This window comes from Alphaproteobacteria bacterium (assembly GCA_024244705.1).
Lineage (GTDB): Bacteria > Pseudomonadota > Alphaproteobacteria > JAAEOK01 > JAAEOK01 > JAAEOK01.
This window is the reverse complement of record JAAEOK010000032.1, coordinates 56,062-113,732: the sequence shown is the minus strand read 5'-3', so window position 1 is coordinate 113,732 and position 57,671 is coordinate 56,062. Positions and strand designations below refer to the sequence as shown.

Sequence of the window (57,671 nt, the reverse complement as noted above, 5' to 3'; positions counted from 1 at the left end):
AATGACTGTTACATCGGACCTCGACCTCATCTTCGTTTACGACGTGGGGAGCGAGGCGGAATCGATCGGTGGACCGAAGCCGCTCGCGCCAAGCCACTATTACGCGCGCTTGAGTCAAAGATTTCTCAGTTGCCTAACCGCGCCGACAGCGGAAGGAACGCTTTACGAAGTCGATATGCGGTTGCGGCCATCAGGCAACCAGGGGCCGATCGCATCCAGCCTCGACGCCTTTCGAACCTATCAGAGTGACACGGCTTGGACTTGGGAGCATATGGCATTGACGCGCGCGCGGGTGGTATCGGGGCCGCCAGCGCTTCGCGCCGCGATAGAGAAAATAATTGGAGCCACGCTGACGCGACCGCGACCGCCCGATGCGTTGCTCCATGACGTAGCCGAGATGCGGGTACGGATCGAAGGGGAACATCCGGCAGATTCGGTCTGGGATAGCAAGCATGTTCGCGGTGGTCTCGTCGATATCGAGTTCGTTGCTCAATATATGCAATTGCGCCACGCCGCCAACCAACCAGAGATATTGGCTACGAACACGATCGCAGCCTTGCAAAAAATAGGTGACGCCGGGCTAATCGACGCCGGCGACGCCGATACGCTCCGCGAAGCGTCCCATCTGTGGCACCAGATGCAGGGGTTGTTGCGGCTGACCCTTGATCTCGGTTTTGATCCGGAGGTGGCACCCCAGGGTCTCAAGGATACCCTGGCCAAGGCGGCGAACGCCGTTGACTTCGCGGACCTGGAGGTCAAATTGCAGAACACGGCGACACGCGTTCGGGCTATTTTTGACGATATTATTCAACGCCCGGCGGCCATGCTCGAAACCAAACCCACGGAGGAAGAACACCAATGACCGCCAAAGTCGGCAACCGTGCTCCCGATTTCACCCTCCCCGCGGACGGAAACGGTAAGATTAGTCTTTCGAAGCTCAGGGGACGAAATATCATTCTCTATTTCTACCCCAAGGACGATACTTCGGGATGTACCAAGGAGGCCTGTGCCTTTGCCGAGGCACTGCCCGACTTCTCCAAGATCAACGCAGAAATAGTCGGCGTCTCGAAAGACAGCGTCGCACGCCACGACAAGTTCAAGCAAAAGTACGATTTGCCCTTCACACTGGCCTCCGATGAAAGCGGGGCCGTATGTGAAGCATTTGGTGTCTGGGTCGAAAAGAGCATGTACGGACGGAAATACATGGGAATCGAACGCTCCACGTTTCTCATCGACGGCAAAGGCGTCATTCAGCGGGAATGGCGCAAAGTCAAGGTAACCGGCCATGTGGAGGAGGTACTGAAGGCGGCCCAGACGCTTTGAGCGAACCCCTATCCAAAGCCGCCCTTCGCATTCTTGAAACCGCTATAGCTTCACAAAAGGCGTGGTTGAGCCGCCGCACCGCCAAAGTTTGGCGGGCCGGAGGCCTCGATATGACCGGCGCCGCTTCTCCGAGTGAGCGACCCGCCCGTCCGGGACGGCCCGAACTACGCGCCCCCAGGGATATGCCGAGGCGACGAACCGGAAGCACCGTCGAGGGTCGAACGGCCCTGCTTCATGCGCTGGCCCATATCGAACTCAACGCTATCGATCTGGCCTGGGATCTGATCGCCCGGTTTGGTGACGAGGGCTTGCCGCGAGAATTCTTTGACGATTGGGTCGCCGTGGCCGACGACGAGGCCCGTCATTTTCAGCTTTTATGCCAACGTTTGGCCGATTTCGGCTGTGACTACGGCGACCTTCCCGCGCACGATGGTCTATGGCAGGCGGCCCAAGATACCGCCCATGACCTTCTGGCCCGCCTTTCTGTGGTGCCGATGGTGCTCGAGGCACGCGGGCTGGATGTCACACCGGCAATGATTTCGCGCATGAAAAAGTTCGGCGATGACAAGACGGCAGCGATACTCGAAACCATCTACGGCGACGAAATCCGTCATGTCGCCGTTGGCCGGAAATGGTTTGTCCGTCTCTGCGAAAAACGCATGCTGGATCCAATTCCGACCTGGCAAAGATTGGTTCGCAGTCACTTTCAGGGACAGATAAAGCCACCGTTCAATCGCGAGGCGCGGGACCTCGCAGGGTTGCCACCTACGTTCTACGAGCCGGTTGCCGCGGCGCCCGACTGAGCGCCTGCACCGACCCGCTGCGCCAAAGCCGCCTCGAGAAAAGCATCGAGTTCCCCGTTTAGCACCGCCTGGGTGTTGCCCGTTTCCACGTCTGTCCGCAAATCCTTAACCATTTGATAGGGGTGCAGGACATAGGAGCGTATCTGGTGGCCCCAGCCGATATCAGTTTTGGCTGAATGCTCCGCTTGGGCTGCTTCCTCTCGCTGTTTCAGTTCCATCTCGTAAAGCCGCGCCCTAAGCATCTTCATTGCTTCGGCGCGGTTGCGATGCTGTGATCGATCGTTTTGACACTGGACGACGATCCCGGTCGGCAGATGCGTAATTCGTACCGCACTGTCGGTCCGATTCACGTGCTGGCCACCGGCGCCGGAAGCTCGGTAGGTGTCGATGCGCAAATCCTTGTCTTGAACCTCGACTTCAATGTCGTCATCGATCGCCGGATAGACCCCAACCGATGCAAAACTCGTATGCCGACGCGACTGCGAGTCGAACGGTGAAATCCGGACCAGACGATGGACGCCGGTCTCCGTTTTCAGCCAACCATACGCATTGTGGCCGCCAATTTGCAGAGTTGCCGACTTGATCCCCGCCTCCTCGCCTGGGCTTTCGTCAACAGCCTCGACTTTGAAACCCCGCGTCTCGGCCCATCGCAGATACATGCGAAGCAACATTTCTGCCCAATCCTGAGATTCTGTGCCGCCGGCACCGGCATGAACCTCGAGATAGCAATCATTGGCATCCGCCTCGCCTGACAGAAGGCTTTCGAGCTCGTGCTTTGAGGCCCTTTGATGGAGCTTGCGCAGGGCAGTTTCGGCCTCGGCGATGATAGAGTCGTCCTCCTCAGCCTCGGCCAGCTCGATGAGCTCGCAATTGTCCGTGAACTCCCGTTCAAGATCAGAGAAAACACCCAGATCTTTCTCCACGCGAGTCCGCTCGCGCATGACGCGCTGCGCGGCTTCCGTATCGTTCCACAGGTCGGGATCTTCGGCGAGGCGGTTCAGTTCTTCGAGGCGCGTTTTCGACCCCTCGGGGTCAAAGATGCCTCCTTAGCAGTTCCAACGACTGCTTGATCTCATCGATAAGGCTCTGGAGTTCCGCGCGCATGGCGATCGCGGCATAACCCATGCCGGGGAATTAGTAAAGACCGCCTGTACCGGCTTGCCCCGAGGGCGCGGCGAGTGGGACCGGTCGGGCGGAGGATACGCCGGTCGCTGGATCGGAGGTTTGCAGGATGGCGGCCGGGGATCCGGGAACCGGTTCCGTACCCGGCTTGAAAGCCTCAAGAATCGAATCCGACGAGCCCGCGCGCACTACCTCACCGGTTGAGCGGCTGACATTCACGAGTCGAATACCGGGAGGAATGCGGAACGGGATTCCTGGCTGGTCGGCCAGTGCCGCCTTCATGAATTCTGTAAAGATCGGCGCCGAGACGCTCGAGCCGGTTTCCTTCGCGCCGAGGGATTTTGGTTCATCGAATCCGACGAAAACGCCGGCAACAAGGTCTGGCGAAAAACCGATAAACCAGGTGTCGAGACTGTCGTTCGTCGTCCCCGTTTTTCCGCCAATCGGTTTTCCTACCGCCCTTGCGCGGACGCCGGTGCCACGCTGGACGACCCCTTCCAGCATCGACACGACCTGATACGCGGTGGCAGGATCGGCGACCTGCTCGCGATCATCCATGATCGCCGGCACCGGCTGGTCGCTCCAGACCACATCACGGCACCCTTCGCAGGGCCTTTGATCGTACTTGTGTATGGTGGCGCCGCTGTTGTCCTGGATACGGTCGATAAGCGTCGGTTGAATGCGTTTGCCGCCGTTGACCAGCATCGCATAGGCGGTCGTCAGTTTCATCAATGTGGTCTCGCCGGACCCGAGCGCCATGGCGAGCACCGGCTCCATGTCGTTCTTGATGCCAAAAGTCGACGCGGTCTGGCTAATCTTGTCCATACCCACATACTGAGCGAGCCGCACGGTCATTAAATTCCGAGACTTTTCGATGCCAAGACGCAGCGGGCTGGGACCGTAGAAGCGATCGGTGTAGTTGGCCGGCTTCCATTTTCCCAATTCTTCGCCCTGGTCGATAACGATCGGCGCGTCGAGGATAATGTGCGCCGGCGTGAACCCGTTATCGAGGGCGGTAAAGTAGACAAACGGCTTGAACGCGGAACCGGGTTGGCGTTGCGCCTGGGTCGCTCTATTGAATTCGCTTTCCTCGAAGCTGACGCCGCCAGACATCGCGAGCACGCGCCCCGTATGCGGATCAATGGCGACAATTGCCCCATTGACATTGGGCACCTGCCTGAGCGCAAAAGTACCTTCCGGGTAGGCGTTCCCGTCAGAGTCTTCGGCCACGGGCTCGACCGCTACCACGTCACCTGGGTTCAACACGTCGCTGACGCGTTTTACCGCGGCGCCGACTTTCTGGTCGTCCAAGGCCGCTCTCGCCCATTTGACCTCGGCCAAAGGGATACCCGACTCGCTGCCATCGGCAAAGCCGATACGAGCTGATTCGGCGCTCGCTTCCAGTACGACCGCAAGCTGCCAAGGGTCGACCCCCGGCGCGACCTCGATCGCCGCGAGGGTTTCCGACCAGTGTTCGTCGATCTCGATCTGCGTCTCCGGCCCGCGCCACCCGTGTCGTCGATCATAGGTGACCAATCCGTTTCGTAGTGCGGATTCGGCTATTTTCTGTAGGCGTGGGCTAAGAGTGGTGTGCACGGAAAGACCCCCTCCATAGAGAACGTCTTCACCATAGCGGTCGTATAAATCCCGCCTTACTTCCTCGGCAAAATAGTTTGCTTTGACGAAAACCGAATCCTCACGCGAGGTGACTTCGAGCGAGTCCTGGGCCGCCGCCGACGCCTCTTCCTCGGTAACGAAGCCTTCGTCGAGCATGCGATCTATGACCCAGTTGCGGCGTTCGATCGCCTGTTCGAGTTTTCGTATCGGATGATAATTGCTCGGCGCCTTGGGCAAGGCCGCGAGATAGGCGGCCTCGGCGATAGTCAGCTCGTCGAGCGATTTGTTAAAGTAATTGAGCGCCGCGGCCGCCACACCATATGAGCCGGAGCCAAGATAGATAGCGTTGAGGTAAAGCTCCAGAATTCGATCCTTGGCATAGGTCTGCTCAATACGAAAGGCGAGGATCGCCTCCCGAATCTTGCGATCGATCGAGACCTCATTGGATAACAGGAAGTTCTTGGCGACCTGCTGGGTGATCGTCGACGCCCCGACCAAACGCCGTCCTTTCATGTAATTTTGTACATTTTGGAAAACCGCACGAACGATGCCGAGCGCGTCGATGCCCGAGTGCTGGTAGAAATTTTTGTCCTCGGCCGCGAGGAATGCATTGATGACCCTTTGCGGAATGGCATTAATCGGAACGTAGACTCGCTTTTCCGTGGCAAATTCCGCAAGGATTTGGCCATTGCCGGCGTGCACCCGCGTCATCGTCGGGGGGTCATAGCTCGCCAATTGATTATGTTCAGGGAGGCCGTCGCCGAAATAGGAATACGCGATGACAAGTCCGATAGCGGCGACCGCCACGGCGAAGAAACAAAAACTCATGAACCAGATTAAAAATCGCATGGCCGCTTATCTGCGCTCCCGGTCAGACCAAACCTGTCGGCTAATCTAGCGGAATTTTTGCGGAACAAATATGGCGTAGTTATGAACGCGCGAGGCGGAGTTTCTCGGCAAAATAACCCTCTACCGCGGCAACTATGGCCTCGGCGATTTTGTCGCGATGGGATTCGGTCCGCAGCAATTTCTCGTCGCCTCGATTTGACAGGTAGCCCAATTCGACCAATACCGACGGTATATCGGGAGCCTTGAGCACGGCAAATCCCGCGAATCGGTGGGTTCGTCGCAAAAGGGCAACCCTGCGGCCGAGCTCGCCGATCAGCAAGTTGGCAAATACCGCCGATCGATTCATGGTCTCCCGTTGAGCCAGTTCGATCAGGATATTGGTCACCTCGTGGTTCTCGGAGCTCAAATCGAACCCGGCAATTATGTCGGATTTATTTTCCTTCTCGGCCAAGGCCGCCGCCTCGGCGTCGGAGGCCGTTTCCGACAACGTATAAACCGAAACACCCCGGGTATTTCGCCGTGGGTGCGAATCGGCGTGGACCGAAATAAAAAGGTCAGCGCCCGATTTCCGCGCCACGGCAACTCTATCGCGTAGCTTAAGATAGATATCGCTGTTCCGAGTCATCACGACTCGATATCGCCCCGTCGCCTTCAATCGCTTGCCGATCTGACGCGCGGTGGCGAGTACGATTTCCTTTTCGCGGGCTCCGGACTTGCCGATCGTGCCAGGATCCGCGCCGCCATGGCCAGCATCGATCACGATTACCTTGGGTACGAAACGCCGCGGCTTGATCTTCGGTACCGGTATCGATGTCGCCGAGGCCCGCTGCTGTGGATTCGGTTTCGTGGCCGCTGGATTGGCGAGGTTAGGTTCGGCAAATTTCGTCGCGTCCAAAGGCGCCAGATCGACGACCAGTCGATGCGGAAATCCGCTAAGCGGCGGCAGCAGAAACGAATCCTTTATGCGGTATGGCCCATTCAAATCCAAAATGATACGCGACGTACCGCGTCTTAATTGGCCGAATTTCACCCCCGCGATGAGGCTTCTAGCAGGCGCTGGTTGCGCGGCGAGGTGCCAGTCCACCTCGGTCAGGTCGATAACGACCCGGTAGGGACTGGACAGGCGAAAAATATCAAATTCAACGGAGGTGGAAATATCAAGGACGAAACGGGTCTCCAAACCGTGCTGCCCGATTCGAAGGGCCATCGCGGATGGCGGTTCCGCTGCCGCGGCGGGTCGTAACATTGTCATCACGACCACTGCAATTAGAGCCAGCGCAAAAGCTTTCATGTCGCCCCAAGTCGTGCTCGTCGCGCATTCCAAGCTTGTCTTATATGCTGTTTTAGCCAAGAATATCAATACGTAATATCGAAAACTTAATGAACCGCTTCATAAATTTGCCCGTTTGCGGTTTACAAATCAACGATGGGTCTTGTATATCGACTGGAGTATTGTACATACATGAGAGTCACAGTCGGCCGATCCAGTGGGCATTGGGGAGGCGGCGCCGCGGCAGACGGACAATTACCACCAGCCCATGAGGTTGGTTAGATCCTGTCGCTGATGGCGCTAGGGACAGCGTGACAATGAGATTGAATCACGAAGCGGGCTGGCTGGTACGGCCTCGTTGACAACTGGTCTTCGCCCCCATTGAACCGTCGTTACATGCTTGAAGGCGGTGGAGGCATCTTCCATTCCGCTTCGTCCAAGATTAAGGCGAAAGGCTGTCGTTCGCCCAAACGACACCGAGCGCCGCGAGGACAACTTTATGGCGAAGAGAATGTTGGTTGACGCCTCGCACCCGGAGGAGACCCGGGTCGCGATCGTTAGCGGAAATCGACTTGAAGAACTCGACTTTGAAACCACCAACAAAGCACAGCTAAAAGGCAATATCTATCTCGCCAAGGTCACCCGTGTAGAACCGTCATTGCAAGCTGCTTTCGTAGATTACGGCGGCAATCGACACGGCTTTCTGGCCTTCAGCGAAATCCATCCTGACTATTACAAACTGCCGATTGCGGACCGCGAACGATTGTTGGCCGAGGAAGCCGCCATCGATCACAGTGACCATGCGGAGGACGACTCTGTCGCGCGGCCCGAGCAGGATTCCGAAGGCAGCGATGACCCGGGTAGCGGCGTTTCGGTCGAGCTCGTCGGTGGCGATGAAATCGACGACATGGGCGGACGCCGACGACGTCGCATCGACCGCTACAAGATCCAAGAGGTCATCAAACGAAGGCAAATTCTCCTGGTTCAAGTGGTCAAGGAGGAGCGCGGCAACAAAGGGGCCGCACTCACCACCTACATCTCCCTGGCCGGACGGTATTGTGTTTTGATGCCCAACACCGCGCGTGGCGGCGGTGTGTCGCGGAAGATCACGAGCCCTTCCGACCGCCGGCAGCTAAAGGGGTTCGTCGAGGATCTGGAAATACCCGAAGGGATGGCCGTGATCGTTCGCACCGCGGGTGCTGAACGCAGCAAGGCCGAAATCCGGCGCGACTATGAATATTTGGCTCGCACCTGGGAGGAAATCCGTAGCACGACCTTACAGTCGACGGCACCCGCGATGATCCATGAGGAGGCAAACCTCATCAAGCGATCGATCCGCGATCTTTACAGCCGAGATATCGATGAAATTTTGGTCGAAGGTACGGAAGGGTACCGTGTGGCCAAGGATTTCATGCGGAAATTGACTCCGAGCCACGCCAAACGCGTTCAGCCTTACCGCGACGAAACCATTCCATTGTTCCACCGCTACCAGGTCGAAAGCCAAATCGACAGCATTCACAGCCCGGTTATTCAGCTCAAGTCGGGTGGTTACATTGTCATGAATCCGACAGAGGCTTTGGTTTCGATCGATGTCAATTCGGGCAAGGCAACAAAGGAACGGCATATCGAGGAGACCGCCTACAAGACCAACTTGGAGGCGGCCGAGGAAATTGCTCGGCAACTTCGGCTGCGTGATCTCGCCGGTTTGATCGTTATCGATTTTATCGACATGGAAGACTCGCGCAATCAGACCGGCGTTGAACGCCGCCTAAAGGATGCACTAAGGGTGGATCGCGCGCGGATCCAGGTTGGCCGGATCAGCCCGTTCGGGCTGCTCGAAATGTCCCGCCAGCGACTCCGTCCCAGCCTTATCGAGACCAGCACTCGGCCATGTGCGCATTGCAATGGCCTCGGCTTCGTCCGTTCGACCGAATCGATGGCTCTTCACGCCCTGCGGGCGATCGAAGAGGAAGGGATTCGGCAACGGTGCAAAGAAATTTCGATTTACGTCCCGACCAATGTCACGCTCTATATTCTCAATCAAAAACGGCAGATATTGGCCGACATCGAGCAGCGATACGGCTTTCGCGTTTTTGTTTCGGCCGATGACAGCCTCATCCCGCCGGAATTGCGGATTGAGCGTTCGCAATTGATGGGCGACGACGGTCAATCGACTGACGAGCCGGCCCCAGCGCCGGCAACCGCCGAACCCGAGCGCGACAGTGATGGCAAAGAGCGGCGGCGGCGGCGGCCTCGACGCCGTAAACGGGACGGTGCCGACGAGCAGACAGAATCCCAGGCTGACACCGAAGACGCGCCAGGGGATGTCGAGGCGTCCTCGGAAGAGGATCGCACGAGTGACGAGTCCGAGGAATCGCTGCGCCGCAAACGACGGCGGGGCCGCCGAGGCGGACGCCGTCGCGGCCGGCAAAAGGCCGATGATGCGGCCCCCTCGGAAAGCTCCGAATCGGACAAGGCCGCTGCGCCGGCGAGTGAATCGACTCCGACATCCGGATCGGATGAAGCCCCGGTCGACGCCGTAGAATCGACGACTTCCGACAATGGCAAGCCGAAGGAGAGGCGCCGACGCCGGCGCGCCGCCAAGCCAGCGACAAAACGCGTCGATAATACCGATGCTGGCTCCGATGACAAAGATCCGGCAGCGAAGCCACCGGCTGTTCCGACAAAATCCAATGACGGCGAATCGGATTCACCGACAACCGCGGGGCGCGGGAGCTTCGAACAACCATCGGGACCGTCCTGGGATATTTCAGCGCCGGCGGCTCAGCCGATTCAAGACGTGAGCGAGGAGCCCATGACGGCTGCGCCCAAACGGGGTTGGTGGCGCCGCCTCACCGATGACTAACATTCGGTCGCGCTGATCGCATTTGGTTCCGGTCCGCGTCAGGCCATCCAGTCCTGGAGGCGGCGAGCAGCTTCGGCCATATCGGCGGTCGAACGTGCAAAGGAGAACCGCACGTAGGCATGGCCACGATGGGGATCAAAATCGGTTCCGGGCGTTGCCGCTATTCCGGTTTGAGCTAGCATTTGGCGGCAAAAGGCTTCGCTATCATTGGTCAGCCGCGACACATTCGCATAGATGTAAAAAGCGCCATCCGCCGAGGCCAAGTCGTCGAATCCCGCCTTTGGCAGTTCCTCAAGCAACAAAGCCCGGTTGGCCGCATACTTTTCGACGTTGTGGCCAAGTTCCGAATGGCAATCGAATGCCGCCACTGCCGCGATTTGCGATAGCGTCGGCGGCGAAATGAACAGGTTTTGCGCCAGACATTCAACGGCACGTTGGAGGTCGGAAGGCACAACCATCCAACCAAGGCGCCATCCGGTCATCGAGAAATACTTGGAAAAACTATTTACGATGATGGCGTTGTCGCTGTATGTCCGGGCGGTCGCCTGATCGACGACACCGAACGTGATGCCGTGATAGATTTCGTCCGAGACCAGCCGAATACCCTGGTCGTCGCAATAACGGCTGATGTCACGAAGCTCCTCCGGCCGCAACATTGTCCCGGTGGGATTGGATGGGCTGGCGATAATGAGCCCGTCGAGGCCGCCTTCGATCCGACGCAGATGTTCGACATGCGGTTGGAACCGGCTATCCGGGCCGGTCGGGATATTGACAACTTCCATACCGAGCGCGTTGAGAATATTGCGATATGCGGGATACCCCGGATCCGCGAGCGCCACCCTATCACCGCGGTCGAACGCGGCGAGGAACGACAGGACGAAGCCACCAGAGGACCCGGTTGTGACAAAGACTTGCTCCTGGGGCACGTCGATACCGTAGAAATCGCGGTAGTACTGGACAATGGCCGCGCGAAGCGAAGGCACGCCGCAGGCATCGGTATAGCCGAGGCGGTCCCCGCTCAACGCCGCTTGGGCGGCGGCGATCACACCAGCCGGCGCCCCCGTGGAAGGTTGGCCGACCTCGAGGTGAATAACGTCGCCGCCGGCGGCCTCGCGCTCATTGGCCGCACGCATCACGTCCATCACGATAAAGGGCGGGATCAGCCCCCGCGCGGCGACCTTGAGTGCCATTGAATTGCCATGAACTGCGGTGAATATCCGACCGCCGGTTTACACAATGTGTTGACCGCTGTCGACAATGCGTTGACGCCCATAATCGCGATGCCTAGTGTCACGCCGTGATAAAGCGCTTTGCCATCTATCTTTCCTGCGCAGCCCTCACCCTGAACCTGGTGTGGGTACCATTGGCGCGTGCGCAGGGCCTATCGCTGATCCGTGACGCCGAGATCGAGAATATCCTGTGGGCCTACACGGCACCGATCTTGCGCGTAGCGGGGATCGATCCAAATGCTGCAACGATCAACATCGTAGCCGACGATTCGCTCAATGCATTCGTCGCCGGCGGGCCGAATATATATCTGTTCACCGGTCTTTTACGGCGCTCCGACAGTCCGGAACAAACGATGGGTGTGATCGCGCACGAGGTAGGGCATATCGCGGGATCTCACGGAACCCGTACCCGCGACCTGATGAGTGATTTGCAAATTCAAGGCTTTATCACGATGATCCTCGGATTCGCGTTGGCGGCCGCATCGGGGCAAAGTGGCGCGGCCGGAGCCGCCACGCTCGGTGGCGCCGGATTGTCGACCAACGCGCTTCTCGCCCATTCGCGCGCGCAGGAATCGGCAGCCGATTCGGCCGGGCTCACTTATATGGACGATATCGGCGTGTCGGCGACCGGACTCTACGATTTCTTGAAGGTGCTCGAGAACGAGGAATATCTCGCCGTCGGCCGTCAATCGCCGTATTACCGGACCCATCCCGTCACACGCGAACGAATCAATTTCGTCGGCGAGCACGTGAGAAACTCGCCGACTTCCAATGCGCGTCTGCCGCAAAAATTCTACCTTTGGCACGAAATCATGCGGGCCAAACTAACGGCGTTTCTCGAGTCGCCGGGACGGGTCCTTCAAGTCTATCCGGAAACCGATAATTCCCTGCCGGCCCGATATGCCCGTGCGATCGCCTATTACAGGGTGCCCAACCTCAAGGAAGCCTTGCCGCGCATAGACGAACTCATCGCCGAGCATCCGAACAATCCCTATTTTCATGAGTTGAAGGGTCAGATGCTGTTCGAAAACGGTCGCGGTGGCGAGGCCGTTGGACCTTACAAGGAAGCGGTTGCGCTGCTGCCGCATTCGCCGCTACTGCGAACGCAATTGGCCCAAGTCTTGCTCGAATCCGGCGATCCGAAGCAAAATCTGGAGGCACTTTCCAACCTCAAGGAAGCGGCACGATACGACCACAGCAATGGCCTCACCTACCATCTGCTGTCGATTGCCTACGGCCGCGAAGGGAACATCGGCATGGCCGCCTTATCCATTGCCGAGAAGGCGCTGTTGGAAGGCGACAGGGACACGGCTATCAGCCAGGCCCAACGCGCGATGCACCTGCTTGACAATGGCTCGCTGAATTGGCTGCGAGCGGAACGGGTGATGAATGATGCCGAAGACCTGGACCGGACATGACGATCATGGAGAATCGTTCGATGAGAATGCTTAGGATAATTGCGGCCACGGCCTTGTTGGGCATTTCGGCGACGCCTGCCGCTCTTGCCCAGGAGGCGCAGTCGAAGGAATCAATCGAACAGATTGTTCGCGACTATCTGTTGACCAATCCGGAAATCATCGTCGAAGCGATGGAAGTGCTTCGCGCCCGCGAAAGCCAAGCCGAGGCCGTACAAAAGCGTGCGGCGATCGAAGACAACTACGATGCGATCGCCTACTCCGACGGCGATCCGATCGCCGGCAACCCGGACGGTGACGTCGTAATTGTCGAGTTTTTCGACTATCGTTGTCCGTATTGCAAACGTGTCGTTGATTCGCTGATCGAAGCCGTCGAGGATGATGGCAACGTTCGCTTGGTGTTCAAAGAATTTCCCATTCTTGGTCCGGAGTCGGCGCTGGCGGCACGCGCCGCATTGGCCGCTCGCATGCAGGACAAATATTTCGATTTCCATGTCGCCCTGATGAAATCGGAAACCCGCCTCAGCGAGGACAACGTGTTTGAGATCGCCGAATCGGTCGGGCTCGATACGGATCAACTCAAGGAAGACATGAAGTCGAGCGATGTGGAAGCCACGATCAATTCGACCTATGGCTTGGCCAACTCACTCGGAATTGGCGGAACGCCGGCATTCGTAGTCGGCCGTGAGATTGTCCCCGGCGCAATCGGCGTCGACGACATGAAACGGTATATCGCCGCGGCGCGCAGCAAAAGTTAACGGTCCTTTGGGGCGTCGGACTGCTTCAACGGTTGCGCGGCATCAAACGCTTCGAGCGCCATGCAAGCATCGAATATTGACATGACCGTGGGATAGTCCTGCAACGGACAATCGTAGCGCTTGGCGTTGAATATCTGAGGCACGAGACAGACATCGGCCATTGTCGGGCTATCGCCATGGCAGAATCGGCCGGTCCCCGCGGTCAACGTCAAGATTCGCTCAACACCCGAAAGTCCCAGTGCAATCCAGTGATGGTACCATTGGTCCCGTTCGGTCTCATCATGACCCATTTCGCCGGTCAGGTATTTGAGCACTCGTAGATTGTTGAGCGGATGAATGTCGCAGGCTATCGCCAACGCCAGTGACCTTACCCGAGCGCGCTCATCGGGCGTAGCAGGCAAGAGCGCCGGTTCTGGATAGGCCTCCTCGAGATATTCGAGAATTGCCAGCGATTGCGTGATCACGACACCGCCATCATCGAGCGTCGGCACTTGTTGCTGTGGATTGAGGGGAAGGTATCCGGGCTCGAACTGGTCGCCGTCGCGAAGATTGACAAAGATTGGGTCGTCTTCAAGCCCTTTGAGTCGGAGGGCGATTCGAACGCGAAACGACGCCGAGGAAAAATAAAACGTGTAGAGCTTCATAAATTGGACTCCGGTCGTGCTCGCCAAATGACTGGGAAGTGCGCGCAATCCATGGCATCGCCGGGCTTCAATCCATGGCCTTCGATCTGCGGCGAAACCAATCCCGGCCGTTCGGCAAATCGGGCGTCATCGCCCATCCATCGTGTTGCGTAGGCGCGCCGGCGGCGATGCGTGGCGGCGTTGCCCGGTGCGCCATGGATGGTCAAGGCATGAAAGACGATGCAGTCGCCAGGTTCCAAATCCCAAAACAGAAAATCGTGCGTATCGCGCGCGGAATCGAAATCCGGCATCGATTCGATCCCCTCCTCCTCGTCAGCGTAGTAATCTTCGCCGTCGACAAAGTAGCGTGGCGCGAACCATCGGCCCCAATTGTGGGACCCTGAAACGAAACGCACACAGGTGTCGCGGTCCACGGGATCAAGCGGCATCCAAATGCTGCACACCTGGCGGCCGTTGACAAAGTAATAGGGCTGGTCGTGATGCCACGGCGTCTTCTCACGCGTGCCGGGCTCCTTGATCAATAGGTGATCGTGATAGAAATTGACTTTCGCCGATCGCATCACCCGGCCGGCGATTTCGGCAGCGGGAGAATCGAAGGCGAAAGCACGAAATTGGGGAACCCGCTGCCACATGACGAGATCGCCGAAGAACCTGCCCGGCGCATCATCGGCGGAGTAGTCTTTCGCCAATGGGCCAGGATTGGCGAGTTCGCATTCGACACCTTGCGCAACCAAATCGACCCACTTGGAATCAAAGACGCCGCGCAGGCAAACCGCGCCTCGCGTTTCAAATTCCGAGATCAATTCTTCACTGACGACCGATGAAATCGATACCGACATCGCTGGCTCCCAACGCCAAGGCAGCCCGCGCAATTTACGCCGCAGGGTTCAGCTTTGCCACCCGTTGATCGATTGCACCAAATATCGATTGACCCGACTGATCGAACATTTCGATTCGCACAGTATCGCCAAACGACATGAACGGTGTCTTGGGTGCCCCACTTTCGATTTGCTCCTGCATGCGGCGCTCGGCGAGGCATGACGAACCGGCGCTGCGGTCGACGTTCGAAACGGTCCCGGAACCGACAATCGTACCCGCCGAAAGTCGGCGAGTCGCCGCGGCGTGCGCCACCAAGGTCGGGAAGTCAAAGGTCATATCGAGGCCGGCATTCGGCTGCCCAAAGAGTCGGCCGTTGAAGTGGGTAACCAGCGGCAGGTTGACCTTGCGTCCATCCCAAGCGGACCCCAATTCGTTCGGTGTCACCGCCACCGGTGAAAACGCGCTTGCCGGCTTGCCTTGAAAGAAGCCGAAACCCTTGGCCAATTCGCCGGGGATCAAATTTCTAAGGCTGACATCGTTGGCTAACATGATCAGCTTGATATGATCTGCTGCTGCATCGGCATCGACCGCCATCGGCACATCGTCGGTAACCACCGCGACTTCGGATTCGAAATCGATGCCGTGTTCCTCGCTGCCCGCAACGATATCATCGGTCGGCCCGAGAAACCCGTCCGAGCCGCCCTGGTACATGAGTGGGTTGATCCAAAAATCGGCCGGCATTTCGGCGCCTCGAGCCTTTCGCACCAATTCGACATGGTTCACATAGGCGCTGCCGTCGGCCCATTGATAGGCGCGTGGCAACGGCGAGGCCATTGCGGATCGATCGAAAATCTCGGCATTCGATACTTTGCCGTCATTAAGTGATCGATAGAGCGCCGCGAGCTCGGGCGCGGCCTCTTTCCAATCCTCGATCGCGGACTGCAAGGTCGGGGCGACTTGAGGAACGGGGACGCACCGCGAAAGATCACCGGCGACCACGACAAGTTCGCCGTCGCGGCTATCGGTTTTGCGCGAACCAAGTTTCATCCCTCGTTCCCCGTCTTCCACGAATCGACATAGCCGCTCCATTCGACGGTCGTTGCGGCCGGATCGATAACCACCTCGTCGCGGGTATCGATCATGACTGCCACCTCGTCGGTTTCTTTCCTGGCGTGCTTGGCGCCGGCCTGGAACGCCTTTGGATGCGGCCCGTGCGCGAATCCGCAGGGATGCACCGTCATCATCCCGGGATGAATGTTGTCGCGACTGAAGAACTCGCCACGGTGGTAGAAAATGATCTCGTCGTAGTCGTCATTGTTATGGAAGAAGGGAACCTTCAGCGCACCCGGATCGCTTTCAATCGGGCGCGGGCAAAACGTACAAACGACGAAACGTCCGGCAAGGAACGTCGTATGTGCGGATGGCGGCACATGATAGCGATGGCTCATCAGCGGGCGAATATGACGCCAATTGATTCGTACCGGCACCAAATCGCCATGCCAACCGACGGCGTCCAGAGGATTGAAGGGAAAGGTGACGGTACTCAGCGCGTTGCGCCGTTTGATCACGACCTTCCATTCCTGCTCACCTTGCTGAGCGCGAAATGGGTCGTCGATTGCGGGCAGATCGAGGATCGCGGGGTCGAAAATCGCATGGCGCCCGACCATGCCCTTGTCCGGCAGCCGGTAACTGTCATTGGTCGCTTCGATCAACAGCGCCACCATCGGCTCGCGGGCATCGACTCGCCACATCGTGCCACGCGGCAGCATGACATAATCGCCCTCGCCGATTTCGAGATGTCCATAGTCGCAAAACAGATCCCCCGCGCCCTCATGTACGAATATCAAATCGTCACCATCCGCGTTTCGAACCAAATGATTCATCGCGCCGGCGATCCGCCACAGGCGCATTCGGACGTGGGCGTTGTGCAGGATTTCGCAGGCGTCCCAGGGTGAATTCGACACCGCGCTAAGCTTCGAAAGGTCGAAGGCGCGGGGCCGAAGCGGACCTTCCCAGTCCACCCAGGCGGTCGGCGGATGGGTGTGGTGCATGTGCGTGGCGGGTCCGAAAAAGCCTTCCTTGCCGAGTTCCCTTTCGTAGGTTCCCTCGGGCAGGTCCGCATGAGCCTGGCGCGACGCCGTACCTTCGACACGCGGTAGCGTAATCCACTGCTTCATATCGCACTCCCACTCATCCAAAACACAGGGTTGCCGCTCATACGAATGAATCGTAATATAGTTTCAATTGAAACTAATTCCAAGTATCAATGACGATGACAAACTCGGATCTCCATCTCGACGATTTCCTGCCCTACCGCTTGTCGGTGCTGACCAACACGGTCAGTGGCGCGATCGCCAAGATTTATGCAGAACGGTTTGGTGTCACCGTCGCGGAGTGGCGGGTAATGGCAGTCCTGGGTATGACCAGCGATTTGGCTGCCAACGAGATATGCCGGCGGACCGCCATGGATAAAGTTCGCGTCAGCCGGGCCGTCGGTCGAATGCTGTCGCGCCAACTGATCGAGCGTCGCATCGACGATCGAGACCGGCGCCGTTCGAAACTTCGCCTTTCGAAGAAAGGTCGCCGCATTTATGCGGAAATCGTTCCGTTCGCACGATACATCGAGACGCAGTTGTTGACCGTGTTGACCGAGTCGGAGACCAGCCAACTCGACGGCATCCTTAACAAGCTGCAGCGGCGCGCCGGCGAGCTCGGCCGGGTAACCTAGCCCGCTCAATGCTTTACCCCACACCTGAACCCGGCCCCACTTGGCAACGTTAACTAATTGTTAACGCTTCGTTAACTATTTCAGTTGAATCCTTAAAAAAGTGTTAACGAAGGTTTAATTGGTTAACAATAGTAGTGTTAACGAAGGTTTAATTGGTTAACAATAATCATGCCTACCAGGGGACGTCCGAACGGTGAAGGCTGAAGGGTCGGAACGCTTTACGGAATTGAATTCCAACGAGAACGAAGAAATCGCTCGCCGCGCGGACAGCTTGAGCTCCCCTAAAGAGCGTCGTCGGCAGGCCGGATCCGGTTCATCCGACGACTTGTATCGACGAGATCGGGAGAATCAATCCATGACCGTAATACGCAAACCAGCCTACGAAGAATTTCGCGGCGCACTGCGAGAGATCGAACGAAACGAACGGGTAAACGACCCCACCGTTGTCGAAGCCCTACCCGTCCACGACGACGGTTCCGTCCACCCTCTGAACCGCACATACACCGAGCTGGAAACCCGCTTCGACAGCCAAGAGCGAATCCTGTGGTGCTATTTCAAACAACGGCACCGGCCGAGCTTCACCTTTCAACTTCTGGATGACATCGCAGAAGTTCAAAACGAACTCAAGAAAGTGTTCAAGGCGCCCGATGTGGAGCGAGACCCACCGGTTCGATTCGCGGTGTGGACCACGGAGACGCCCGGCATTTGGAATCTTGGCGGCGACCTGAAACTCTTGGTCGAATTGATCCGCGCCGGCGATCGAGAGGCCGTCGAGCGCTATGCGCAGCATACGACGGAACGCGTCTATCAAAATACGACCAGTATGGGGTTGCCATTGGTGACCGTCGCACTGATCAAGGGCGACGCGCTCGGCGGCGGGTTCGAAGCGGCTCTATCCTGCAATCTGCTGATCGCCGAACGTAGTGCAAAGTTTGGCCTGCCCGAAGTGATGTTCAATCTGTTCCCGGGTATGGGCGCATATAGTTTGCTGGCCCGCAAAATCGATCCGGTACAAGCAGAGCGGATGATCTTCTCGGGCCGCGTCTACAGCGCTGAAGAGCTCTACCAGCTGGGTGTCATCGACATCCTCGTCGAGGACGGAGAAGGCGATATGGCGGTCTACGAGCATATCGACAAAAACGGTCGAATGCTCAATGCGCATCGCGCAATTTACAAGGTTCGCCATCGCGTCAACCCAGTCACGAGGGGTGAATTAATGGACATCGCCACGATTTGGGTCGATGCCGCGATGAACCTAGAAGAGCAAGATCTGCGGCGGATGGAGCGTCTGGTTAACGCACAGGATCGCCGCTGGCAGAAATTGCACCGTTGAGCCAGAAGCAATATGGCCACCCGAGCGGCGACGCCGCTCTAGGAGGCTGACACGACCCGCTGGTGACGACACGACATTGCCGTACGGCTTGGCGCACGTTCGATTTCTGGGGACGGGCGCTGGGCCGAGCGACAACCCCGATCTCGCCGTGTTGTCGCCAGCGGGTTCTTTTTAGTGCGGTTTGAATTCCTTTTTCGCGACCCCGTTGGCGACGACGATGAGTTCCTGCCGCGCGCGACGAAACTCTTCTTTGAACTGGGCAACGTACTCCGACCCTCGGGCGCGCATATCCTGGGGACTGATACCGCTAATCTCCATACATAGATTGAATATACGCATGGCGCCGATATTGGCGCTACTGCTACGCAGCGCGTGTACGTGATCGCGAAACCCGCGCACATCCAGCTTTTCATATGCCCGCTCCATCTCTTCGAGAGCGAATTCGGCGTCTTCGATAAAATCCTGAACGACTTCGGCAACAAACTTGTCGTCACCTGCGAGCTGTCGAAGGTTTTCGATGGTGCCGATCTCTATCGCAGGCTCACTTCCGGCATGGAACCTGGGGTGAGTCGTGACCTTTTCCACGGACGAAACCGGCGAATCGGTTTCCGGTTCGGGCACGGGTTCCTCGGGCACCAATCTGTCGATGAGAGCAAGTAGTTGTGCGGCCTCGACCGGCTTGGTCTGGAATGCGTCCATGCCCGCTTCCTCACAAGCCTCTTGCGTTTCCGGGGTGGCATCCGCGCTGAGCGCAACGATCGGTACATGGGGCGCGCCAAGATTTGTGAATCTGAACATCTTTGCCGCTTCGATACCATTCATTGTCGGCATGTTTACGTCCATGAACACGATATCGAAGGTATGCGCCTCGAGCAGGTCCAACGCCTCTTCTCCATTCGCGGCAACCATACAGTCGTGACCCGCACGCTCGAGGATTTTCGACAAAACGCGGCGGTTTGTTCGATTGTCCTCCGCTACCATCACATTGAGCTTACGGCTCGTTTGGGCCGCCAGCGCGTTTGCACGTTCGCCAAACGGGCTGGCGGCCAAACCGCCGGCCTGTGCCGCATGCAGGGCATTGAATAGCTGCTGCGGATCAAGCGCATCTTCGATCAACGCGATGGCGTCACCGGTAATCCAATCATTACGTATGAAATCGCGTTCGAGAGGCGCCACGATAATTGTCGCGACGCGGTTCGCGCCCGCCTTGTCACGGAGGATAGTGGTAAATTGAGACAGACCCAGCCCCAACCCCACCTCGTCGGCTATTACGATAGTACGTCCAGATTGGCCGCCGATATTTTGGCGGGAGCTGGCCAGGGGATCATAAGGATTGTCGGAAACGACCGCGTGAAGACCAAGCCTATAGACCGCCTCCGCCATGCGGCGTGCGGCGATATGATCGGTCGAGACTATAACGACCCGATCTTCATTGAACTTCAGTGATTGATGATCGGCCGCCTTCAGCGGTTGTTTGGTGACATCAATGGTGAACCAAAAGATGCTGCCCTGTCCCTCGTCGCTTTCAACACCGATACGTCCATCCATCGTTTCGATGAGTTGCTTGGATATCGCCAATCCTAATCCGGTTCCGCCGAACCTGCGATTTACGGATTCATCGGCCTGGGTGAAGCTGTCAAAAATGTGCTCGAGCTTGTCCGATGCAATTCCAATTCCCGTATCCCGCACCTCGATACGCACACGAACTTTTTCGAAACTCTCTTCAACCGCATTGGCAACAATGTCGACCGCGCCGGTTTCGGTGAACTTCAACGCGTTGGCGACCAAGTTGACGAGAATTTCGTGGAGGTGCTGGGCATCCCCGCACAGCAAATAGGGGGTCTTCGCGGTGACGTGAACGCCGAGTCTGATATCCTTGCCCTGCGTTTGCTGAGCCAGCATGTTGCGCACGCCAGCCATCATTTCGTGAAGATCGAAGTCGACATTCTCGGTTGTCATTTTGCCGGCTTCGATCTTGGAAAAATCGAGAATGTCGTTGATCAAAGACAGCAGCGAACGTGCGGACGTCTTGATCGTCGCCGCCATTTCGCTTTGTTCGCGATCGAGATGGGTGTCACGCAACACATCGCTCATGCCTATTACCGCATTGAGCGGCGTGCGAAGTTCATGGCTCATCGTCGCGAGGAACCGGCTCTTGGCGCGATTGGCTTCTTCCGCCTGCGCCTTCGCATCGCTGAGCTTCTTGATCAATGTCGAGACATAGGCGGGCAGTGCGACAAGAGCGACGAGCAATCCGACCGATACCGTCATGTTCGCCGACCAAAACGGCGTCTCGATTACGACGAATGTGAATCCGACAAGGCTGAGGATCGCAGAGGCTAGTAGATAGCTTCGGCCATATCGGAAACCGTTACCGAACGTGACCCACAAATAGACCCCATACCACGGCGCCATCACGTCGCCACCGGCAAAAAGCACTGCCGAAAGCACGGTATTATCGGCGGCGATTCCTATGCCGCGGCGTAACGCCGATTTTTCAGGGCGGTAAAGCAGGTGGAGAAACAGGAGCCAGGCCAGCAGCTGGAGGCAAAGGCCTGCCCCCATGACCGCGTCGAGCGAGCGGACCGCGTCGGGCGTCATGTGGCCGGCGCCCAATAGCGCGATCAGGTAGATCAGGATGACCACCACCATGCCGACGCGAATCAGGATCTGTTCGTGTTCGGAATCGGGGCGTTTCTGAAATTGTTCGCCAATACGGCGCAGTCCGAGTCGGGATACACGGTAGACCACCGCCAATGGCGCGGCGACCAGGCCCGCCAATAAGACCAGAGGCGGCCACATCGGCCAGCTCCAATCGTCCCTAACGAGTACGAAATAGACCAATACGGATATGGAAAAAATCGAAGAAAACGCGAGCAATAAGGTGATAACGATCAATCGGCGGTCCGAACGCCGTTGGCCGGCTTCGCTTTTGGCGGAGCGTGACGCCTTGCTTTTAAAGGCCAGTTTGCCCATGAACGCGACTTTGCACTAGGTCGTTGCAACCCGGAGCCAATATCGACACATCGGCTTGCAAAAGGCTTAACCCCTTCCGCGATTCGACATTACCACACTTGCCTATCTACAATAAGTCTTGTGGGTAATGCTAGTCCCACACACAATCTATTGTGTGTTCTTCGACCGACGCATCAGCCGGGCCGCAGGGAATGCGATGGTGACGGTCGTCCCCTTCCCCTTCGAACTGGATATATCCAGCCGGCCGTCGTGAAGTTCCAGCAAACCGATGGCGAGCGGGAGTCCGAGGCCGGTGCCATGGAATTTTCGCGCCATCGAACTCTCGACTTGACCGAAGCGCGAGGTCGCGATCTTGATTTCCTCATCGGTCATTCCGATGCCGCTATCCGAGACATCGATACAAAGCTCACCGCCGCGTTCGAGACTGGCGCCTATGCCGACTTCGCCGCCCTTTTCGGTAAACTTGAGAGCATTCGAAAGGATGTTCAGGAGGACCTGCTTGAGATGGCGCGCATCGATACGCAGAGTCGGCAGCGCATTGGCGACCGTGATCGCGATTTCGATGCCCGCCTCCTGTGACCGCGGTTTGACAAGGCGAACGACGCTGTCTATCGCCTCGGCGATTCCGACTTCTTCCTCAAAAACGTCGAGCTTGCCGGCCTCGATCTTCGAGACGTCGAGAATATCGTTGATGATATCCAGCAGGTGGGTCGCGCTGTCGCCGATGTCACGCGCATATTCGCGATATCGCGGACTGCCGATCGGACCAAGCGTTTCTGTCGTCATGATTTCCGCAAAGCCGATGATTGCGTTCAACGGGGTTCGCAGTTCGTGGCTCATGTTGGCGAGGAATTCCGTCTTCGACCTATTGGCCGCCACCGCGGCATCCTTGGCTTCCTTGAGTTCCTCTTCCGCTGCTTTGCGTTCGGTAATATCGAGCGACACAGTCACCACGTTGGTGACCTGTCCGGCGGCATCTTTCAATGGCGATTTGGTCGTCAGAAGGACCCGCGACGACCCATCACGGGCGGTATAGGTTTCCTCGATCCGGGGCACTGTCTCGCCGGTTTTGAAAACTTCGCGGTCGAGTTCCATGTTGCGAAGACCATATTCCTTGCCGAACAGGTCTATGGCCGTACGGTCCACCGCCTCCGCCGGGGTGATGCCCAGCTGCTCCGCTTGGAAGCTGTTCATGAATATGTAGTTCGACTTGCTATCGCAGGCGCTGATCATCGCCGGTACAGCGTTTATGACGCGCCGCAGCGTTTCCTGACTTTCCCGCAGCGCGACCTTGTGCTCGCGCTCGTTGGTCATCAAGCGCTGTTCCAACGACACGGCACGGTTCTTGATGATTTGTTGCTGGCGGCGAAGCGTCAGCAGATTCTTCGCTCGCGCTTGAAACTCATTGTGGTCGATCGGACTCAGCAGGAAGTCCGTGGCCCCCGCCTCCAGCGCCTCATAGCGGAAATTTCGATCCTCGTAGATTGTGACGACGATAGCCGGGACGTCATAGCACATAGGCAATTTGCGGAACGCCCGGACGAATTCGGCGCCGTTCATGGCACCCATTTTGAAATCGGTAACCACGAGGTCCGGAATGTTGTCCTCGACCCACTCGAGCGCGGCTTCCGGCGACGCGAACGCCTCCACGCGCCCGCCTGGCTCGACCACCTTCGCCAAGCGCGTCAAAATGTTCCGGTTCGTTGCCCGGTCGTCGATGATAACTATTGTCGGCATCGCCGAGAACTGACCCCCGTTCCCCCGTTCGACATATGATTTAAATTATCGTTATCTTTCTCACAAATCAGCCACATTAAAGGCTGCAATTATTAACACTGTGTTAACCCTTTTCGACTGCCGAGGAAAAGCATTTTCGTAATCGTCCATGGAAACTGGGCGAAATTCCGACGTTCATTGCGTTCGCGCCGCTGTTCATGCTAACGCTGTGGTCAGGGGAATTCCGTGGGCGCGACGCCGTGACAGCCACAAACACTGTTCTCATTATCAATGGCCCAAATCTCAACATGCTCGGGGCTCGCGAGCCGGAGATCTATGGCACGGTGACGCTGCCGGATATCGAGTCGATGTGCCAAAACCACGGCAAAACGCTGGGATTTGATGTCGACTTTCGACAAAGCAATGCCGAATCGGACCTAATCAGCTGGATTCAGGACATCGACATTCAGGTCGCCGGACTAATCATCAACGCGGGCGCTTATACCCACACTTCGATCGCCCTGCTCGATGCACTCAAAACCATCAATCGACCAATTATCGAAGTCCATCTCTCGAATGTTTACAGCCGGGAAACCTTTCGCCACCGCTCATACATATCGCCGGCGGCGACCGGGACGATCTGCGGATTTGGTCCGTATGGCTATGTCATGGCATTGGACGCGCTTGCCGATCAGCTGAGGTCGGGGGAAGACACCGGATGACCAACACCAAAGACATTGCGCTGATCGTTCGCGAACTTGCCGCGCTTCTCGACGAAACCGGCTTGAACGAAATCGAGTACGGCCGGGAAGATTGGCACATTCGAATCGCCAAGGGCGGCATAGCGGCGACGACGATGACGCATCTAACCCCGACCGCCGCGGCCTCCGCCTCTGTGGCCTTACCTGAAAGTGGTGCGGCCGGCGATACGGAAGGCATACCGGCCGGTGCCCTGACATCACCGATGGTCGGGACCGTGTACCTCCGACCGGATCCCGACGAGGCTGCCTTTATTGACGTCGGGGATGAGGTCCGAGAGGGTCAGACGTTGCTGCTTATCGAGGCGATGAAAACGTTCAACGAAATTAGGGCGCCACGATCAGGCCGGATAAGCAAAATCCTGGTCGAAGATGGCAGTCCGGTCGAATTCGGCGACCCACTGCTGATCTTGTCATGACGGTGTACGAATGTTCGAGAAGGTGCTGATCGCCAATCGCGGCGAAACGGCGCTGCGCATTCATCGGGCCTGCAAGGAGATGGGTATCCAGACGGTTGTCGTTCATTCGACAGCCGATTCCGATGCCATGCACGTACGCTTGGCTGATGAAAGCGTGTGTATCGGGCCACCAGCCGCGCGCGACAGCTATTTGAACGTGCCCGCGATTCTTTCCGCCGCGACGATTACCGGCGCCGACGCCATCCATCCGGGATATGGCTTTCTGTCGGAAAACGCCAATTTCGCGGGTATCGTTGAGGAACACGGGTTTAGGTTCATTGGCCCCACCGCCGAACACATTCGAGTGATGGGCGACAAGGTGGCGGCCAAGCAAATGATGGCAGAATCGGGCGTACCGGTCGTCCCAGGCTCGGACGGCGCGGTCGCCTCAGCCGAGGACGTCGCCGCACTGGCTGGCGAAATGGGCTGTCCAATCCTTATCAAGGCCGCCGCGGGCGGCGGCGGCCGCGGTATGAAGGTCGCGTGGACGGAAGACGAAATCGAGAGCGCATTTGATTTGGCCCGCAGCGAGGCCCGCGCGGCTTTTGGCGACGACACCGTCTATGTCGAAAAATATCTCGACCGGCCGCGCCATATCGAAGTGCAGATCCTGGCCGATCAAAGCGGCAGGGTGGTCCACCTCGGCGAACGCGATTGCTCCGTACAGCGCCGCCACCAAAAGGTGATCGAAGAGACGCCGTCACCGGCGCTGAACGCCTCTGTGCGCGCGGAAGTCGGACGAATTGCGTGCGCCGCCATCGAAAACCTTGGCTATCGCAACGCCGGCACGCTTGAATTCGTCTACCAAAACAATGAATTCTATTTCATTGAGATGAACACACGTCTCCAGGTCGAGCACGGCATAACGGAGATGATTACCGGTATCGATATCGTCCGTGAACAGATCCGGATCGCGGCCGGGCTTGATCTCAACCTTACCCAACAGGAAATCGTCTTCGACGGGCATTCGATAGAGTGCCGTATCAACGCCGAGAATCCTGAAACCTTCGCTCCATCGCCGGGCCGCATCAACGAATACCATCCGCCCGGCGGTCTCGGCGTGCGCATCGATTCGGCCCTCTATTCCGGCTACACCGTACCACCCTATTATGACAGTATGGTCGCCAAGCTGATCGTCCACGGCAGAACGCGCAATGAATGCCTGATGCGAATGCGGCGCGCGCTCGACGAGTATGTTATTGGCGGCATTGAGACGACGCTGCCGTTGCTGCGACAAATCATTTCAGAGCAAGATTTTCTAAACGGGGATTATGATGTTCACTGGTTGGAGAAACTGGTCGGGCTGAAGAGATAAAATGATATGACCGGACTTACACCGGAATTGCTGTTGCAGGCCTACAGCGTCGGCGTATTTCCGATGGCGGAAAGCCGTCATGCGTCATTTCTCTATTGGATCGACCCCGAACGCCGCGGAATTTTGCCGCTCGACGGCGTTCATATTCCCCACAAGCTTCGACGCACCTTACGCCGCGGCGGCTTTGCGGTGACTTGCGATACCGCCTTCGATCAAGTCATCGAGATGTGTGCGGAGCCGACCATGAAACGGCCCGACACCTGGATCAACGACGAGATCCTTCACCTTTACAAACGGCTGTTCGAGCTGGGCCATGCGCACAGCGTCGAGTGTTGGCAGGGATCGAAATTGGTCGGCGGGCTCTATGGGGTCTCAATCCGCGCCGCATTCTTCGGCGAAAGCATGTTTTCGCGTGCCACGGACGCGTCAAAGGTCGCCCTGATTCACCTCGTCGCGCGACTGCGCAAGGGAGAGTATGAACTACTCGACAGTCAGTTCATTACCGACCATTTGAGGCAGTTTGGAGCGGTCGAGGTGGCGCGAACAAAATATCAAGCGATCCTGCATTCCGCTCTGGGTCGCGATGCAACCTTTCATTCCGAGCTATCGGACGCCGAATTTTCAGCATTCTTGCAGTCAAGCACCCAGACGACATAGACCGGGTGCTCGAGCGCGGAAAGCCCGGGACTGGAGGCGAACATCCAGCCGCTGAAGAGGTCGACCCGTTCCTGGCCGGGTTTGGTATCGCTGATTTCAACGAATGCCGCGCTTTCCGGAGGCTCCTCCGGCGGGCGCTTGTCACAGGCGCGTGGCGTAATGTGGAGCGAACCGAATTCGGTCGTCTCGTTGACCGGTGCTTCGATCGTCGAAACCCGCGCCGTTATCTTGTCCAGCCCCTGAAGAATGGTGACGTCGTAGCGATCCGCTACGGCTATACGCGGCCACACTAGGGTCGCGGCGGCGACAAATCCGAGCGCCCAGAAAAACAATCGGCCGTTTTCATGCATCGCGATTGCCGCTGGCATAGGGATTTTCGAGAGCCTCGACCATGCCGCGAAGAACCTCGCGAAATTGGTCCTCGTCACACCCCATGAGAATCGCATCTTCAAACGCATCCTGGCAGGACTGGAATATCTCCTCGAGATTCTCATTTAGAACTTTGATCTTTTCGAGGCACGATACCGGCTCGCCGTCCTTGGTCAGCCAGATTGGCAATTCTGCGTCCTTGGTTTTGGTAATCATCTTCTCAGCCGTCGTTGGCGCGCGAAATCGAAATAGGATATGGGTTCAATAGCGCGCCAATCCAAGGGCCTCAAGACCCAACGGCTTTCGCTAGTGGGGCTTGATGGCGGCAAATCGCAAGCGCACATAATCGGCGGTCCAATTGCCGGCCGCGTCGCACAGAGCGGAACGCAGCTCGCTGCGGACTTCGGCGATGTAGGCGACATGGTGATCGGGATCGAGAGAGGCGAGAAACGGCTCGGCAAAAGTCTCGAACCAGCCCGCGATATCGCCGGGCAGCGGCGTCGGGCGCGGGATAAGGTCAATCTGACGGACCTCAAAACCGTGCTGCTCAAGCAGGGTCCGGTATTCCCCGACTGTAGGGAAATACCACGGAACATGGGCGTTGCCGTCGATGCCGCGACGTTCGAGGGCAGCGACAAGGGCGGCCTTGATCTGTTCGACATTGCCCGCGCCACCCATTTCCGCAACGAATCGGCCACCCGGTTTTAACGCCCGCCACACACCATCGAGAACCTCCGCCGGCCGGGTCATCCAGTGCAACGCCGCGTTTGACCATACGGCATCGAATTCGCTCTGGAATGCGAGGTGATGGGCATCGGCGACCGACGCCGCCAGACCGCGCTGCTGCGCTGCGGCAACTTGCTCGGGACTGCTGTCGATGCAGACCACCTCACCGGCACGTTCGCTCAGGATTACGCTCAATACGCCGTCGCCGCAGCCAAGGTCGAGTATCCGTTCGTGAGATTGAGGGCCGAGTAACTCGATCAGCGGCGTGCCGAGGTCGGAGACAAACCGTGCATGTCTGGCGTATCGCTCGGGATCCCAACTTTGCCCGGATTTCGGGCAGCCGTAGGCGTCCCCCGACCTATTTCTTCTGTTCATCCGTTGCGCTGGCTTGATTGGCAATGACATAAATCGCTTCGCCCAGAATCTGCTCCACCGTTCGAACGTCCTTGGTGTTTTTCAGATCACCGCCAGCGGCGACGAATGTCTTACTAGCGCCCGGAGCAAGGCTGACGTAGCGCCCACCCAACAATCCATCGCTTACGATCGTTACCTCGGTGTCATCCGGTAGTTTCACTTTGTCATCGATCGACAATGTCACAATGGCCAAATAGTCCTCCTGATCCAGCATCAGTCTACTGACCGATCCGACCTTGACCCCGCCGACGCGGATATCGCTGCCAACGGTGAGACCGCCGATCGACAGGAATTGCGCTTTTACCTCATAGCCGCCTTTATTGGCGAAGGAACTGTTCTGATAGGCATAAAACAGAAAGATGCCAGCAACCGCGATGACCAGCCCGCCGATGATGGTCTCGATAAAGCTTCTTCTCACGGTCTTCCTCCTACTTCCGGTCTTGCGGCTATTGCAGCGTTTGAGACGGGTCAATGCCGAGTCGCTGCTGAGCGCTTTCGACCAATTTCTGGAAAATGCCGATCAGGTCGATCGAATCCTGAACGAACCCGAAACCGTCCCCGTTTGTCATCATGCGGGTATCGCCGCCTGGATCGACTTCGATGAATTTGCTGCCGAATAGGCCATCGCTGACGATCGCCGCGACGCTATCGGCGGGGATATTTATGCCGTCCTGGATGCGCATTACGACTTCAGCCTGATCCGTATCCGTGTTCAGGCTCATCGCAACGACCTCGCCAACGTCGATCCCTGCCAGGCGCACTTTGCTGCCGCCGACAAGGCCATCGATCCGATGGAAACCCGCGTTGATATTGTATCCGCCAAGCTCGGTTAGCGCGCGACCCCAGGTGGCGTAGCTGAAGACCAGGCCGAGCGCGACCAGAGTCATAACCCCGGAAAAGACCTCTCTCCAGCTTTGGTTCATCGCCGCTTGACGGCCGATCGCTTGTGCCGCAGAGGGACGATCATGACGGACGCCACGGCTCGTAGTCCGCCGATGCGCGGGCACGCGTCGCACCTTTGTATTCGTGTCCGGATGGCCGATATGCGTCGACCGTCCCCGTCCGATTGGGAATATGCTCTTTTTCCCAGGACTTCTTGCGGAGCTCGAGCTCGGACGGCGGTGTATCGATTGTCTTGTGCAGCCATTGATGCCACACGGGTGGCACCTTGCTGGCCTCGTCGGGCCCATTGTAGATGACCCAACGGCGTTCCCAGCGATCATGTTTTTTGCCGCGTTCACGGTAGTACTTGTTGCCGAAATCGTCCTCGCCAACAAAGTCGCCTTTGAGCCAAGTAAATATTCGCGTTCCCAACGTGGCCATCGCACCCGAGGTCCAAAGCGTGAGCGGCGACGGACTATCGCACTTGTGTCTTGTGTCGTCCAGCCTGCCGAACGCCCCAAATTAACTTGGTAATGTCGATCCCCGAGTGGTATGGGGCCCAGTGGATTCCACGGACTTTGCACGCCATGGCCTATGAGAACTTGCGCCGACAGCAGCCGGCGATTGCCCTGATCAATCCACTTGGCCAGTCTCGCCTGGTCGGCTCTCTGCTAATCGTAGCGGGAGCCGCTTGCTTCAGCATGGCGGTGGTCATGGCGCGGCTGACTTACGATGCCGGGAGCAATCCGATCACCGTAATTTCCGTTCGGGTTTGGGTCGGTATGCTGGTTCTCGGCATTCTGGTCGTTCTGGGCCGCAACCGCTTCCGCGTTGCACCACGCAACCTCTTGGCTGCGCTGGTGATTGGCACCGCCGTAACGACCTCGGCGCTGGCCTATTTCGCCGCCTTCAGCCTGATCCCGGTCAGCATCGCCGTGCTTATTTTCTACACCTACCCGATTTTTGTTGGGATTGCCGCTCGCTTCACGGAACGCGATCCATTCACCGCGGGCAAGTTCATTGCGCTCGGCCTCGCCTTCGCGGGCGTCGCCCTGGCCCTTAACGTCGATTTGGCAAGCCACGACATCCGCGGACTTTTGCTGGCTACCGTGCCGGCCATAATCATCGGTTCAGTCACACTATTTGGTGGTCGATACATGCAGGGCACTAACGTCGTCGTCATGACGTTTTACATGATGCTCGCCGGCTCGATGTTGATGGGGTTGGTCGCGATCATTGCGGCACCGCTGGCCTTTCCCACATCGGGCGCCGGTCAATGGGCGTTGGTTGCGGTCCCGGTCTTTTTCGTTTTCGGCAACCTGTGTTTCTTCGCCGGGCTGCGGCGTATTCGCGCCGTCGACGTCGCCATGTTGATGAACCTAGAACCGGTGACAACCATTGCCTTTGCCTTGGCCATCCTGGGTGATTGGCTGACGCCGGTACAAGGGGTCGGCGCAGCGCTGATTCTGGGCGCGATATTCCTCATGACCTGGATCCGCCGTTGATCGGTGTATCCCATATTTTGTAAGGCATTTCACCAAGACCACAAAATATTGTTGCGCTTGGGATCATTTGGAGTATTCTGATCGGCCCGCACGCGGAAGCTGGGATCTGCTCCCGGATGTTTATTGAGGGTACCGTGCTGCGGCTTCGAATTTGTCGGCGAGGCATGAAGCGCGCTCTATTCACGAGCTCGTTACGTATTTTGAATTCTTTTCAATAGTTTACGATGTTTATTTTAGATGTACCATTAAAAAATTGATTGCACTCGCGACCCCCTTGCGCTACAAATTGTGATCGGAGTACTACAAAGCCACAATATGTAGCGTTGACGCTGCACGAATGAGGGGGAACCGGCGGGAATGAAGATCCAGCGTTTTTTCACCGAAAACGGCAAATCACCTTACGACAAAATCAAATTTCGCAAGGCGACGAGCGAAATCCGCAATCCGGACGGCTCGGTGGTCTTCCAGCGCAATGATATCGAGGTGCCGGCCGACTGGTCGCAAGTAGCTTGTGATGTCCTGGCTCAGAAGTATTTCCGTAAGGCCGGTGTGCCGGCGCGGCTTGCCGCGGTCGAGGAAAACACGGTTCCGTCGTGGCTATGGCGCAAAACCGCCGACGACCCTTCACTCAAGAAGGTGCATAAGGATCAACGCTATGGCGGCGAATCGAGCGCCAAGCAGGTCTTCGATCGTCTCGCCGGCACCTGGGCATATTGGGGCTGGAAGGGCGGCTATTTCGACGCCGAAGAGGATGCGCGCGCCTACTACGACGAAATGCGCTTCATGTTGTGCACCCAGATGGGCGCGCCGAACTCACCGCAGTGGTTCAATACCGGCCTCCACTGGGCCTATGGCATCGACGGCCCGTCCCAGGGGCATAGCTATGTCGACTATGAGACCGGCGAACTGAAGACATCGGAATCTGCCTACGAACACCCACAACCGCATGCCTGTTTCATCCAAAGCGTCGCCGACGATTTGGTCAATGAGGGCGGAATCATGGACCTATGGGTCCGCGAGGCGCGTCTGTTCAAGTATGGATCGGGTACCGGCAGCAACTTCTCCAAGCTGCGTGGTGAGGGCGAACACTTATCCGGTGGCGGCAAGTCTTCGGGCCTGATGAGTTTTCTCAAGATCGGCGATCGTGCGGCCGGCGCCATCAAATCCGGCGGCACCACACGCCGCGCCGCCAAAATGGTGACCGTCGATATCGACCATCCCGATATCGAGCAATACATCAATTGGAAAGTCGTCGAGGAGCAGAAGGTGGCGGCGCTTGTTGCCGGATCCCGCCTCGCCAACACCCATCTCAAAGCCGTGATGGTGGCGTGCCACGACGAACAAGCGTCCGCCGACGCCGACAAACGCCTCGACCCAAAGCAGAACACATCCCTCAAGAAAGCGGTACGCGATGCGCGCCGGGCGATGATTCCCGAGAGCTATATCAATCGGGTCATCCAGTTCGCCGGCCAAGGGTTTGCCGACATAGAGTTCCAGACCTACACCACCGATTGGGACAGCGATGCCTATCTCACGGTTTCGGGCCAAAATTCGAACAACTCCGTGCGGTTGACCAATAGCTTCCTCGAAGCAGTGCTGGCCGATGGCGAATGGGAGCTGATTCGCCGCACCGATGGCAAAGCTGCAAAGACCGTTAGGGCCAGCGGGTTGTGGGATCAAATTGCAACCGCCGCCTGGGCCTGCGCCGATCCCGGATTGCAGTATGACACGACGATTAACGAATGGCACACCTGCCCCAACAGTGGTCGGATAAATGCTTCGAATCCGTGCTCGGAGTACATGTTCCTCGACGATACGGCGTGCAATCTTGCCTCGTTGAACTTGCTCAAGTTCCGCGCCGAAGACGCCACATTCAACGTCGCTTCATTCGCCCACGCCGTACGGCTATGGACGCTGACCTTGGAAATCGCGGTCATGATGGCGCAATTCCCATCGCGCGAGATTGCCCGCCTCTCCTACGATTTCCGCACTCTGGGCCTCGGGTACGCCAATATCGGAGGCCTGCTGATGGCCAGCGGCATTCCCTATGACAGCGACGGCGGTCGCGCCATGTGTGGTGCGATCAGCGCCCTGATGACCGGCATGTCATATGCCACAAGTGCAGAGATGGCCGAGGAATTGGGCCCCTTCCCGGGTTACAAGAAAAATGGCAAGTCCATGCTGCGGGTGATCAGAAACCACCGCAGGGCGGCGCGTGGCGAAGAAGCTGGCTACGAAGAACTGTCGGTCGCACCGGTTTCCCTGGACCTCGATAATTGCCCCGACCCCGTCCTCGCCAAGGCCGCCGGCAAGGCGTGGGACATGGCGTTGGAGCGCGGATCCAGATTTGGATTTCGCAATGCCCAGGCAACGGTGATCGCGCCGACCGGGACCATCGGGCTCGTCATGGATTGCGATACAACCGGTATCGAACCCGATTTCGCCCTGGTCAAATTCAAGAAACTGGCCGGCGGCGGCTACTTCAAGATCATCAACCGCCTAGTGCCACGGGCGCTGCGCACGCTCGACTACGATGAAGACCAGGTCAAGGACATCATCGATTACGCCGTCGGTCGTGGGACGCTCAGGGATGCGCCGGGCGTAAACCATGAAAAATTGCGCGAAAAGGGATTCAACGAAAGCACGCTGCAGGCGCTCGAAGACGCACTGCAAAGCGCGTTCGATATCAAGTTTGCCTTCAACAAATGGACGCTCGGCGACGAGTTCTGCACGAAGGTGCTTGAGTTTTCCGAAGAGCAGCTCAACGACGTCGGTTTCGACATGTTGCGCGAACTCGGCTTTAGTCGCGATGCGGTCGACGCTGCCAACGTCTATTGCAGCGGAGCGATGACGTTGGAGGGCGCACCGCATTTGAAAGACGAGCACCTGGCCGTCTTCGATTGCGCCAACCCATGCGGCCGTATCGGCAAGCGGTTCCTGTCCGCCAAAAGCCACATCCAGATGATGGCGGCCGCGCAGCCGTTTATATCAGGCGCGATTTCGAAGACCATCAACATGCCCCACAGCGCCACTGTCGAAGAATGCAAGGAAGCGTACTTGTTATCGTGGAAACTGGGGCTGAAAGCCAATGCCCTCTACCGCGACGGATCCAAGTTGTCCCAGCCGTTGTCGTCGGCACTCCTTGACGATGACGACATCGACCTGTTCGACGAAATAATCGAATCGCCGGCCGCGCAGCAGGCACCGGCGATAGCGGAGCGTATCGTCGAGCGGGTGATCGAACATCACCGCGCGGACCGTCGCCGGTTGCCGCAACGCCGCAAAGGTTACACTCAAAAGGCCATCGTAGGCGGGCACAAAGTCTATCTGCGTACCGGCGAGTTCCAGGATGGCCACATCGGCGAAATTTTCATCGACATGCACAAAGAAGGCGCCGCGTTCCGCAGCCTGATGAACAATTTCGCCATCGCAATATCGATTGGCCTTCAATACGGCGTCCCACTGGAAGAATTCGTCGAGGCCTTCACCTTCACCCGTTTCGAGCCGTCGGGCATGGTCGAAGGCAACGATACGATCAAGATGGCGACGTCCTTGCTCGACTACATATTCCGCGAGCTGGCGATTTCCTATTTGGGACGAAATGACCTCGCCCATGTCGAGCCTGACGACATGCAGCCCGATAGCGTCGGTGGCGGAGCGCTTGAACGGTCGCTTCCCGAGCGACCGGAGGAAGTTGCGATCGAACAAATGAAACAAGTGGCGAGTACCGGATTTCTACGCAACCGGTTCGTCGTTTTCAATGGAGGGGCCGATAGCAATCGCCAAGGCGATGGCGCGGTCTCTACAGTCACGGCCGGCGCGGCGCCGCATAACGCCGCGGCCACAGGCGCAATAGTCGCTCCGGCCGTTAGCGGAGGCGCTTCCACCATGGAAGCTGTCTCCGTTGATGCCGCAGTAATCCACAGCGTCGATGAACGCCTCGGCCAGATCCGTGAGGCACGGATGAAAGGTTATGAGGGCGACGCTTGCGGTGAGTGCGGCAATTTCACGCTGGTCCGCAATGGCACTTGCCTCAAATGTGATACCTGCGGTGCCACGAGCGGATGCAGCTGACGGTCCTGTAGACCTACTCCTCCCTGATGGAACTGGGGTGTCCCGTGGCCGGACACCCCTTCTTTCTTTGCTACCTGAACCAAGCGCGGTTCACGCCCTGGGGACGGTAGTTTCAGCTCACCGGCATATTTGGCGCTCGCGATAGGCTCGGCTCGACCGGCGGGTCGACTCGCATAGCCGGCGACTGCGCAACCCAATTCGTTGCCGTCACGATCGATATCACCGCGCTACAGAGAAGCGTAATCCAATGTCGTTGTTCACCGCAAACACTAGAAGTCGGGAAGACCGGCCGCTATCCTGGCCGGCCTTGCATCCAAAATCGGAGATCCCGTTATGACCGGACAGATCGACGCCCGTTTGGCCGAACTCGGCATTGAGCTTCCTGACGCCGCGGCACCCGTGGCGAACTACGTTCCGACCGTTGCCGCCGGCAATCTGTTGTTCGTGTCCGGCCAGGTCACGGTGTGGAACGGAGAGTTTCAATATGTCGGAAAGCTCGGCGAGGCCTATACGATCGAAGAAGGTCAGGCCGCGGCGCGTATTTGCGGGCTCAACATTATCGCCCAAACCAAAGCGGCCTTGGATGGCGACCTCGACCGTGTGAAAGGCGTGGTGAAGCTGGGCATTTTTGTCAATTCGGCCTCCGATTTCACCCAGCAGCCCCAAGTCGCCAATGGGGTTTCGGACCTGATGGTCGATGTCTTCGGCGATCGCGGCAAGCACGCTCGATTTGCCGTCGGCGTCAACGTGTTGCCGCTCGATTTAGCAGTTGAGGTCGATGCCGTGATGGAGATCGATTAGGCACCGCTGGCGCGGGTGTAACTCCATTCGGGTTGCAGGCGCGTTCGGTACGCTTCCGGCCCCTCTCCACAAAACGCCTTGAATGCTCTTGAAAAAGCGCTTCGACTTTCAAACCCCACCTGTCCCGCGATCGCCTTGACCGGCATGGATGAGTGAACCAGTAGTTCGGCGGCGCGGCGCAGGCGAATCTCTTTCAACAGATCGAAGGGGGGTCGTCCAAAAGCGTCGGCGAACGCGGCGGCAAACGCCGACCGGCTCATGCCTGAGAGATCGGCGAGCCCACTGAGCGTATAATGATCGCCCGGACGATCGAGCATGTGCTCAAGGGCCCGGCTCAATCGTATGTCTTCCAAAGCGGCCAACCACGGAAGGCGACATTCTCCACTCTCGCAATAGCGCCGAAGCAGATGAACCAGGCATTGGTTGAGGAGCGACTCGGCCAATTTGACCGAGCCAACCTTGGGCGCGGCCAGTTCGACCAACAATTGTTTGAAGGCTTGGCGAATTGGTTCATTCTCGTCCAGTCGTTCGATTAACGGGACGTCCACATAATCGAACAGCCCTCGAATTTGCCCGTAGGTCGCGTGAATGCCGCCGCATGCGATAACCAACCCGGCGGCGAGATGCCTTTCGTTGGGGTAGACCGGCTCGGCGGAGATCGGCGAGCACGCCGTTGCCGGATTCAAATAGGTTTTGCTGTCGCCACGCGTTTCAACGCAAACCCCATAAGACGGCGGAACAACAATAAAGGTATCGGCAAGAATTTCGACTGCGGTACCGTTTTGGAGGCGGAGGGTGCCGGAACCCTTCAGCGCATAGTGAACGGTTGTCGCCAAACTTGGCGCTAAGGGCAACGCGCAGCCGTCATCGAGGCAGCAAACTTGAAACGCTCCAATTCGAGCGTCCAAGCCTGCGAGGAGTTTTTCCAACAGAATCATATGCGCAATTTTCCCACCTATCGAATGAATGGTCAATTGGACGAAAAGCGACGTCATTCAGACCCAAGAGCACACTACTTTGCGCATACTTAGCCGCGAATTCGTAACCCAAATGCAGCGCCAGGGAGTTTTCTTATGTGCGAAAGCAAGTGTAGCAACGTTCACGGTCTCGACCGTCGTTCTTTCCTGACAACGACCGCCGTTGCGGGCGTGGCCGCAGCGACGGCAGCAACGGCTTTGACCGGCTCTGTCGCCGCCGCCGAAGATCCCTATGCCGATCCCAGCGAACCGGCCCTACCCAATGCGGGCATGGTTCTGGATCAGAAACGCGCGGCGTTGGTTGTCACCGATCCACAGGTGGATTTTCTGAGTCCGGATGGAGTTACCTGGGGCGTAGTGGGCAAAAGCGTGCAGCAGCACGGCACGGTCGAAAATATCGAAAAACTTCTCAAAGCGGCCAAAGCCGCCGGCATGACGGTGGCGATTTCCCCGCATTACTACTATCCGACCGACCACGGCTGGCAATTCGGCGGCCCGCTGGAGAAACTTATGCACGCGATCGGCATGTTCGACCGCAAGGGCCCATTGGATCTCGACGGTTTTGTCGATTCCGGGGCCGATTTCATGCCGCAGTACAAACCCTATATCGAAGATGGTCAAACGATCGTCGCATCGCCTCATAAGGTCTACGGGCCCGAAAACAACGATCTGGTGCTGCAGCTACGTAAGAACCGCGTTGATCAGGTGATATTGGCCGGCATGTCGGCGAATCTGTGCGTCGAAGCCCATCTGCGGGAACTGCTCGAGCAGGGTTTCGAAGTTGCCGTCATTCGAGACGCCACAGCCGCCGCGATGCTGCCTGAAGGCGACGGTTACCTGGCTGCGATTACCAACTTCCGCTACATCGCCAACGGCGTGTGGTGGACGGACGAGGCAGTCGAGATGATCGGCGCGTAACGGGTCATTCGGGCTAAGTCGGGATCACAGAGATTCGGCGTAGCCCCGACATGGGGAGATAAAGCCAGGAATCCAGCAGGGCAAAGGTTGCCTCGCGGCCATCACCAACTCCTGCCTTGTGGCGAAAGCCACATGGTGGGTCGATCAAGCGATCGATGCGAGAGGTTACCCCTCCTTGTCCCTGTTCGGAGCGGCCGGAGTCCGGGCAACCGGATTCCGGCCTTTTTTCTCTCCCAATCGCTTGCTCGGCTTAAATTGGAACCTTTTCTTCGTCCGCACGAATCCGCATATAATCGGCCATGCCCGATGGATTGGAACCGCTCACCGCTCGTACCGTCAATCGCATTGCGGCGATCGGCCGAGACTCCTGGGACGCCTGCGCCGGCAACGATAACCCATTCGTCAGCTTCGATTTTCTCTCGGCTCTCGAGGACAGCGGCTCAGTCGCTGCAGAAACCGGGTGGCTGCCGCATCATGTCGCAATCGAAGGCGGCGACGGCCAGGTTCTGGGTTGCGCACCACTCTACCTGAAGACCCATTCCCAGGGTGAGTATGTCTTCGATCACGGCTGGGCCGACGCCTACGAGCGCGCTGGAGGCCGGTACTATCCGAAATTGCAGTGTGCGGTTCCGTTTACGCCGGTGACCGGCCCCCGGCTCTTGGCGCGTCCGGGAACAGACACATCACGTATCCGTGACGGACTGGTTTCCGCCATGATCCAGGTTGCCCAGCAACTGGAGATCTCATCGCTTCACATCACGTTCCCCACCCGGGACGAGTTTGCCCGGTGCGGGGAAATCGGAATGCTCCAGCGCATCGGCGAGCAATTCCATTGGGTAAACGACGGATACGAAGACTTCGAGGAATTCCTGGCGTCGCTAAATTCTCGCCGGCGAAAGGATATTCGAAAGGAGCGCCGGCGCGCCCTTGAATCCGACCTAACCGTGCGCTCGCTTTCCGGCGCTGCGTTGCAGCCTGCTCATTGGGACGCGTTCTTTCGCTTCTATCACAACACCAGCGACCGAAAATGGGGGTACCCCTATCTGACACGCTCGTTCTTCGATCTGATCGGCGAGAAACTCGCCGACCGCGTCGTTTTGTTCATGGCCGAAGACGACGGTGGCCCGGTGGCCGGTGCGCTCAACTTTCGTGGCTATGATACGCTCTATGGGCGCAATTGGGGTTGCAACCACCAACATCGGTTCCTGCATTTCGAGACCTGCTACTATCAAGCCATCGACTATGCGATTCGACACGGCCTCCGCCATGTCGAGGCCGGCGCGCAAGGACCGCACAAAGTCCACCGCGGCTACCGGCCGGTTGCGACGTTCAGCGCTCACTGGATCGGCGATCCCGCCTTACGACGCGCGGTAGGCAATTTCCTTGAGCAGGAACGTGAGGCCGTCGCCTTTGAAATGGCAGCGTTGAGCGAGCATATGCCATTCCGGAATGGCGGTGATGACAGAGACTGAAGAATTGGGGCTCATCCGAATGAATCTGGTCTACCGCGCCAAAGCCCTACGTACCGGATTGTTTTCAGGCAAGCCGTTGCACATGTGGAAGGTTTGGGCAGCCGCCATATTGGGAACGACACTGATCGCACCGGCGACCACGTTCGGGACCGATAATCCTTTGGCCACATTGTGCGAAGCCGAGGCACCAATCGGGATCGTAGACAATTGCCGGCGCGCTCTTGAGGCGGATCCGGATAATGTCGAACTGCGCCGTCAGCTGGCAGGCGGGCTGTTGGTCTTCGGCGACGAAGCCGGGTCGCTAGCAGCATATGAGGTGCTGGCCATCGAACGACCCCTCGACGCGCGTGCCCAATACGACTACGGCGTCACGCTTATCGCGCTTCATCAATATAGGCATGGCGCCGATTTATTGTCGCGCGCGATCGAACTCGAGCCCGACTACCGCGAGGCACAGCTCGCCGCCAGCATCATATTCGCTCAGGTCGGCCGCAAGGACGAGGCCTTCGCCGCGCTCCAAAAGGCGGCTGAACTGGGGTCGGAGCTGGCCATGTTCGAACTATCGGAATCCTACCGCCTAGGCTATGGCACCGAGGCCAGCCAAGAAAATGCCTTTGCTTGGCTCAACCGTGCGGCGGACGCCGGCCATGTTACGGCTATGGAAAAGCTGGCGGAGACTTACCTCGACGGCGGCTATGGCGTCTCACCCGATAACGAGCTCGCTGACGAATGGGCCAAGCGGGCCCATCGCGCACTACGCGGTGATCTGGCCGAATAGAACAAGCGTCAACCGAAATTGTTTTTGTCTTTGATCTAGGCCCGATGCGATGCGGGGATCGACGCCATCCGATGTCATCTCGAGGGTTTGGGACCGGCTGGGCCGATCCTGGGCGCACGCAGCCCGCGATTCGAATTGATGAAACGACGTTCGTTGATTTCGTTTTCCGCGATGGTCGCGGCGGCCGTATTTTCGCTCGCGGCGCTCAAATTTATTTCTACTCCATATGTCTGGATTTCCATTGCATGGGCCTTGGCATTTATCGCCGCGGCATTCCTGACCAGGGCCCCGGCGATCAGGGCGGCAGCCATTTGCGGCGCCACCGCGGTTGCCGTCCTTGGCGGGTTCGAATTCTACTATGCGTATGGGACCGCCGCAGAATTGAATATCCATCGCGGAATCGCCGTCGATGATCAAGGCAACCGAACGGGGTTTTCACGACCTCATTCGGACCTTGGGTACGCCGCGCGGCCAAATGCCGACGGCCGTTTGGCTGTCTGGCAAGACGGTGAATTGCTCTACCAGTCCCGGTATCGGATCGGTAAGAACGGCCTGCGTATTTCGCCGCCCGACGCCGGCGGACGCGATATACCCTGTATCCTCTTCTTTGGCGGATCGATGACTTTCGGAGTCGGTGTCGACGACGAGAATGCCGTCCATTATAGGGTTGGCGTGCTGACCGAGGGCCGGTACCGCACCTACAATTTCGGCCTCAACGGCTATGGTACGCACCAGATGCTGGCCGCGCTCGAAAGCGGCATGGTCGAGGACGTTGTCGACTGCCGGCCGGAGTACGTTTTCTACCAGGCAATTCCCCATCATGCGATTCGCGCGAGCGGCCGTGCGAGATGGGACAAGCGAGGTCCGCGATACGTACTCGATGGTGCCGGGCGCGCCGTGCGGCAGGGGAATTTCAACGACACTGGGGCTTTGCAAGACACGTTCGGTAGCCGCCGAATTCGCAATCAGCTGGATAAATCCTTCCTCTACAGGAGGCTGGTCAAAGAGAGAATTTGGAATTCCGACCTCGACCTGATGGCAGCGATAATCAAGGAATCACGCCGCGTCGTCTCGGATCGCTATCCCGATGCCGCATTCCACGTCGTGCTTCGCGCCGACACCAAATCCTATCCGGGCAGCGGGCTGGCCCAGCGTCTGGCGGCCGACGGCATTAACGTGCACCCAATCGACGCCATTATTCCGGCGCCCGGGTTTGACGCGCCAGAGTTTCGGGTCCACCCCGAGGATCCGCATCCCAACGGGCGCGCTCACGATCTTCTCGCCCGCTATATCGTCGAAACTACTCTCGAATTCCGGTAACGGTGGATTGGTAGGACGGATCGAAAACACAACGACGGCTATTGATTGCCGCTCCGCCACCGCTCCACGACCGCCGTGGCCGAAAGTTCCCTGACTGGCGGCCTCGCCGGCGGCGGCCGATCGTCGACGATCGCCGGAAATGACACCTCGACGCGCGGTTCCGTTTCGCTGCCGGTGTTTCGCGCCAAGGCGCGGGCACGGACGTGAGGATGGTCGGGGATTTCGCTAAACTCGAGCGCCGCCTGAAAACAAGTATCGACCTTGTCCAGAATGGCCTCCCATTCCGCCAGCGAGCGCTTTTCGATCTCGCTCTGAACCTCGGCAATAAGGTCTTCCTGCGGCATCGGCTCCCACTGCCGCGGACCCCATTCGGGCCGGCCGGCCGCAATGGCAAAATTTACCCAGAACTTTTCCTCGAGATTACCGAGCGTCAGAAAGCGCCCATCCCGGGTGCGGTAGATCTGATAGCATGCGGCGCCGCCGTTTATCGGGTTACCCGCTCGGCGTGGCGCAATTTCCGGACGTTGTGCCGCCGTAAGGCCCCCGCTTTGCCAGGCCAAAACGGTGTCGGCCAAACTGGTATCGATGAACGCGCCGGCGCCAGTCCGCGCGCGGCGCGCGAGCGCACCGCAGATTGCCGCCGCAGCCTGCACACCGCTTGCGTAGTCTGCGGTTGGTGGCCAAGCCATGACTGGTCGTTCGCGCGTGCCAGAAGCCACGAGGCCGCCGCCTAGGGCCATATAGTTGAGATCGTGTCCGGCCTTATGTCGGTATGGACCTGTCTGTCCCCAGCCGGAGAGGGCGCAGTAGACGAGTGCGGGATTGAGCACCCGTAGGCGTTCTCTGCCAAAGCCAAGGCGTTCCAGGACCCCTGGGCGGAACGACTCGACCAGTACGTCAGCCGCAGCAATCAGGTTTTCGAAGACGGTCTTGCCCTCGTCCGACTTGAGGTCGACACGGACGACGGTCTTACCGCCATTGACGACCTTGTAAAGCGGCGAAATGCCGTCGGAATCGACCGCGCCGAAGGTGCGCATCGGATCGCCCGCCGGCGGTTCGACTTTGACCACGTCGGCCCCCATGTCGGCGAGCTGCAAAGACGCATAAGGCCCTGGCACATATTGGCTGATGTCGACGACGCGAATTTCGTCGAGAAAATCGAGCATGGACTATCACCTGCCTTGGCTTCGGGGGTGGGCTCGATTTAGCGGAAAATCTTGACGAACGCTCGCGCTATTCGACGTAGGCAGGTTCCTTCTTACCACCCGAAGGTTCATCTGCGTCGGGATAGGTAAACGTGAGCGCCCCCTCAGACAAATCGACCAAGACGGTTCCGCCCTTGACCAAGCGGCCAAACAGCAGTTCTTCGGCCAGTGCCTTCTTGATCTGCTCCTGGATCAATCGTGCAAGCGGGCGAGCGCCAAAACGATCATCGTAACCGCGTTCTGCCAGCCAGTCGCGGGCCGCATCGGTCAACGCGATAGTCACGCTGCGGTCGGCCAATTGCTCCTCGAGCTGCATGATAAATTTATCGACAACGCGTCGCACGACCTTCGGATTCAACGCGGCGAATCCGATCATCGCGTCCAGGCGATTGCGGAATTCGGGAGTGAACAGCCGCTCGATCGCCTCTTGATCATCGCCCTCTCGGCTATGGCGTTCAAAGCCGATCGCAGGTTTGGCCAAGTCAGCCGCACCAGCGTTCGTCGTCATGATCAGGATCACATTCCGAAAATCGATGGTCTTACCATTGTGGTCGGTCAACTTGCCGTGATCCATGACCTGAAGCAGGATATTGAACAGGTCGTGATGCGCCTTCTCTATTTCGTCGAGTAGCAGCACCGCATGGGGATGCTGATCGATGGCGTCGGTCAGCAATCCGCCTTGATCGAAACCGACATAGCCCGGCGGTGCGCCAATGAGACGCGAAACGCTGTGCCGCTCCATGTATTCCGACATATCGAATCGGATCAGCTCGATGCCCAAGGTTAGCGCCAGTTGCCGCGCCACTTCGGTTTTGCCGACACCGGTCGGGCCGGAAAAAAGGTAACTGCCGATCGGCTTCTCCGGCTCACGCAAGCCGGCACGCGACAGCTTGATCGCGCTGGCCAAAGATTGAATGGCCTGGTGCTGGCCGTAGACCATCCGGCCAAGATCGCGCTCCAGATTCTGCAACACTTTGCTGTCGTCGCGCGATACCGATTTCGGCGGAATGCGTGCGATTTTGGCGACGATCGCTTCGACATCCTTGACGCCGATCGTCTTGCGTCTCTTCTTCGCCGGCTTGAGCCATTGTGCGGCACCAACCTCGTCGATTACGTCGATCGCCTTATCCGGGAGCTTGCGGTCGTTGATATAGCGGTCAGCCAACTCAACAGAGGCGCGAATAGCCTCCGCCGTGTACCGCACGCTGTGGTGCGCCTCGTAGTAAGGCTTTAGGCCACGCATGATTTTGACGGTATCCTCGACCGATGGCTCATAGATGTCGATCTTCTGAAAACGCCGCACCAAGGCGCGGTCCTTTTCGAAATAGTTACGGTACTCCTTGTACGTGGTCGAACCGATACAGCGCAGCTGGCCGCTCGCAAGCGACGGCTTGAGCATGTTCGAGGCGTCCATCGAGCCACCGCTGGTAGCGCCTGCGCCGATGACGGTGTGGATCTCATCGATGAACAATATCGCTCCCTCGCGGGCCTGGAGTTCGGAGAGCACCGCCTTGATGCGTTCCTCGAAATCTCCGCGGTACCGGGTGCCGGCCAACAACGCCCCCATGTCGAGGGCGTATATGGTCGCATCCTGCAAAACCTCGGGCACCTCGCGATTGACAATGCGGCGGGCCAAGCCCTCGGCGATGGCGGTCTTTCCGACTCCCGGGTCGCCGACATAGAGGGGATTGTTCTTTTGTCGGCGGCACAGGATTTGAATCGTGCGCTCGACCTCGTCCTCGCGCCCGATAAGCGGATCGATTCGGCCGTCGCTCGCCTTCTCGTTGAGATTGACGCAATAGGCGCGGAGCGCTTCGTCACCTTGTTTGTTGACTTGTTCCGCTGCGGCATCGGGATCCGCTCCGTCGACGCCGCCGGCCGCCGACTGTCCTGGGACCTTGGCAATACCGTGAGAAATATAATTGACCGCGTCATAGCGGGTCATTTCTTGCTCTTGAAGGAAGTACACGGCGTGGGATTCGCGCTCGGCAAAAATTGCTACCAGCACATTGGCGCCGGTTACCTCTTCGCGCCCCGACGATTGGACATGGATCGCCGCCCGCTGCAACGCGCGCTGGAACCCGGCGGTCGGAGTGGCCTCTTCGTTGGCATGACTGACGAGCGAGTCGAGTTCGCTATCCAAGTAGTCTTCCAGGTTTTGCCGCAACAGGTCGATATCGACACCGCAGGCATGGAATACTGCTTTCGCGTCCTGGTCGTCGGCAAGCGCCAGAAGCAGGTGCTCGAGCGTTGCGTATTCGTGGCTACGCTGGTTGGCAAGGTCGAGCGCGCGGTGGAGACTCTGTTCCAGGTTTCGGGAGAGCATGGGGGCGTTATTCCTTTTCCATCGTGCATTGCAAAGGATGCTGGTGGCGGCGCGCGAAGTCCATGACCTGTGTCACTTTGGTCTCTGCAACTTCATAAGTATATACCCCACAGATGCCAACACCCCTGCGGTGGACATGGAGCATGATTCTCGTCGCCTCCTCCCGTCCCTTGCTGAAGAAGCGCTCGAGCACATATACGACAAACTCCATCGGCGTGTAATCGTCGTTCAACAACAAGACCTTGTACATAGCCGGCTTCTTTGTCTTCGGCTTCGGCCGAACGACGACCCCGGTATCGGTGCCATTACCGTCTTGTCGATCCTTGTCGCTCATTATTGTCCGCTATGACCGATAATCGCTAATTTCTGAACAATATCGTTGCACGAGTTTGTCGCCTCCTATGATATTGGATTTGCGGCACCGGTTAAAAGGCCCTACGCAAGTTCACAACACAAATGCGTATTTGGCTGCGGCCCGTTGATTTTTGGTCGAGGGCACTCCACGACCCGCAGGAAACCGGGAAATAGCGGCTTGACTGGAACCGGGGACATGCCAATATCCGCGCCGTAGCCTGCCCTGGAGCTGCCGTGACGTATTGCCTCGCCATCAAGATCAAAGACGGCATCGTGGCCCTGTCCGACAGCCGGATATCGAGTGGACGCCAGGTCACGAATGCCCGCAAAGTTTCGCGTTTTCAGGGGCAAGGAGGCGATTTCTTGCTCATGACCTCCGGCCTGCGGTCGGTCCGCGATAAGACGGTGGCTTACCTCGACAAGGCATTTTCCGACGGCACCCTGCCCCGGCCTGCCGCGATGCTCGACGCCGCCGGCGCGTATGCCGCTTGCCTGCGCCGCGTCGCCAAGGAGGACCGTACCGCAATCCGAGACTCGAACCTCAGTTTCGATCTCCACACGTTGCTCTGCGGCAGGCTGTGCGACGACAAGGAACCCGCGGTTTACCTGATCTATCCGGAAGGAAATTGGGTCGAAATTGCGGAACGCACGCCGTATCTGTCGATTGGCGCAACGGCCTACGGCAAACCGATACTCGATCGGGCACTTCGCTTTGAAACCCCTATGCTGACGGCGATCAAGCTGGCCTATTTATCATTCGATTCGACACGCACCAGCTCGGCCGATGTCGGATTTCCAATCGACATCTTGGTCTATTACATGGCGAACGACCGGTGGTACGAGGGCCACTATGATTACGAGGACCTACAGCAGCAGCGCCAATGGTGGAATGAGCGCTTGACCAGCTTGGCTCAGGAAATGCCGCCTGGTCCCTGGAGCGAAGATCTATTACCTGAGAACGCGGGCCGCCTGACGTTGGTTGGCGGTGAGAAATAGCGCCAATCCCTACCGCGGTGCCGGTAGAAATTTTTCCTTAAGTACGGCATTGTAAACTGGACAGAGGCCGTTGATTTTTCTAGACTCTTAAAGCAAGGGTAGCGGTCGCAACAAAGGGCGTACAGAACGCGATGTTCCGACTGGGGATTGAGATCAACCAGAACCGCGCGAGACGGCTGGCGACAGTCGTGGCCGTCACCGTGCTGGCAATTCAGTTTTTCGGTATAGCACCGGCGGCCGCCAAGTACGCTTCGATTGTCGTCGACGGTCATAGTGGCCAGGTCTTGTATTCGCGCAATGCGGATACGCGGAACTATCCCGCCTCCCTGACCAAGATGATGACACTCTTCTTGCTGTTCGAGGCGGTCGATGAAGGGCGCTTTACCAAGGCGAGCAAGCTCAAGGTTTCCGCCCGCGCGGCCCGTCAGCCGGCATCGAAATTGGGGCTGCGGCGCGGTAGCACGATTACAGTGGATCAAGCGATTCGGGCACTGGTCATTCGATCCGCGAATGATGTCGCCGTTGTGGTCGCTGAAGCTCTGGGCGGTACCGAGGCGAAATTCGCGCGTCTCATGACCGCGAAGGCTCACAATATCGGAATGTCTAAAACCAATTTCGCCAATGCCTCAGGCCTCCCCAACCGGAAGCAACTGAGTACCGCACGAGACATGGCGCGGTTGGCCCAGGCGATTTATTTCACCTTTCCACATCACTACCACTATTTCTCGCTGGACTCGTTTCGCTGGGGCGGCCGCACCTATCGGACCCACAACCGGGTCGTGAAGTCCTATCGCGGCGCCGATGGCCTCAAGACCGGTTATACGCGTGCCTCGGGCTACAATCTCGTGACATCCGTCGAGCGCAATGGGCGGCGGCTGATCGGTGTCGTTTTTGGCGGCAAATCGTCTCGCTCGCGCGATTCCCATATGAAGCGGATCCTCGACAAATCATGGCCCATGGTAAAAAGCGTAGAGGTGATCACACCGCGGCCAAAGCCTGGAACTGTCGTCACTGCCGTGAATGCGGTACGACCGGAGTCTGTAATCGAATCGCAGCTACCCGATCCGCAGCCGGTTACCAAACAAGTCGCAGTGGCGGGGCCTTCCCCTTCCATCCTGCCGAAGTTACGGCCGGGCGGCCTGACCGTTACCCCGGGGCTGGTGTTGCCCAAATCCAAGCCCTTTAGTTTTGTATCGGCGCCAACCGTCACGGTACTGAGGCCGCCGGAAAAACCGGCGTTCGGAGACCGGACGATCACGGGCGATTGGGCGATTCAAGTAGGCGCCTACTACGACCGAGACAAGGCCGCCGACGCCGTCGACGTCGCCACCAGCAAGATGCCGAGCTTGGCGACGAATGCCGAAGAGGCGATCGTCCTGCTCAAGGGTCGCAAACGTCCGATATATCGGGCTCGGCTGGTCGGCTTTTCGGAGCCGGAAGCGCGCGCGGCGTGCAAGGCCTTGAAGAAGAAACGCGTGCCCTGTATCGCAATCAAACAGGCCAAAAACGCCGTCCTTGCCTCCGCCGAATAGCGTTCCCTGCTATCCGTATCCCGGGCATAGATTGATTTCTCCGAGATTTTAGTTGTGGGGATCTTCGGCGTCGTCGAAGACGTCCGCAGCCATGATCGACATTGCCTGTGATCCCGGGCCAAACGCCAAAACAGGCTGCTGCCACAGTGCTCACAGAGACCCCGTTCCGCCCATCCCGGCCCCTTGTACCACGCGAGGCTTTCGTCGATGGCGAAGGTCGCCACACCGGGACAATGGACGGACATGAACGGCTCGGCCGACCATTTTCGACACATTCCACAATGGCAAATGGTGAAAGTCGGCTCTGGAACATCAATCTCGAACCTCAGGGCCCCGCAAAGGCCGCCGAGAGAGAGATCAAAAATCCGGCAGCTCGACACCGGCCCCCGTTAAGGCCTGCACCACCGCCGCCTTAAGTCGCACTAAGCCCGCCTCGTCCAGCGCCTCGCAGCGGGCAACAAGGACATTTTGGGTGTTGGAGGCGCGCAACAACCACCACCCGTCGTCGGTCTTTACACGAACTCCGTCGACGTCGTTCATCTCCGCTCCCGCTTGTCGGAGCTGATCGCGAACGGTTTCAACGATCGTAAATTTCCGGGCCTCATCGACTTGGAATCTTAATTCCGGCGTGTTCTCGACCGACGGCAACCGTGCCATGCGCACCGCCAGCGTTTCCCCGCCCCGCGCCAGGATGTCGAGTAGCCGCACTGCTGCGTATAGCCCGTCGTCGAACCCGTAATAGGTGTCGGCGAAAAATATGTGACCACTCATTTCCCCGGCCAATGGCGCGCCGGTCTCCGCCATTTTGGCCTTCAGTAGCGAATGGCCGGTCTTCCACATCAGGGACTTGCCGCCGAGTCGCTCGATTTCGTCATAAAGAACCTGGCTGGCTTTGACTTCGGAAATGATCGTCGCACCGGGATGACGGGTGAGAACATCGGCCGCGAACAAGGTCATCAACTGATCCGCCCAGACAATGCTTCCGTCTCCGTCGACCGCTCCGATCCGATCTCCATCACCATCGAACGCTATGCCAAGGTCGCAACCCTCGGCCCGAACGACTTCAATAAGCTGGTTCAGATTCGCCGCGACCGTGGGGTCAGGATGGTGGTTGGGAAAGGTGCTGTCGATCGCCTCATTGAGCAAAATGTGGTCGCCGGGAATCCGTTTGGTGAGCGCAGCCATTGCCGGCCCGGCGGCCCCGTTGCCGGCATCCCAGGCAACCTTGAGACCCTGTTCGGTACCATAGGCCTCTGCCAATTTCATGACATAGCCGTCGAAAACGGTGACGTTGCGGACTCGTCCGTTACCCTCCGCATAGTCGGCCACTTTCGCCATTCGACCAAGGTCGCGAATGTCCGGGCCATAAAAGGCACCCTCATGACGCATTAGCTTGATGCCGTTGTAGGACGCCGGATTGTGTGACCCCGTAATCATCAAGCCGGCATCGGTCGGCAGCGACTTGACCGAGAAATACAGCATCGGCGTCGGGCCCAGACCGATCGACAGTGCCTCAAGCCCACAATCGCAGATGCCTTTCACGGCAGCATCTGCGAATCCCGGAGAACTCTTGCGCCCGTCATAACCGACCGCGACCGAACTGCCGCCGGCACGGGCGATCACCGTGCCAAAGGCCCGGGCGGCCGCGTAGACATCGGGAATATCAAGGTCTTGCCCGACGATTCCGCGGATGTCGTATTCCCGCAGAATCGTCGGGTCCAATCGGTGCCCGGCACTCATGCGGTTTTGCGCGTATTGGCACTTACCGGTGACCGCGACCCGCGGCCAACGCTCGAGTAGCGGAAGCCTTTTTCGAGCATCTCGCTGGGCTCATAGATATTGCGCAAATCGATAACGATCGGCGCCCTTAGCGCCGCGCGTATGCGGTCAAGATCGAGGGCGCGAAACTCATTCCATTCGGTCAAGATTACCAGAGCATCGGCCCCCTCGATCGCTTGATATGCACTATCCCGCCACTCCACACCGTGCAGGAGGGTGCTCGCCTCGTTCATGCCTTCGGGGTCAAAGGCGAGAATGGAGGCACCAGCCTGCTGGAGAGCCGGAATTATGTCGAGGCTCGGGCTGTCCCTCATATCGTCGGTGTTGGGTTTGAACGTAACGCCAAGGATCGCGATTCTCTTTCCGGCCACGCTGCCGTCGCAAGCCGCGATAATACGATCGGCCATGTGTTTTTTCCGGACGTCATTGACTTCGACCACGGTCTCGACGATACGGACCGGTGTTTTCTTCTCCTGTGCGGTCCGCACAAGGGCAAGCGTATCCTTCGGAAAGCAAGAGCCCCCATAGCCGGGACCGGCGTGGAGGAACTTGGATCCGATACGGTTGTCGAGCCCGATCCCCTTGGCCACGCCATGGACATCGGCTCCTATGGCTTCGCAGAGGTCGGCGATCTCATTGATGAAAGTAATCTTGGTAGCGAGAAAGGCGTTGGCGGCATATTTCGTGAGTTCCGCTGTCTCCAGATCGGTCTGCAGGATCGGCGTTTCAATCAGATAAAGCGGCCGATACAGCGCCCGCATCAGATCTCGTGCGCGGTCACTCTCTGCTCCGATGACGACCCTGTCAGGGTGCATGAAATCGTTGATGGCCGACCCCTCGCGTAGGAATTCGGGATTCGAAACCACATCGAAATCCGCCTCTGGCCGCGTCTCATGAATAATTCGCGCAACGTCACGGCCGGTTCCCACCGGAACCGTCGATTTCGTCACCACGACGGTGTATCCGTCGATGGCTTTGGCAATAGCTTTGGCGGCCTCGAAAACGTATGAGAGATCGGCATGGCCATCGCCGCGTCTGCTCGGCGTCCCAACCGCGATAAAAACCGCATCGGCACCGCGAACTGCACCGTCAAGATCGGTGGTGAAGGACAGCCGCCCGGCCGTGCGGTTGGTTTCGACGAGTCCGTCCAGCCCCGGCTCGAAGATCGGGATGCGTCCGGCGGCGAGCGCGGCGATCTTGTCCTTGTCGTTGTCGACGCATACGACCTCGACCCCGAACTCGGAAAAACAGGCCCCCGAAACGAGGCCAACATATCCCGAACCTATCATTGCAATGCGCATTGCGGCGCTCCTATTCGTAGGTCTCGAGGACTGCCGCCAGCGCGGCTCGCAAATCAACGGCCAAATCGTCACGGGCGAGGCCGAAGGCGACGTTGGCCAAGACATACCCCGCCTTGTCACCACAATCGAAACGCCGGCCCTCGAAACGGAGCCCATGGAAAGGAACGCGGCCGATCGTTGCCGCCATGGCATCGGTTAATTGAATTTCGCCGCCGGCCCCCTTTTGCTGTGCGCCGAGTTCATCAAGCACAGTGGGATCAAGAATGTAGCGACCGGTGATCGACAGGTTCGAGGGTGCGACCGACGGGTCGGGCTTTTCGATCAAACCCGTGACCGTTACCAGGCGTCCATCGTCGGAATCGATATCGAGAATTCCGTAGCGATCGGTCTGTTCCCGGGGAACGTCCATCACGGCAACAACATTGCCGCCGGTCTCGGCGTGAACATCGACCATTTGCTTGAGGCACGGCGGCTCAGCCATGATCAGATCATCGGCCAGCAATACCGCAAATGGCTCCTCTCCCACCAACGAACGGGCGCACCAAACCGCATGACCGAGGCCTAAAGGCTCGGGCTGCCGGGTATAGGCGATACGGCCGGGACCGGGCAGCATTTCCGCAACCGAGCTGTAGAGATCGTGCTTGCCGCGAGCGCGCAGCACATCCTCAAGCTGATCGGATTTGTCAAAATGGTCCTCTATGGCGTATTTCCCGCGGCCGGTGACGAAGATAATGTCCTCGATTCCAGCGCTGCGGGCCTCTTCGACCGCATACTGGATCAATGGTTTGTCGACCACGGGCAACATTTCCTTGGGGATCGCCTTGGTCGCCGGCAAGAACCGAGTACCAAGACCAGCCACCGGAAAAACCGCTTTCCTGACTTTCTTGCTCATGGAGGGCCGTGTTAGCCAAATAATAGCGCAGGAGCTCCGCTGCCAACCCCATAAAGCGGTCGCGGAGCAAGGCGTTTGTGCCACACCGGGACAGGGCCGCGCAAGCGGGGCCTACATCGATTTTTGACGGCCTCTCGGAGCACCTCTAATTCTTGCCAAGTAACAGTTCTTTGGCTTCGTTGATTTTGGCCGCGAGATAGGAGGACCCACCCTGATCAGGATGAAACTGCTTCATCAGGCGGCGATGGGCAGCTTTGATTTCCGCCTCCGTCGGATTCTCGCCGAGTCCGAGAATCTTGCGGGCCTCATTCAAGGTCATCTTGCCGTCCGAGGCGGCGCTCGCCGTGGGGCCGCCGTCGGTCGTGCGTTCGCGCCACTCGGGGTTAAGGCGGTCAAGATATGCCGCCAGTACGGCCGCCGATTGTTCGTCTTGGGATCGGCATTCGGCGTACAGGACCAATAACTCATCGAGGTCCATCGACTCGAGCGATCGGCCTTCAAAGGCTCCTTGAAGCACGTAGCCTTGCATCTCGCCGGTGTCGTGATCGAGCGACACTTGCAGAAACGAAGTATCTACCGAGGACTTCTGTCCCCGCGTCGGGCCGCGTGCCGCCTTGGCCAGGTTGGCGACAGCCCTTAAACGGTTAAGCCACGGCAACAGAAACACGATCAAAGCCGGCAGATATTGCCAAGCCTTGGTGAAGGCGAGGACGAGAAGAAATACGATGGCGAACGCGACCGCGAGCCATCTAAGTGCGCGAATGACGGCGGTGGGTTGGGCGTTGACGAACCACTGCGCGAGGAGCAGGAACCCCGCAAGTAGAGCAATTCCGAGGACAAAATATGCGATCATCGGTCGATCGCTATCGCACCTGATGGGTGAGTTGCAGAACCATACCGCCGCGTTTCTTGCTCAGATCCTCAAGGGCCCTTCGCCCGCCGGCGGCATAGACCGCCACCGCGTTCAATAGTTCGCGCAACTGTTTGGCGCTCCCCTCGTCGAAACGGCAATAGGCGCCGCCGGTCAATCGAGCGATTTGGCGAAACGTCCTGGCCGCTATCGGCTCGCCACCTTCATGGAACATGAACACGGGCACACCGAGCAGCCCCAATTCGCCGGCGAGGTGACAGAGCGCATCGACGTCTTCTTCCATGCAATCGCCGATGAAAACGACCGCATCGACTTTCTCATTCTGGGTTTCCTTGATCGCGTGTTTCAGGATCTTCCGGATCTGGGTGTGGCCCCCGAGACAGAACACGGTGGTCATGATACGCAAGAGATCCTCGGATCGCCGGGTCCACTTGGAGGCGCGGCATTCGCCAAACCCCCGGTAGTAGACAAGCTGAATATCGAGCCCGCCGAGCGCGGCGGTTTCCGCGAACATCTCTCCCTGAAGGTGGCAGGCCCTGTCCCAAGTCGGTTCACGGCTGGCGGTCGCGTCGAGTGCAAAAATCAGCCGTCCGCGCTTGCCGGCGGCCTTTATCACGGATGTCGACGCGACTTTTTTCAGGAAATCGTCGATATCCCGATCGGTCGCTTTTGTCGGTAGCTTGTCGTCCTTACCCATTGATTCAAAGATAAGGATTGTGACCGGCCGGTTCCAGACTCTTGAAAAACGGCTTCTAGGCCGGGCGCATCCAAATCGCGGTGTCGTGGAAAACCGCGCCGCCTCTCGGCGGGCCAGCATCCGCGCTCACCAATGTGTTGATGCCGGCACCCTCTTCGAAATCCGCATTGGGCCAAATGCTCTCGACCACAACGACACCGCGCTGCAGGCCATCAAAAAGCTTGGCATGGACAACCACCGAACCCAGCCGGTTGCCTAGGCGTACACGATCACCGTTGACCAGCCCCAATTCGGTACAATCGGCGGGGTGTATCAACGCTGTCGGCCGACCCTCGCGTTTGCGAGCGGTCGGCGTCTCGGTAAAGCTGGAGTTCAGGAACTGGCGCGCTGGAGCGGCGACAAGCCGAAACGGATGCGCCTCGTCCGCCGCATCATAATTTCCGAGATGATCGGGCAGTGCCGGCATGGCCTCGTGAGCCTTACCCACCCGTGACCAATCCGGCTTGAAATGAAAGCGGCGATCTTCCCAGGCGAACCCATCGAGAAAATGCGCCGTCTCGAAGGGGGGTGCACAATCAATCCAATGCTGTGAATGAGCGACGTCGGCGCCGGGTTTTCCCGACGCCTTGAGCGTCCAATCGATGATCTCCCACTCCGTCATGTCAAATCCGCGATGGTCGGCGCCGAGACGCTTCGCCAGCGCGCAAATGACTCGATGGTTGGAGCGGCATTCGCCCAGTGGCTCGATGACTTTACGCGTTACCTGCAAGTGGCTATGCCCACTGGCGACGTACATATCGTCGTGCTCGAGGAACGTCGTCGCCGGCAGCACGATATCGGCCATCGCCGCCGTCTCGGTCATGAATTGCTCGTGAACGCAGACAAACAAGTCGTCACGAAGGAACCCCTGCCGCACTTTCGTGGTATCCGGACACACGACAAGCGGGTTGGTATTCTGGATGAACAACGCGGTGACCGGCGGACCGTCGCCGATGTCTGTGGAATCGCCGGTTAAAATCGGCCCTATGCGGGATTGATCTAGTGAGCGAATCGATTTGTCCCGTACATCGAGGCCTTGGATCAGAGTATCGTCCAGCGCATACAGGCCGCCATTGCTATAGAGCGCCCCGCCGCCGCGTTGTTGCCACGCGCCGGTCACCGCCGGCAAGCAAGTCACGGCAAAAACATTGGCGGCGCCGTTGCGGCTTCGCGAAAAACCATAGCCGATCCGAATGAAACTGCGTTTCGTGCGCCCGTAGAGGTGCGCGAATTCTCTGATGGTCTCTGGATCCAGGCCGGTAATGTCGGCGGCCCATTCAGGCGACCGCGTCGCGACATGGCGCTCCAACTCGTCCGGCGCATCGGTGTACTCGGCCATGTAGTCGCGATCGGCATATCCTTCCGCGAATGCGACATGCATGACCGCGCAGGCCAGCGCGGCATCGGTGCCGGGTCGCAACGGCAAATGGAGATCGGCAACCGCGGCGGTGCCGGTGCGATACGGATCGACCACAACCAATCGCGCGCCGCGTTCTTTCCGTGCCTTCGAGATATGGGTCATGACGTTGACTTGGGTCGACACGGGGTTGCCGCCCCATATCACGATCAGGTCCGACTCCCCGATCTCGCGACTATCGGTTCCCCGCTTGATGCCGGTTCCAGCAATCCATCCGGCATCGGCGAGCGTGCTGCAAATCGTGCTGTACTGTCGCGAATATTTCAGTGCATGGCGGAAGCGCTCGATGCCATCGCGTTGGACCAGCCCCATGGTGCCGGCGTAAAAATAAGGCCACACCGCTTCCAAGCCGTGGCGCTGGCCCGCCTGTGCCAGAGCATCGGCGACGATATCGAGCGCATCATCCCATTCGATGGCCTCGAAAGCGTCGCGTCCAATACCCTTTTCACCTACCCGACGGAGCGGCCGGTCGAGCCGGTCCGGGTGATGGACTCGCTCGGCGTAGCGGCTGACTTTCGCGCAAATGACTCCCGACGTGTAGGTGTTATCCGCCGCGCCGCTGACCTTGCCAATTCGCTGGGTATCGAGGCGTTCGACCTCGAGCGCACAGGTGCTCGGGCAATCATGGGGACAGGCGGAATGAACGATATCCAATGGCATGGCTTTCGGCCCTCTGCGGGAGAAATCCGGTGGCACAGATATAGGTTAATCCGTCCGCCCCGAAAAGCCATTCCGCGCCGGTTGCTCGAATTCAGCGGACGTGTATGGTTCCTTCCGGCCGGAAGGCATGGAATGCGAAGGCAAATGTGATGTCGTGCACGACATCCTCGCGCCCATTGCCGGTTTCTCTCTGGACAACAACATTTCCGACGTCGCGTCCTTCGGCGATCCAGGAGGTGTCGAGGGCCGAATTTTGGCCGGCCTCCCAAGTCAAGATCAGGTCTCCGCTACGAAGTTCTCCGACCTCGCGTAGCAGGGCCACGCTCCAGGCCTCGTTTCCTACCGCAACCACCCTTTGCAGCGGCGGAATTCCGTCAGGCATTTCGCCTTGAAAAAATGGATATGGGCGACTGCGGCTGTCGTAGCGCTCATAGGGATTGCCGCCATAGGTGCGGAGACCCCGGTTGTTCGGTACCAAGACCTTGCCGTGTGAACCGCGTGCGCGGAATTTCTCGAACGATTCGACACGCACTGGAATCATGTCCAACATCGTCCCGGTCATCTCACCGACGATCGCCTCTCCAAGAAATTGTTGCCACCAGCTTTCGGTCTGGCGGTCGTACATGACCAGATCGGAGTTGCGCAGCTTGCCGGTGGTCCCGAAATCGAGCACGAGATCGCCGACCCGGCGGTCGAATACCACCGACGAATTGCAAAGTGGGCAATAGGTGACCGCAATCGGCACGCCGCCGATCGTGTCATTGACAATCTCATGCCACATCAAAACACGCAGCGGATAGGCCTTTAGGTCGCCATCGATCGCGACCGTTATGACCGGCTCCTCGTCGCCGAAGTCCCATTTCTGGGCAACGTCCTCGACCGGCGCGAAAAGCGGACGGTCGATCGCGGGGATGCCATCCTTGGGCGGGCCACCGGAAAGGATTTCGTTGAAGTCGATCGAGGCTTTGGCAAAATCGGTGCGCGGCCATTCACCAGCCCAAGAACCGGGGTTCGCATACGCACCGGCCGACCAAGACACTACGGCCGCCATGATCGCCACACTGTAAGACAAGCTGCGGACAGGCTTCAGCACGGGAATTCCTCCATCATCAAGTCTCGGGCGACCTGCTGCGCCGCGCAACACAATGCCGGTCACATTCGCGTGAAACCCGACACCGACCGCTAGTCGTTGGAGCGCATCGACGCCCACTCGTCATCGGTCAGTTGATCGAGGAAGTCGAACGAGCCCGCGCCCTTGACCCAGCGCCCACCGTCGATGGTCACTACATCGCCATTGATATATCCCGCCTCATCGGAAACCAAATAGGCGCAAAGATTGGCCAGTTCGATGTGTTCACCCGGCCGTCCGAGCGGATTTCCGGTCTCGAACCGTTTCGCGAGGTCGGGGCGCGGCACCAATCGCTCCCATGCCCCCTCGGTCGGGAACGGGCCCGGTGCGACCGCGACAAGCCGCACGCCGTGGGGGCCCCATTCGGCGGCAAGGCTCCGGGTCATTGCCAATACGCCGCCTTTGGCCATGGCCGACGGCACCACGTAGGGCGACCCGGTCCATGCGTAGGTGGTGACGATGCTGAGCACCACCGCGCCGGGCTCGTTGCCGATCCAGCGCTTGCCGCACGCGAGCGTGACATAAGCCGAACCCTTGAGGACAATATCGATAACGGCGTCGACCGCCCGCGGCGACAATGTTTCATAGCGCGCGATGAAATTACCGGCGGCATTGTTGAGTAAGATATCGATTGGCCCCGCCGTCCAAGCCGCGGCTACCATTTCATCGACGGCGGCCGCATCGCGCACATCGCAGGACTTGTAGCCGACCCGGCCTGCACCGAACGCGGCATGGAACTCATCTGCAGTCTGTTCGAGAACCGATTTGCGGCGGCCGCAGATGAAAAGGTCGGCGCCCAATTCCAGATAGCGCCGGCCGATACTCTTGCCGAGGCCGCTGCCGCCTCCGGTTATGAGGACTCGCTTGCCTTTCAGAAGATCCTCTCGAAACATGCCATTCTCCCAAGATGTAGACCGCTCTTACCGCGACACGGCCGGATTGGGTATCATGAATTCCGCGGTCAAACCACGAGGTCGAGATGCGCTTCCTCCCGCCCGGGGACACCTATGAAGAAATCTATGCAGCGTTTCGCTGGCAGGTGCCGGCCAGCTACAACATGGGCGCCGCCGTGTGCGATCGCCATGCGACAGGGAACCCGCCGGCGCTTATCTATGTCGACGGCGACGGCCGCGTCGAACGCTATGGCTTTGGCGACCTCAAGAAGCTGTCGAACCGGCTCGCCAACGTCCTGAAGTCCTTCGGCGTGGTACCCGGCGACCGGATGGGGATCCTGTTGCCGCAATGCCCCGAGGCGGCCATCGCCCACGTTGCGGCCTACAAGATGGGTGCGATCGCCCTGCCCTTGTTCGCGTTGTTCGGCGACGAGGCCCTGCAGTACCGACTGCACAACAGCGGCGCCAAGATCCTGGTAACCGATAGGTCGAATGCGGACAAAATTGACGCGATCCAGGACCGCCTACCTGACCTGGCTCGCGTCATCGTCATCGATGAGCCCGGTGCGGACGGGTGGACACGACTCCTCGAACGCGCGTCAGACGATTTCGAGGTGGTTCCGACAAAGGCCGATGACCCATGCCTTCTCATTTACACGTCCGGGACCACCGGCCCACCCAAGGGCGC

At 58.5% G+C, this 57,671-nt stretch carries 51 protein-coding genes (2 of these 51 only partly in view); 22 read left to right on the top strand and 29 right to left on the bottom strand.

Annotation, left to right across the window (positions count from 1 at the left end):
• The 3 genes in view from GY791_03180 to GY791_03170 are tightly spaced (each overlapping or abutting the next) and all read left to right on the top strand, a layout consistent with a single transcriptional unit that may run on beyond the window.
• Positions 1-862: the final stretch of a bifunctional [glutamine synthetase] adenylyltransferase/[glutamine synthetase]-adenylyl-L-tyrosine phosphorylase gene (locus GY791_03180; GenBank protein MCP4327427.1), read on the top strand. It extends 2,126 nt beyond the left edge of the window; 862 of the gene's 2,988 nt are visible here — the last part of the coding sequence; the start codon falls outside the window, past its left edge; its stop codon occupies positions 860-862.
• Positions 859-1,323, top strand: coding sequence for a thioredoxin-dependent thiol peroxidase (bcp, locus tag GY791_03175; protein ID MCP4327426.1), 465 nt, complete (start codon positions 859-861; stop codon positions 1,321-1,323). Before GY791_03180 ends, bcp begins: the two co-directional genes overlap by 4 nt.
• Positions 1,260-2,126, top strand: a complete 867-nt coding sequence (locus tag GY791_03170; GenBank protein MCP4327425.1) for a ferritin-like domain-containing protein — start codon at positions 1,260-1,262, stop codon at positions 2,124-2,126. Before bcp ends, GY791_03170 begins: the two co-directional genes overlap by 64 nt.
• Here the strand turns inward: GY791_03170 and prfB are convergent.
• The 3 genes from prfB to GY791_03155 all read right to left on the bottom strand — a co-directional run bounded on the left by prfB (position 2,096) and on the right by GY791_03155 (position 7,005).
• Positions 2,096-3,230, bottom strand: a protein-coding gene (gene prfB / locus GY791_03165; protein ID MCP4327424.1) for a peptide chain release factor 2 whose coding sequence is annotated in 2 segments (ribosomal slippage) — positions 2,096-3,160 and positions 3,162-3,230 — 1,134 coding nt in all. Because the reading frame shifts where the segments join, the coding sequence is not laid out codon by codon here. The genes GY791_03170 and prfB overlap by 31 nt on opposite strands.
• Before the next feature lie 30 nt (positions 3,231-3,260).
• Entirely contained in the window at positions 3,261-5,714 is a 2,454-nt protein-coding gene (locus GY791_03160; GenBank protein MCP4327423.1) for a penicillin-binding protein 1A, read from the bottom strand.
• Positions 5,715-5,793: 79 nt separating this feature from the next.
• A complete protein-coding gene (locus tag GY791_03155) occupies positions 5,794-7,005 on the bottom strand; it encodes an N-acetylmuramoyl-L-alanine amidase (GenBank protein ID MCP4327422.1) in 1,212 nt (403 codons plus the stop codon).
• A 478-nt stretch (positions 7,006-7,483) separates the two neighbouring features.
• Here GY791_03155 and GY791_03150 point away from each other — a divergent pair, with 478 nt between their 5' ends.
• Positions 7,484-9,850 (top strand): Rne/Rng family ribonuclease, encoded by a 2,367-nt coding sequence (locus tag GY791_03150; GenBank protein ID MCP4327421.1) that lies wholly within the window; start codon positions 7,484-7,486, stop codon positions 9,848-9,850.
• 38 nt (positions 9,851-9,888) lie between these two features.
• Here GY791_03150 and GY791_03145 read toward each other — a convergent pair whose 3' ends face one another.
• The gene (locus GY791_03145) at positions 9,889-11,040 is read right to left on the bottom strand and encodes an aminotransferase class I/II-fold pyridoxal phosphate-dependent enzyme (GenBank protein MCP4327420.1); all 1,152 of its coding nucleotides are present in this window, start codon (positions 11,038-11,040) and stop codon (positions 9,889-9,891) included.
• A 107-nt stretch (positions 11,041-11,147) separates the two neighbouring features.
• Between GY791_03145 and GY791_03140 the strand changes: the two genes are divergently transcribed.
• Together GY791_03140 and GY791_03135 are read left to right on the top strand one after the other, a co-directional pair.
• The gene (locus tag GY791_03140) at positions 11,148-12,497 is read left to right on the top strand and encodes a M48 family metalloprotease (protein ID MCP4327419.1); all 1,350 of its coding nucleotides are present in this window, start codon (positions 11,148-11,150) and stop codon (positions 12,495-12,497) included.
• 20 nt (positions 12,498-12,517) lie between these two features.
• Entirely contained in the window at positions 12,518-13,252 is a 735-nt protein-coding gene (locus tag GY791_03135) for a DsbA family protein (GenBank protein MCP4327418.1), read from the top strand.
• Here the strand turns inward: GY791_03135 and maiA are convergent.
• From maiA to GY791_03115, 4 genes are read right to left on the bottom strand one after another with little or no spacing between them, the layout of a single operon-like run.
• Positions 13,249-13,896, bottom strand: coding sequence for a maleylacetoacetate isomerase (gene maiA, locus GY791_03130; GenBank protein ID MCP4327417.1), 648 nt, complete (start codon positions 13,894-13,896; stop codon positions 13,249-13,251). The two genes, GY791_03135 and maiA, sit on opposite strands and share 4 nt — an antisense overlap.
• Positions 13,893-14,735 (bottom strand): phytanoyl-CoA dioxygenase, encoded by an 843-nt coding sequence (locus GY791_03125; protein ID MCP4327416.1) that lies wholly within the window; start codon positions 14,733-14,735, stop codon positions 13,893-13,895. Before GY791_03125 ends, maiA begins: the two co-directional genes overlap by 4 nt.
• 34 nt (positions 14,736-14,769) lie before the next feature.
• Complete coding sequence (locus tag GY791_03120; GenBank protein MCP4327415.1) at positions 14,770-15,762, bottom strand: fumarylacetoacetate hydrolase family protein; 993 nt, start codon at positions 15,760-15,762, stop codon at positions 14,770-14,772.
• Positions 15,759-16,892, bottom strand: a complete 1,134-nt coding sequence (locus tag GY791_03115) for a homogentisate 1,2-dioxygenase (GenBank protein MCP4327414.1) — start codon at positions 16,890-16,892, stop codon at positions 15,759-15,761. Before GY791_03115 ends, GY791_03120 begins: the two co-directional genes overlap by 4 nt.
• An 89-nt stretch (positions 16,893-16,981) precedes the next feature.
• On the opposite strand from GY791_03115, the gene GY791_03110 reads away from it, so the two are divergent.
• Both GY791_03110 and GY791_03105 read left to right on the top strand, forming a co-directional pair.
• Positions 16,982-17,443 (top strand): winged helix-turn-helix transcriptional regulator, encoded by a 462-nt coding sequence (locus GY791_03110; protein ID MCP4327413.1) that lies wholly within the window; start codon positions 16,982-16,984, stop codon positions 17,441-17,443.
• Positions 17,444-17,636: 193 nt separating this feature from the next.
• The gene (locus GY791_03105; GenBank protein ID MCP4327412.1) at positions 17,637-18,776 is read left to right on the top strand and encodes a crotonase/enoyl-CoA hydratase family protein; all 1,140 of its coding nucleotides are present in this window, start codon (positions 17,637-17,639) and stop codon (positions 18,774-18,776) included.
• A 171-nt stretch (positions 18,777-18,947) separates the two neighbouring features.
• Here GY791_03105 and GY791_03100 read toward each other — a convergent pair whose 3' ends face one another.
• The gene (locus GY791_03100) at positions 18,948-21,047 is read right to left on the bottom strand and encodes a response regulator (protein ID MCP4327411.1); all 2,100 of its coding nucleotides are present in this window, start codon (positions 21,045-21,047) and stop codon (positions 18,948-18,950) included.
• A gap of 852 nt (positions 21,048-21,899) precedes the next feature.
• The gene (locus tag GY791_03095) at positions 21,900-23,489 is read right to left on the bottom strand and encodes a response regulator (GenBank protein MCP4327410.1); all 1,590 of its coding nucleotides are present in this window, start codon (positions 23,487-23,489) and stop codon (positions 21,900-21,902) included.
• A 197-nt stretch (positions 23,490-23,686) separates the two neighbouring features.
• Between GY791_03095 and aroQ the strand changes: the two genes are divergently transcribed.
• Genes aroQ through GY791_03075 form a run of 4 tightly spaced genes read left to right on the top strand, consistent with a single transcriptional unit; the run spans position 23,687 to position 26,656 of the window.
• Positions 23,687-24,190, top strand: coding sequence for a type II 3-dehydroquinate dehydratase (aroQ, locus tag GY791_03090; protein MCP4327409.1), 504 nt, complete (start codon positions 23,687-23,689; stop codon positions 24,188-24,190).
• Positions 24,187-24,645, top strand: a complete 459-nt coding sequence (locus GY791_03085) for an acetyl-CoA carboxylase biotin carboxyl carrier protein (protein MCP4327408.1) — start codon at positions 24,187-24,189, stop codon at positions 24,643-24,645. The genes aroQ and GY791_03085 overlap by 4 nt, the downstream gene beginning before the upstream one ends.
• Before the next feature lie 10 nt (positions 24,646-24,655).
• The gene (gene accC, locus GY791_03080) at positions 24,656-25,999 is read left to right on the top strand and encodes an acetyl-CoA carboxylase biotin carboxylase subunit (GenBank protein MCP4327407.1); all 1,344 of its coding nucleotides are present in this window, start codon (positions 24,656-24,658) and stop codon (positions 25,997-25,999) included.
• Positions 26,000-26,005: 6 nt separating this feature from the next.
• Entirely contained in the window at positions 26,006-26,656 is a 651-nt protein-coding gene (locus GY791_03075; protein MCP4327406.1) for a leucyl/phenylalanyl-tRNA--protein transferase, read from the top strand.
• Here the strand turns inward: GY791_03075 and GY791_03070 are convergent.
• The 6 genes from GY791_03070 to GY791_03045 all read right to left on the bottom strand — a co-directional run bounded on the left by GY791_03070 (position 26,593) and on the right by GY791_03045 (position 29,488).
• Positions 26,593-27,006, bottom strand: a complete 414-nt coding sequence (locus GY791_03070; GenBank protein ID MCP4327405.1) for a DUF2155 domain-containing protein — start codon at positions 27,004-27,006, stop codon at positions 26,593-26,595. The two genes, GY791_03075 and GY791_03070, sit on opposite strands and share 64 nt — an antisense overlap.
• Positions 26,999-27,241, bottom strand: coding sequence for a hypothetical protein (locus GY791_03065; GenBank protein ID MCP4327404.1), 243 nt, complete (start codon positions 27,239-27,241; stop codon positions 26,999-27,001). Before GY791_03065 ends, GY791_03070 begins: the two co-directional genes overlap by 8 nt.
• Positions 27,242-27,331: 90 nt before the next feature.
• Positions 27,332-28,126 carry a methyltransferase domain-containing protein gene (locus GY791_03060; protein ID MCP4327403.1) on the bottom strand — a complete coding sequence of 265 codons (795 nt, stop codon included), beginning with the start codon at positions 28,124-28,126 and terminating at the stop codon, positions 27,332-27,334.
• The gene (mlaD, locus tag GY791_03055) at positions 28,110-28,583 is read right to left on the bottom strand and encodes an outer membrane lipid asymmetry maintenance protein MlaD (protein MCP4327402.1); all 474 of its coding nucleotides are present in this window, start codon (positions 28,581-28,583) and stop codon (positions 28,110-28,112) included. The genes GY791_03060 and mlaD overlap by 17 nt, the downstream gene beginning before the upstream one ends.
• A gap of 28 nt (positions 28,584-28,611) precedes the next feature.
• Positions 28,612-29,088 carry an MCE family protein gene (locus GY791_03050; GenBank protein ID MCP4327401.1) on the bottom strand — a complete coding sequence of 159 codons (477 nt, stop codon included), beginning with the start codon at positions 29,086-29,088 and terminating at the stop codon, positions 28,612-28,614.
• Between the two features lie 40 nt (positions 29,089-29,128).
• On the bottom strand, positions 29,129-29,488 hold the full coding sequence (locus tag GY791_03045; GenBank protein ID MCP4327400.1) for an NADH:ubiquinone oxidoreductase subunit NDUFA12: 360 nt from the start codon (positions 29,486-29,488) through the stop codon (positions 29,129-29,131).
• A 146-nt stretch (positions 29,489-29,634) separates the two neighbouring features.
• Between GY791_03045 and GY791_03040 the strand changes: the two genes are divergently transcribed.
• From GY791_03040 to GY791_03030, 3 genes are all read left to right on the top strand, one after another.
• On the top strand, positions 29,635-30,552 hold the full coding sequence (locus tag GY791_03040) for a DMT family transporter (GenBank protein MCP4327399.1): 918 nt from the start codon (positions 29,635-29,637) through the stop codon (positions 30,550-30,552).
• 357 nt (positions 30,553-30,909) lie between these two features.
• Positions 30,910-34,626, top strand: a complete 3,717-nt coding sequence (locus tag GY791_03035) for a vitamin B12-dependent ribonucleotide reductase (GenBank protein ID MCP4327398.1) — start codon at positions 30,910-30,912, stop codon at positions 34,624-34,626.
• Positions 34,627-34,959: 333 nt separating this feature from the next.
• Positions 34,960-35,427, top strand: coding sequence for a RidA family protein (locus GY791_03030; GenBank protein ID MCP4327397.1), 468 nt, complete (start codon positions 34,960-34,962; stop codon positions 35,425-35,427).
• On the opposite strand, the gene GY791_03025 is transcribed toward GY791_03030, so the two are convergent.
• Positions 35,424-36,365, bottom strand: a complete 942-nt coding sequence (locus GY791_03025; protein ID MCP4327396.1) for a helix-turn-helix transcriptional regulator — start codon at positions 36,363-36,365, stop codon at positions 35,424-35,426. The genes GY791_03030 and GY791_03025 overlap by 4 nt on opposite strands.
• A 135-nt stretch (positions 36,366-36,500) precedes the next feature.
• On the opposite strand from GY791_03025, the gene GY791_03020 reads away from it, so the two are divergent.
• The 4 genes from GY791_03020 (at position 36,501) to GY791_03005 (ending at position 40,892) form a co-directional block, all read left to right on the top strand.
• Entirely contained in the window at positions 36,501-37,322 is an 822-nt protein-coding gene (locus tag GY791_03020; GenBank protein ID MCP4327395.1) for a cysteine hydrolase, read from the top strand.
• Between the two features lie 299 nt (positions 37,323-37,621).
• Complete coding sequence (locus tag GY791_03015) at positions 37,622-38,794, top strand: N-acetyltransferase (protein MCP4327394.1); 1,173 nt, start codon at positions 37,622-37,624, stop codon at positions 38,792-38,794.
• Entirely contained in the window at positions 38,781-39,572 is a 792-nt protein-coding gene (locus tag GY791_03010) for a sel1 repeat family protein (GenBank protein MCP4327393.1), read from the top strand. Before GY791_03015 ends, GY791_03010 begins: the two co-directional genes overlap by 14 nt.
• Positions 39,573-39,710: 138 nt before the next feature.
• Positions 39,711-40,892, top strand: a complete 1,182-nt coding sequence (locus GY791_03005; protein ID MCP4327392.1) for a hypothetical protein — start codon at positions 39,711-39,713, stop codon at positions 40,890-40,892.
• Between the two features lie 38 nt (positions 40,893-40,930).
• Here the strand turns inward: GY791_03005 and GY791_03000 are convergent, their stop codons facing one another.
• The 3 genes from GY791_03000 to clpS all read right to left on the bottom strand — a co-directional run bounded on the left by GY791_03000 (position 40,931) and on the right by clpS (position 44,757).
• Entirely contained in the window at positions 40,931-42,058 is a 1,128-nt protein-coding gene (locus GY791_03000) for a CoA transferase (protein ID MCP4327391.1), read from the bottom strand.
• Between the two features lie 67 nt (positions 42,059-42,125).
• A complete protein-coding gene (gene clpA / locus GY791_02995) occupies positions 42,126-44,423 on the bottom strand; it encodes an ATP-dependent Clp protease ATP-binding subunit ClpA (GenBank protein MCP4327390.1) in 2,298 nt (765 codons plus the stop codon).
• 7 nt (positions 44,424-44,430) lie between these two features.
• Entirely contained in the window at positions 44,431-44,757 is a 327-nt protein-coding gene (clpS, locus tag GY791_02990) for an ATP-dependent Clp protease adapter ClpS (protein MCP4327389.1), read from the bottom strand.
• 254 nt (positions 44,758-45,011) lie between these two features.
• Here clpS and GY791_02985 point away from each other — a divergent pair, with 254 nt between their 5' ends.
• Positions 45,012-45,773, top strand: coding sequence for a peptidase (locus tag GY791_02985; GenBank protein MCP4327388.1), 762 nt, complete (start codon positions 45,012-45,014; stop codon positions 45,771-45,773).
• A 131-nt stretch (positions 45,774-45,904) separates the two neighbouring features.
• Complete coding sequence (locus GY791_02980; protein ID MCP4327387.1) at positions 45,905-47,305, top strand: D-alanyl-D-alanine carboxypeptidase; 1,401 nt, start codon at positions 45,905-45,907, stop codon at positions 47,303-47,305.
• On the opposite strand, the gene GY791_02975 is transcribed toward GY791_02980, so the two are convergent.
• The 9 genes from GY791_02975 to GY791_02935 form a co-directional block, all read right to left on the bottom strand.
• Positions 47,062-47,580 (bottom strand): hypothetical protein, encoded by a 519-nt coding sequence (locus tag GY791_02975; protein MCP4327386.1) that lies wholly within the window; start codon positions 47,578-47,580, stop codon positions 47,062-47,064. The two genes, GY791_02980 and GY791_02975, sit on opposite strands and share 244 nt — an antisense overlap.
• Before the next feature lie 82 nt (positions 47,581-47,662).
• A complete protein-coding gene (locus GY791_02970; GenBank protein ID MCP4327385.1) occupies positions 47,663-49,045 on the bottom strand; it encodes a phosphomannomutase/phosphoglucomutase in 1,383 nt (460 codons plus the stop codon).
• Positions 49,042-50,385 carry a UDP-glucose/GDP-mannose dehydrogenase family protein gene (locus GY791_02965; protein ID MCP4327384.1) on the bottom strand — a complete coding sequence of 448 codons (1,344 nt, stop codon included), beginning with the start codon at positions 50,383-50,385 and terminating at the stop codon, positions 49,042-49,044. Before GY791_02965 ends, GY791_02970 begins: the two co-directional genes overlap by 4 nt.
• Positions 50,386-50,395: 10 nt before the next feature.
• A complete protein-coding gene (gene galU, locus GY791_02960) occupies positions 50,396-51,277 on the bottom strand; it encodes a UTP--glucose-1-phosphate uridylyltransferase GalU (protein MCP4327383.1) in 882 nt (293 codons plus the stop codon).
• Positions 51,278-51,422: 145 nt separating this feature from the next.
• A complete protein-coding gene (locus tag GY791_02955; GenBank protein MCP4327382.1) occupies positions 51,423-52,130 on the bottom strand; it encodes a DnaJ domain-containing protein in 708 nt (235 codons plus the stop codon).
• A gap of 10 nt (positions 52,131-52,140) precedes the next feature.
• Positions 52,141-52,857: a VWA domain-containing protein gene (locus GY791_02950; GenBank protein MCP4327381.1), complete on the bottom strand. Its 717-nt coding sequence runs from the start codon at positions 52,855-52,857 to the stop codon at positions 52,141-52,143.
• A 43-nt stretch (positions 52,858-52,900) separates the two neighbouring features.
• Positions 52,901-54,961, bottom strand: coding sequence for a molybdopterin oxidoreductase family protein (locus GY791_02945; GenBank protein MCP4327380.1), 2,061 nt, complete (start codon positions 54,959-54,961; stop codon positions 52,901-52,903).
• A gap of 91 nt (positions 54,962-55,052) precedes the next feature.
• The gene (locus GY791_02940; GenBank protein ID MCP4327379.1) at positions 55,053-56,012 is read right to left on the bottom strand and encodes a DUF3179 domain-containing protein; all 960 of its coding nucleotides are present in this window, start codon (positions 56,010-56,012) and stop codon (positions 55,053-55,055) included.
• A gap of 131 nt (positions 56,013-56,143) precedes the next feature.
• Positions 56,144-56,983 (bottom strand): SDR family oxidoreductase, encoded by an 840-nt coding sequence (locus tag GY791_02935; GenBank protein MCP4327378.1) that lies wholly within the window; start codon positions 56,981-56,983, stop codon positions 56,144-56,146.
• Positions 56,984-57,069: 86 nt separating this feature from the next.
• Here GY791_02935 and GY791_02930 point away from each other — a divergent pair, with 86 nt between their 5' ends.
• Positions 57,070-57,671 carry the 5' portion of an AMP-binding protein gene (locus tag GY791_02930; protein MCP4327377.1) on the top strand. Its footprint extends 1,051 nt past the window's final position, so the window shows 602 of its 1,653 coding nt (coding positions 1-602); it begins with the start codon at positions 57,070-57,072; its stop codon lies off the right edge, out of view.

Bases quoted from the DNA above. Each gene is read 5' to 3' on its own strand.
- bcp (MCP4327426.1), top strand. From the start codon at position 859: ATGACCGCCAAAGTCGGCAACCGTGCTCCCGATTTCACCCTCCCCGCG.
- GY791_03170 (MCP4327425.1), top strand. From the start codon at position 1,260: ATGGCGCAAAGTCAAGGTAACCGGCCATGTGGAGGAGGTACTGAAGGC.
- GY791_03160 (MCP4327423.1), bottom strand. From the start codon at position 5,714: ATGCGATTTTTAATCTGGTTCATGAGTTTTTGTTTCTTCGCCGTGGCG.
- GY791_03155 (MCP4327422.1), bottom strand. From the start codon at position 7,005: ATGAAAGCTTTTGCGCTGGCTCTAATTGCAGTGGTCGTGATGACAATG.
- GY791_03150 (MCP4327421.1), top strand. From the start codon at position 7,484: ATGGCGAAGAGAATGTTGGTTGACGCCTCGCACCCGGAGGAGACCCGG.
- GY791_03145 (MCP4327420.1), bottom strand. From the start codon at position 11,040: ATGGCACTCAAGGTCGCCGCGCGGGGGCTGATCCCGCCCTTTATCGTG.
- GY791_03135 (MCP4327418.1), top strand. From the start codon at position 12,518: ATGAGAATGCTTAGGATAATTGCGGCCACGGCCTTGTTGGGCATTTCG.
- maiA (MCP4327417.1), bottom strand. From the start codon at position 13,896: ATGAAGCTCTACACGTTTTATTTTTCCTCGGCGTCGTTTCGCGTTCGA.
- GY791_03125 (MCP4327416.1), bottom strand. From the start codon at position 14,735: ATGTCGGTATCGATTTCATCGGTCGTCAGTGAAGAATTGATCTCGGAA.
- GY791_03120 (MCP4327415.1), bottom strand. From the start codon at position 15,762: ATGAAACTTGGTTCGCGCAAAACCGATAGCCGCGACGGCGAACTTGTC.
- GY791_03115 (MCP4327414.1), bottom strand. From the start codon at position 16,892: ATGAAGCAGTGGATTACGCTACCGCGTGTCGAAGGTACGGCGTCGCGC.
- GY791_03110 (MCP4327413.1), top strand. From the start codon at position 16,982: ATGACGATGACAAACTCGGATCTCCATCTCGACGATTTCCTGCCCTAC.
- GY791_03100 (MCP4327411.1), bottom strand. From the start codon at position 21,047: ATGACGGTATCGGTCGGATTGCTCGTCGCTCTTGTCGCACTGCCCGCC.
- GY791_03095 (MCP4327410.1), bottom strand. From the start codon at position 23,489: ATGCCGACAATAGTTATCATCGACGACCGGGCAACGAACCGGAACATT.
- aroQ (MCP4327409.1), top strand. From the start codon at position 23,687: ATGCTAACGCTGTGGTCAGGGGAATTCCGTGGGCGCGACGCCGTGACA.
- GY791_03085 (MCP4327408.1), top strand. From the start codon at position 24,187: ATGACCAACACCAAAGACATTGCGCTGATCGTTCGCGAACTTGCCGCG.
- accC (MCP4327407.1), top strand. From the start codon at position 24,656: ATGTTCGAGAAGGTGCTGATCGCCAATCGCGGCGAAACGGCGCTGCGC.
- GY791_03075 (MCP4327406.1), top strand. From the start codon at position 26,006: ATGACCGGACTTACACCGGAATTGCTGTTGCAGGCCTACAGCGTCGGC.
- GY791_03070 (MCP4327405.1), bottom strand. From the start codon at position 27,006: ATGCATGAAAACGGCCGATTGTTTTTCTGGGCGCTCGGATTTGTCGCC.
- GY791_03065 (MCP4327404.1), bottom strand. From the start codon at position 27,241: ATGATTACCAAAACCAAGGACGCAGAATTGCCAATCTGGCTGACCAAG.
- GY791_03060 (MCP4327403.1), bottom strand. From the start codon at position 28,126: ATGAACAGAAGAAATAGGTCGGGGGACGCCTACGGCTGCCCGAAATCC.
- GY791_03050 (MCP4327401.1), bottom strand. From the start codon at position 29,088: ATGAACCAAAGCTGGAGAGAGGTCTTTTCCGGGGTTATGACTCTGGTC.
- GY791_03045 (MCP4327400.1), bottom strand. From the start codon at position 29,488: ATGGCCACGTTGGGAACGCGAATATTTACTTGGCTCAAAGGCGACTTT.
- GY791_03040 (MCP4327399.1), top strand. From the start codon at position 29,635: ATGGCCTATGAGAACTTGCGCCGACAGCAGCCGGCGATTGCCCTGATC.
- GY791_03035 (MCP4327398.1), top strand. From the start codon at position 30,910: ATGAAGATCCAGCGTTTTTTCACCGAAAACGGCAAATCACCTTACGAC.
- GY791_03030 (MCP4327397.1), top strand. From the start codon at position 34,960: ATGACCGGACAGATCGACGCCCGTTTGGCCGAACTCGGCATTGAGCTT.
- GY791_03025 (MCP4327396.1), bottom strand. From the start codon at position 36,365: ATGATTCTGTTGGAAAAACTCCTCGCAGGCTTGGACGCTCGAATTGGA.
- GY791_03020 (MCP4327395.1), top strand. From the start codon at position 36,501: ATGTGCGAAAGCAAGTGTAGCAACGTTCACGGTCTCGACCGTCGTTCT.
- GY791_03015 (MCP4327394.1), top strand. From the start codon at position 37,622: ATGCCCGATGGATTGGAACCGCTCACCGCTCGTACCGTCAATCGCATT.
- GY791_03010 (MCP4327393.1), top strand. From the start codon at position 38,781: ATGACAGAGACTGAAGAATTGGGGCTCATCCGAATGAATCTGGTCTAC.
- GY791_03005 (MCP4327392.1), top strand. From the start codon at position 39,711: ATGAAACGACGTTCGTTGATTTCGTTTTCCGCGATGGTCGCGGCGGCC.
- GY791_03000 (MCP4327391.1), bottom strand. From the start codon at position 42,058: ATGCTCGATTTTCTCGACGAAATTCGCGTCGTCGACATCAGCCAATAT.
- clpA (MCP4327390.1), bottom strand. From the start codon at position 44,423: ATGCTCTCCCGAAACCTGGAACAGAGTCTCCACCGCGCGCTCGACCTT.
- clpS (MCP4327389.1), bottom strand. From the start codon at position 44,757: ATGAGCGACAAGGATCGACAAGACGGTAATGGCACCGATACCGGGGTC.
- GY791_02980 (MCP4327387.1), top strand. From the start codon at position 45,905: ATGTTCCGACTGGGGATTGAGATCAACCAGAACCGCGCGAGACGGCTG.
- GY791_02975 (MCP4327386.1), bottom strand. From the start codon at position 47,580: ATGTGTCGAAAATGGTCGGCCGAGCCGTTCATGTCCGTCCATTGTCCC.
- GY791_02970 (MCP4327385.1), bottom strand. From the start codon at position 49,045: ATGAGTGCCGGGCACCGATTGGACCCGACGATTCTGCGGGAATACGAC.
- GY791_02965 (MCP4327384.1), bottom strand. From the start codon at position 50,385: ATGCGCATTGCAATGATAGGTTCGGGATATGTTGGCCTCGTTTCGGGG.
- galU (MCP4327383.1), bottom strand. From the start codon at position 51,277: ATGAGCAAGAAAGTCAGGAAAGCGGTTTTTCCGGTGGCTGGTCTTGGT.
- GY791_02955 (MCP4327382.1), bottom strand. From the start codon at position 52,130: ATGATCGCATATTTTGTCCTCGGAATTGCTCTACTTGCGGGGTTCCTG.
- GY791_02945 (MCP4327380.1), bottom strand. From the start codon at position 54,961: ATGCCATTGGATATCGTTCATTCCGCCTGTCCCCATGATTGCCCGAGC.
- GY791_02940 (MCP4327379.1), bottom strand. From the start codon at position 56,012: ATGGCGGCCGTAGTGTCTTGGTCGGCCGGTGCGTATGCGAACCCCGGT.
- GY791_02935 (MCP4327378.1), bottom strand. From the start codon at position 56,983: ATGTTTCGAGAGGATCTTCTGAAAGGCAAGCGAGTCCTCATAACCGGA.